The 56,069-nt window shown below is 58.1% G+C and carries 56 protein-coding genes (2 of these 56 cut by a window edge); 18 read left to right on the top strand and 38 right to left on the bottom strand.

Translation table 11 applies throughout. From position 1 onward, the window contains the following. Positions 1-2,219, bottom strand: the 5' portion of a protein-coding gene (locus tag CFBP5473_RS02265; protein ID WP_027673690.1) for a primosomal protein N'. Its footprint begins 25 nt before the window's first position; only the first 2,219 of its 2,244 coding nucleotides appear in the window; it begins with the start codon at positions 2,217-2,219; its stop codon lies off the left edge, out of view. Positions 2,220-2,302: 83 nt separating this feature from the next. Between CFBP5473_RS02265 and CFBP5473_RS02260 the strand changes: the two genes are divergently transcribed. Together CFBP5473_RS02260 and CFBP5473_RS02255 are read left to right on the top strand one after the other, a co-directional pair. Continuing rightward, entirely contained in the window at positions 2,303-3,289 is a 987-nt protein-coding gene (locus CFBP5473_RS02260; RefSeq protein ID WP_106389310.1) for a tyrosine recombinase XerC, read from the top strand. 89 nt (positions 3,290-3,378) lie between these two features. Continuing rightward, complete coding sequence (locus tag CFBP5473_RS02255) at positions 3,379-4,473, top strand: TraB/GumN family protein (RefSeq protein WP_037170651.1); 1,095 nt, start codon at positions 3,379-3,381, stop codon at positions 4,471-4,473. 21 nt (positions 4,474-4,494) lie between these two features. On the opposite strand, the gene CFBP5473_RS02250 is transcribed toward CFBP5473_RS02255, so the two are convergent. The 16 genes from CFBP5473_RS02250 to sdhC all read right to left on the bottom strand — a co-directional run bounded on the left by CFBP5473_RS02250 (position 4,495) and on the right by sdhC (position 21,633). Beyond that, positions 4,495-4,998, bottom strand: a complete 504-nt coding sequence (locus CFBP5473_RS02250; RefSeq protein WP_027673687.1) for a cytochrome b — start codon at positions 4,996-4,998, stop codon at positions 4,495-4,497. Between the two features lie 124 nt (positions 4,999-5,122). Continuing rightward, complete coding sequence (gene lpdA / locus CFBP5473_RS02245) at positions 5,123-6,529, bottom strand: dihydrolipoyl dehydrogenase (protein WP_027673686.1); 1,407 nt, start codon at positions 6,527-6,529, stop codon at positions 5,123-5,125. A 9-nt stretch (positions 6,530-6,538) separates the two neighbouring features. Next, positions 6,539-7,720, bottom strand: coding sequence for a DUF4241 domain-containing protein (locus CFBP5473_RS02240; RefSeq protein ID WP_051441136.1), 1,182 nt, complete (start codon positions 7,718-7,720; stop codon positions 6,539-6,541). After that, positions 7,717-8,130, bottom strand: coding sequence for an MAPEG family protein (locus tag CFBP5473_RS02235; protein WP_027673685.1), 414 nt, complete (start codon positions 8,128-8,130; stop codon positions 7,717-7,719). Before CFBP5473_RS02235 ends, CFBP5473_RS02240 begins: the two co-directional genes overlap by 4 nt. A 16-nt stretch (positions 8,131-8,146) precedes the next feature. Further along, a complete protein-coding gene (gene odhB / locus CFBP5473_RS02230; RefSeq protein WP_027673684.1) occupies positions 8,147-9,379 on the bottom strand; it encodes a 2-oxoglutarate dehydrogenase complex dihydrolipoyllysine-residue succinyltransferase in 1,233 nt (410 codons plus the stop codon). 55 nt (positions 9,380-9,434) lie between these two features. After that, a complete protein-coding gene (locus tag CFBP5473_RS02225; protein ID WP_027673683.1) occupies positions 9,435-12,431 on the bottom strand; it encodes a 2-oxoglutarate dehydrogenase E1 component in 2,997 nt (998 codons plus the stop codon). A 158-nt stretch (positions 12,432-12,589) separates the two neighbouring features. Continuing rightward, positions 12,590-13,492, bottom strand: coding sequence for a succinate--CoA ligase subunit alpha (gene sucD, locus CFBP5473_RS02220; RefSeq protein WP_027673682.1), 903 nt, complete (start codon positions 13,490-13,492; stop codon positions 12,590-12,592). 17 nt (positions 13,493-13,509) lie between these two features. After that, complete coding sequence (gene sucC, locus CFBP5473_RS02215; RefSeq protein ID WP_027673681.1) at positions 13,510-14,703, bottom strand: ADP-forming succinate--CoA ligase subunit beta; 1,194 nt, start codon at positions 14,701-14,703, stop codon at positions 13,510-13,512. A gap of 32 nt (positions 14,704-14,735) precedes the next feature. Continuing rightward, complete coding sequence (gene mdh / locus CFBP5473_RS02210; RefSeq protein WP_027673680.1) at positions 14,736-15,698, bottom strand: malate dehydrogenase; 963 nt, start codon at positions 15,696-15,698, stop codon at positions 14,736-14,738. 179 nt (positions 15,699-15,877) lie between these two features. Then, the gene (gene zapE / locus CFBP5473_RS02205) at positions 15,878-17,041 is read right to left on the bottom strand and encodes a cell division protein ZapE (RefSeq protein ID WP_027673679.1); all 1,164 of its coding nucleotides are present in this window, start codon (positions 17,039-17,041) and stop codon (positions 15,878-15,880) included. A gap of 48 nt (positions 17,042-17,089) precedes the next feature. Further along, positions 17,090-17,623 carry a protease inhibitor Inh/omp19 family protein gene (locus CFBP5473_RS02200; RefSeq protein ID WP_027673678.1) on the bottom strand — a complete coding sequence of 178 codons (534 nt, stop codon included), beginning with the start codon at positions 17,621-17,623 and terminating at the stop codon, positions 17,090-17,092. 207 nt (positions 17,624-17,830) lie between these two features. Further along, on the bottom strand, positions 17,831-18,610 hold the full coding sequence (locus CFBP5473_RS02195) for a succinate dehydrogenase iron-sulfur subunit (protein ID WP_027673677.1): 780 nt from the start codon (positions 18,608-18,610) through the stop codon (positions 17,831-17,833). A 2-nt stretch (positions 18,611-18,612) separates the two neighbouring features. Continuing rightward, positions 18,613-18,918 (bottom strand): virulence factor, encoded by a 306-nt coding sequence (locus tag CFBP5473_RS02190; protein WP_027673676.1) that lies wholly within the window; start codon positions 18,916-18,918, stop codon positions 18,613-18,615. Between the two features lie 81 nt (positions 18,919-18,999). Continuing rightward, a complete protein-coding gene (sdhA, locus tag CFBP5473_RS02185; protein WP_027673675.1) occupies positions 19,000-20,841 on the bottom strand; it encodes a succinate dehydrogenase flavoprotein subunit in 1,842 nt (613 codons plus the stop codon). A 6-nt stretch (positions 20,842-20,847) separates the two neighbouring features. Further along, positions 20,848-21,228: a succinate dehydrogenase, hydrophobic membrane anchor protein gene (sdhD, locus tag CFBP5473_RS02180; protein ID WP_027673674.1), complete on the bottom strand. Its 381-nt coding sequence runs from the start codon at positions 21,226-21,228 to the stop codon at positions 20,848-20,850. A gap of 12 nt (positions 21,229-21,240) precedes the next feature. Continuing rightward, positions 21,241-21,633 (bottom strand): succinate dehydrogenase, cytochrome b556 subunit, encoded by a 393-nt coding sequence (gene sdhC, locus CFBP5473_RS02175; RefSeq protein WP_027673673.1) that lies wholly within the window; start codon positions 21,631-21,633, stop codon positions 21,241-21,243. A gap of 302 nt (positions 21,634-21,935) precedes the next feature. Between sdhC and CFBP5473_RS02170 the strand changes: the two genes are divergently transcribed. Continuing rightward, positions 21,936-22,304: a hypothetical protein gene (locus CFBP5473_RS02170; protein ID WP_027673672.1), complete on the top strand. Its 369-nt coding sequence runs from the start codon at positions 21,936-21,938 to the stop codon at positions 22,302-22,304. A 12-nt stretch (positions 22,305-22,316) separates the two neighbouring features. Here the strand turns inward: CFBP5473_RS02170 and CFBP5473_RS02165 are convergent, their stop codons facing one another. From CFBP5473_RS02165 to tsaD, 5 genes are read right to left on the bottom strand one after another with little or no spacing between them, the layout of a single operon-like run. After that, positions 22,317-22,961, bottom strand: a complete 645-nt coding sequence (locus CFBP5473_RS02165; RefSeq protein ID WP_027673671.1) for a class I SAM-dependent methyltransferase — start codon at positions 22,959-22,961, stop codon at positions 22,317-22,319. 60 nt (positions 22,962-23,021) lie between these two features. Continuing rightward, positions 23,022-23,465 (bottom strand): EVE domain-containing protein, encoded by a 444-nt coding sequence (locus CFBP5473_RS02160; protein WP_027673670.1) that lies wholly within the window; start codon positions 23,463-23,465, stop codon positions 23,022-23,024. A 5-nt stretch (positions 23,466-23,470) separates the two neighbouring features. Next, positions 23,471-23,764 (bottom strand): YciI-like protein, encoded by a 294-nt coding sequence (locus CFBP5473_RS02155; protein WP_027673669.1) that lies wholly within the window; start codon positions 23,762-23,764, stop codon positions 23,471-23,473. Between the two features lie 25 nt (positions 23,765-23,789). Beyond that, a complete protein-coding gene (locus tag CFBP5473_RS02150; RefSeq protein ID WP_027673668.1) occupies positions 23,790-24,779 on the bottom strand; it encodes an NAD(P)H-dependent glycerol-3-phosphate dehydrogenase in 990 nt (329 codons plus the stop codon). Continuing rightward, positions 24,776-25,873, bottom strand: coding sequence for a tRNA (adenosine(37)-N6)-threonylcarbamoyltransferase complex transferase subunit TsaD (gene tsaD / locus CFBP5473_RS02145; RefSeq protein WP_027673667.1), 1,098 nt, complete (start codon positions 25,871-25,873; stop codon positions 24,776-24,778). Before tsaD ends, CFBP5473_RS02150 begins: the two co-directional genes overlap by 4 nt. Positions 25,874-25,945: 72 nt before the next feature. Between tsaD and hemC the strand changes: the two genes are divergently transcribed. The 6 genes from hemC to CFBP5473_RS02115 all read left to right on the top strand — a co-directional run bounded on the left by hemC (position 25,946) and on the right by CFBP5473_RS02115 (position 32,009). Next, on the top strand, positions 25,946-26,875 hold the full coding sequence (gene hemC / locus CFBP5473_RS02140; protein WP_027673666.1) for a hydroxymethylbilane synthase: 930 nt from the start codon (positions 25,946-25,948) through the stop codon (positions 26,873-26,875). A 2-nt stretch (positions 26,876-26,877) separates the two neighbouring features. Continuing rightward, complete coding sequence (locus CFBP5473_RS02135; RefSeq protein WP_027673665.1) at positions 26,878-27,603, top strand: uroporphyrinogen-III synthase; 726 nt, start codon at positions 26,878-26,880, stop codon at positions 27,601-27,603. A 133-nt stretch (positions 27,604-27,736) separates the two neighbouring features. After that, positions 27,737-29,170, top strand: coding sequence for a COG4223 family protein (locus tag CFBP5473_RS02130; RefSeq protein ID WP_027673664.1), 1,434 nt, complete (start codon positions 27,737-27,739; stop codon positions 29,168-29,170). 3 nt (positions 29,171-29,173) lie between these two features. Next, positions 29,174-30,775 (top strand): heme biosynthesis protein HemY, encoded by a 1,602-nt coding sequence (locus tag CFBP5473_RS02125; RefSeq protein ID WP_027673663.1) that lies wholly within the window; start codon positions 29,174-29,176, stop codon positions 30,773-30,775. A gap of 18 nt (positions 30,776-30,793) precedes the next feature. Beyond that, positions 30,794-31,285, top strand: coding sequence for a tellurite resistance TerB family protein (locus CFBP5473_RS02120; RefSeq protein WP_027673662.1), 492 nt, complete (start codon positions 30,794-30,796; stop codon positions 31,283-31,285). Continuing rightward, a complete protein-coding gene (locus tag CFBP5473_RS02115) occupies positions 31,275-32,009 on the top strand; it encodes a glutamine amidotransferase (protein WP_027673661.1) in 735 nt (244 codons plus the stop codon). Before CFBP5473_RS02120 ends, CFBP5473_RS02115 begins: the two co-directional genes overlap by 11 nt. 13 nt (positions 32,010-32,022) lie before the next feature. Here the strand turns inward: CFBP5473_RS02115 and CFBP5473_RS02110 are convergent, their stop codons facing one another. Both CFBP5473_RS02110 and CFBP5473_RS02105 read right to left on the bottom strand, forming a co-directional pair. Continuing rightward, positions 32,023-33,261, bottom strand: a complete 1,239-nt coding sequence (locus CFBP5473_RS02110; protein WP_027673660.1) for an MFS transporter — start codon at positions 33,259-33,261, stop codon at positions 32,023-32,025. 109 nt (positions 33,262-33,370) lie between these two features. Then, positions 33,371-33,799, bottom strand: a complete 429-nt coding sequence (locus tag CFBP5473_RS02105) for a FliM/FliN family flagellar motor switch protein (RefSeq protein ID WP_051441135.1) — start codon at positions 33,797-33,799, stop codon at positions 33,371-33,373. Between the two features lie 364 nt (positions 33,800-34,163). Between CFBP5473_RS02105 and CFBP5473_RS02100 the strand changes: the two genes are divergently transcribed. Together CFBP5473_RS02100 and CFBP5473_RS02095 are read left to right on the top strand one after the other, a co-directional pair. Beyond that, on the top strand, positions 34,164-34,454 hold the full coding sequence (locus CFBP5473_RS02100; RefSeq protein WP_027673658.1) for a YggT family protein: 291 nt from the start codon (positions 34,164-34,166) through the stop codon (positions 34,452-34,454). Next, the gene (locus tag CFBP5473_RS02095) at positions 34,451-34,771 is read left to right on the top strand and encodes a DUF167 domain-containing protein (protein ID WP_027673657.1); all 321 of its coding nucleotides are present in this window, start codon (positions 34,451-34,453) and stop codon (positions 34,769-34,771) included. The genes CFBP5473_RS02100 and CFBP5473_RS02095 overlap by 4 nt, the downstream gene beginning before the upstream one ends. 62 nt (positions 34,772-34,833) lie before the next feature. Here CFBP5473_RS02095 and ppa read toward each other — a convergent pair whose 3' ends face one another. The 4 genes from ppa to CFBP5473_RS02075 form a co-directional block, all read right to left on the bottom strand. After that, positions 34,834-35,367 (bottom strand): inorganic diphosphatase, encoded by a 534-nt coding sequence (gene ppa / locus CFBP5473_RS02090; protein ID WP_027673656.1) that lies wholly within the window; start codon positions 35,365-35,367, stop codon positions 34,834-34,836. A 149-nt stretch (positions 35,368-35,516) separates the two neighbouring features. Then, positions 35,517-36,023, bottom strand: coding sequence for a GNAT family N-acetyltransferase (locus tag CFBP5473_RS02085; protein WP_027673655.1), 507 nt, complete (start codon positions 36,021-36,023; stop codon positions 35,517-35,519). A gap of 200 nt (positions 36,024-36,223) precedes the next feature. Beyond that, positions 36,224-38,044: a translational GTPase TypA gene (typA, locus tag CFBP5473_RS02080; RefSeq protein ID WP_027673654.1), complete on the bottom strand. Its 1,821-nt coding sequence runs from the start codon at positions 38,042-38,044 to the stop codon at positions 36,224-36,226. Between the two features lie 232 nt (positions 38,045-38,276). Then, entirely contained in the window at positions 38,277-40,343 is a 2,067-nt protein-coding gene (locus CFBP5473_RS02075) for a M3 family metallopeptidase (protein WP_027673653.1), read from the bottom strand. 221 nt (positions 40,344-40,564) lie between these two features. Between CFBP5473_RS02075 and CFBP5473_RS02070 the strand changes: the two genes are divergently transcribed. Both CFBP5473_RS02070 and CFBP5473_RS02065 read left to right on the top strand, forming a co-directional pair. Beyond that, on the top strand, positions 40,565-41,032 hold the full coding sequence (locus CFBP5473_RS02070; RefSeq protein WP_027673652.1) for a MarR family winged helix-turn-helix transcriptional regulator: 468 nt from the start codon (positions 40,565-40,567) through the stop codon (positions 41,030-41,032). Positions 41,033-41,067: 35 nt separating this feature from the next. Further along, on the top strand, positions 41,068-42,246 hold the full coding sequence (locus CFBP5473_RS02065; RefSeq protein ID WP_037170660.1) for a multidrug effflux MFS transporter: 1,179 nt from the start codon (positions 41,068-41,070) through the stop codon (positions 42,244-42,246). A 45-nt stretch (positions 42,247-42,291) separates the two neighbouring features. On the opposite strand, the gene CFBP5473_RS02060 is transcribed toward CFBP5473_RS02065, so the two are convergent. Further along, positions 42,292-43,515 carry an argininosuccinate synthase gene (locus CFBP5473_RS02060; RefSeq protein WP_027673650.1) on the bottom strand — a complete coding sequence of 408 codons (1,224 nt, stop codon included), beginning with the start codon at positions 43,513-43,515 and terminating at the stop codon, positions 42,292-42,294. Positions 43,516-43,756: 241 nt separating this feature from the next. On the opposite strand from CFBP5473_RS02060, the gene CFBP5473_RS02055 reads away from it, so the two are divergent. Continuing rightward, positions 43,757-44,611 carry an SDR family NAD(P)-dependent oxidoreductase gene (locus CFBP5473_RS02055; RefSeq protein WP_027673649.1) on the top strand — a complete coding sequence of 285 codons (855 nt, stop codon included), beginning with the start codon at positions 43,757-43,759 and terminating at the stop codon, positions 44,609-44,611. A 90-nt stretch (positions 44,612-44,701) separates the two neighbouring features. Further along, positions 44,702-45,349, top strand: coding sequence for a LysE family translocator (locus CFBP5473_RS02050; protein ID WP_027673648.1), 648 nt, complete (start codon positions 44,702-44,704; stop codon positions 45,347-45,349). A 29-nt stretch (positions 45,350-45,378) separates the two neighbouring features. Here the strand turns inward: CFBP5473_RS02050 and CFBP5473_RS02045 are convergent, their stop codons facing one another. The 7 genes from CFBP5473_RS02045 to CFBP5473_RS02015 all read right to left on the bottom strand — a co-directional run bounded on the left by CFBP5473_RS02045 (position 45,379) and on the right by CFBP5473_RS02015 (position 51,244). After that, positions 45,379-46,173, bottom strand: a complete 795-nt coding sequence (locus CFBP5473_RS02045) for an ABC transporter ATP-binding protein (protein WP_027673647.1) — start codon at positions 46,171-46,173, stop codon at positions 45,379-45,381. Continuing rightward, the gene (locus tag CFBP5473_RS02040) at positions 46,170-47,051 is read right to left on the bottom strand and encodes an ABC transporter permease (RefSeq protein WP_027673646.1); all 882 of its coding nucleotides are present in this window, start codon (positions 47,049-47,051) and stop codon (positions 46,170-46,172) included. The genes CFBP5473_RS02045 and CFBP5473_RS02040 overlap by 4 nt, the downstream gene beginning before the upstream one ends. Positions 47,052-47,236: 185 nt before the next feature. Continuing rightward, positions 47,237-48,190: an ABC transporter substrate-binding protein gene (locus CFBP5473_RS02035; protein WP_027673645.1), complete on the bottom strand. Its 954-nt coding sequence runs from the start codon at positions 48,188-48,190 to the stop codon at positions 47,237-47,239. A gap of 103 nt (positions 48,191-48,293) precedes the next feature. Then, on the bottom strand, positions 48,294-49,466 hold the full coding sequence (gene rlmN, locus CFBP5473_RS02030) for a dual-specificity RNA methyltransferase RlmN (protein ID WP_106389321.1): 1,173 nt from the start codon (positions 49,464-49,466) through the stop codon (positions 48,294-48,296). Positions 49,467-49,735: 269 nt separating this feature from the next. After that, positions 49,736-50,239, bottom strand: coding sequence for an invasion associated locus B family protein (locus CFBP5473_RS02025; protein ID WP_027673643.1), 504 nt, complete (start codon positions 50,237-50,239; stop codon positions 49,736-49,738). 270 nt (positions 50,240-50,509) lie between these two features. Continuing rightward, a complete protein-coding gene (locus CFBP5473_RS02020) occupies positions 50,510-50,887 on the bottom strand; it encodes a YkvA family protein (RefSeq protein WP_027673642.1) in 378 nt (125 codons plus the stop codon). 51 nt (positions 50,888-50,938) lie between these two features. Further along, on the bottom strand, positions 50,939-51,244 hold the full coding sequence (locus CFBP5473_RS02015) for a 4a-hydroxytetrahydrobiopterin dehydratase (RefSeq protein WP_027673641.1): 306 nt from the start codon (positions 51,242-51,244) through the stop codon (positions 50,939-50,941). A gap of 28 nt (positions 51,245-51,272) precedes the next feature. On the opposite strand from CFBP5473_RS02015, the gene CFBP5473_RS02010 reads away from it, so the two are divergent. Then, the gene (locus CFBP5473_RS02010) at positions 51,273-51,752 is read left to right on the top strand and encodes a low molecular weight protein-tyrosine-phosphatase (protein ID WP_084631422.1); all 480 of its coding nucleotides are present in this window, start codon (positions 51,273-51,275) and stop codon (positions 51,750-51,752) included. Here the strand turns inward: CFBP5473_RS02010 and thpR are convergent. Together thpR and CFBP5473_RS02000 are read right to left on the bottom strand one after the other, a co-directional pair. Further along, positions 51,686-52,279, bottom strand: a complete 594-nt coding sequence (gene thpR, locus CFBP5473_RS02005) for an RNA 2',3'-cyclic phosphodiesterase (RefSeq protein ID WP_027673639.1) — start codon at positions 52,277-52,279, stop codon at positions 51,686-51,688. The two genes, CFBP5473_RS02010 and thpR, sit on opposite strands and share 67 nt — an antisense overlap. A gap of 68 nt (positions 52,280-52,347) precedes the next feature. Continuing rightward, positions 52,348-52,998 (bottom strand): arylesterase, encoded by a 651-nt coding sequence (locus CFBP5473_RS02000; protein ID WP_027673638.1) that lies wholly within the window; start codon positions 52,996-52,998, stop codon positions 52,348-52,350. Between the two features lie 84 nt (positions 52,999-53,082). Between CFBP5473_RS02000 and CFBP5473_RS01995 the strand changes: the two genes are divergently transcribed. Together CFBP5473_RS01995 and CFBP5473_RS01990 are read left to right on the top strand one after the other, a co-directional pair. After that, the gene (locus tag CFBP5473_RS01995) at positions 53,083-53,796 is read left to right on the top strand and encodes an ABC transporter ATP-binding protein (RefSeq protein WP_027673637.1); all 714 of its coding nucleotides are present in this window, start codon (positions 53,083-53,085) and stop codon (positions 53,794-53,796) included. Further along, positions 53,793-56,069, top strand: partial view of an ABC transporter permease gene (locus CFBP5473_RS01990; protein ID WP_027673636.1) — the 5' portion only. It continues 273 nt past the right edge of the window; the window shows 2,277 of its 2,550 coding nt (coding positions 1-2,277); the start codon lies at positions 53,793-53,795; the stop codon falls past the right edge of the window. The genes CFBP5473_RS01995 and CFBP5473_RS01990 overlap by 4 nt, the downstream gene beginning before the upstream one ends.

The following is a 56,069-nucleotide window of genomic DNA, read 5'->3' as shown; positions in this document are numbered from 1 at the left end:
TCCGTCTGCACATGAATGGAGCCGCGCTCCTTCGGTCCGTTGGAAATCATGGCACGCAGAAAAGACTGCATATCCGAATTTCGCTTTCCATGAACGAGAAGCCGGAAGCGATAGCGCCCCCGGATCAGCGCCAGCGGCGCTTCGGCTGGCCCCAGCAACATAATCCCCGGGGCTTGCGGCGCGGAAGCTCTCAGCGCGCGGGCATGCGTTTCCGCCTCGGCGCGGCTATCGGCGGAGACGATGATGGAAGCGAGGCGACCGAAGGGTGGCAGCAACGCCTTCTCACGTTCGATGATTTCGCGCTCATAAAATGCACCGGCATCCCCGGACACAATGGCCTGCATGACGGGGTGCTGCGGCTGATAGGTCTGGAGAAGGCCATGGCTTTTGAGGCCGGTGCGGCCTGCACGACCGGTGACCTGCGACAATAGTTGGAAGGTGCGCTCAGCCGCACGCGGATCGCCATTCGCGAGACCCAGATCCGCATCGACAATGCCGACAAGCGTCATCAATGGGAAGTTATGCCCCTTGGCGACGAGCTGCGTACCGATGACGATATCGGCCTCACCCTTGACGATGGCCTCGAGCTCCAGCCGCAACCTTTTGACGCCCATGAGATCGGAAGACAGTACAATGGTGCGCGCTTCGGGAAAATGCTTCTCAACCTCTTCGGCGATGCGCTCAACGCCGGGACCACAGGCCGCGAGGTGATCGAAAGTGCCGCATTCCGGGCAATGGTCCGGCGTCGGCTGGTTATGGCCGCATTGATGACACTGGAGTTGATTGCGGAAGCGATGCTCCACAAGCCAGCTGGAACATTGAGGGCACTGGAAGCGGTGGCCGCAGACACGGCAAAGCGTCAAAGGTGCATAGCCACGCCGGTTGAGAAACAGCAGCGCCTGCTCGCCCTTTTCTATCGTCTTTCCAATTCCGCGTAAAAGCACAGGCGACAGGAAGCCGCCACGCTCCGGCGGATGGCGGCGCATATCCACCAGATGCAGATCCGGCATTGCCGCATCGCCAAAGCGCGTATGCAGATGAATGAGATTGTAACGACCGGAATTTCCGTTGACCTGGCTTTCCACCGATGGCGTGGCAGACACGAGAACAACAGGGAAGTCCCCGATCCGCGCACGTACCACCGCCATGTCGCGCGCATTATAAAAGACACGGTCTTCCTGCTTGTAGGCGGGGTCGTGTTCTTCATCCACGATAATGAGGCCGAGATTATCGAACGGCAGGAAGAGCGCAGAACGCGCGCCTGCCACCACGCGAACCTCTCCAGTGACCGTCTGACGCCAGACCTTTTCGCGCATGCGCGGCGAAAGATCGGAATGCCATTCCGCCGGGCGGGAGCCGAAGCGATCATGAAAGCGGTCGAGAAACGCAGCAGTCAGCGCAATTTCCGGCAGCAGGATCAGCACCTGCTTGCCCTGCCGAAGAGTTTCGGCCACGGCCTCGAAATAGACTTCCGTCTTACCGGAACCCGTGACGCCATCGATCAGGGAAACCGCGAAACTGCCCTTCCGCACATCCTCCAATATCTCAGAAGCCGCCTGCTTTTGCGGTCCTTCCAGACGGGATTCTGTATAGTCCGGGTCCGGCTCGGCCACGACGGGCGGCGCTGGCAGGAAGATCGTTTCGAAAATGCCCTGCTTGGCGAGACCTTCGATAACGCTGGTCGAGACGCCTGCGGCATGCGCCAGACCGCTTTTGGTCCAGCCCTGACCTTCCGCGGCAAGCTCCATCACCCGCTCGCGTGCAGACGTCAGCCGCTCCGGTCGCGCCTCGGTCAGCCGCAGGCCTTCGATCATCGGTTCGGGATCGAAAGCGGCAGGTGCGCGAAGCGCCATCCGCGCTACCAGACCGGGCGGAGACAGTGTGTAGGCGGAAACCCAATCGATGAACCGACGCATCTCGTCCCTAAGTGGTGGGCAATCGAAGGTCTTGGTGATGGGGCGCAGTTTCTTCGGATCCACGGACGCGCCGTCGGTCTTGTCCCACACGACACCAATGACCTGCCGCGGCCCCAGAGGCACCTGAACGATGGAGCCGGGCTCCACCACCATGTCTTCTGGCACGGAATAGCTATACGGACCCGGCGCAGGCATGGGCACCAGAACGGGAACGACATCGGTCGGCTCGGCAGAGCCGGTCTTTGAGCGCTCAGTGGGCTGATCGAACAGCGCACCGAAAAGATCGGTCGAATCTTTGGCCATGGTTGCGGCGAGATTGCCCTTTTGGAAACGAAAAGCGAACTTCTATGGCAGACGACGCTGGCTGTCACCCGCATTTTAACCAAATGCTGACTGCCGCCACCTATGCTGCGCAAGACCGTAACAGGACAAACGACTTGGACGAAATCCTCACCTTTGCCGATCCCGAACTGTTGAGCGAGCGGCAGACCTGGCTTGCCGCACTGGAAGGCGAGCGCCGCCTTTCCGATAATACGGTGGAAGCCTATGAGCGTGATACGCGCCAGTTCCTTATGTTTCTGACCGGCTATAACGGCCAGCCTGCGCGCGTTCGGGACATAGAAAACCTGCGTCCCACAAACCTTCGCGCCTTTCTGGCCGCGCGCCGAAAGGAAGGCGCGGGCGCGCGTTCACTGGGCAGACATCTTGCGGGACTTCGCTCTCTTCTCCGCTTTCTTGAAAAGAAAGGCATGGTCAACGCCGCAGGCGCAACGGCCATGCGCTCCCCAAAGCAGCCGAAGTCTCTGCCCAAGCCGCTGACAGACACGCAGGCGCTGAAGATCACCACAACGGATGCCCAGCTTGCGGAGGAGCCATGGATTGCCGCGCGCAACGCCGCTGTTCTGGCACTTCTTTATGGCAGCGGGCTGCGTATTTCAGAAGCCCTTGCCCTCACACCCCAAGACCTCACGCCCGCCGCGCGCAGCCTGCGCATTACCGGCAAGGGCAACAAGATGCGCCTCGTGCCTCTGCTGCCCGTGGTTCTGGAGGCGGTCGAAGAGTATCGCAAACTGTGCCCCTACCACTTGGCTGCCGATGAGCCGATGTTTCTCGGTGCGCGCGGCGGAAAGCTGCAGCCCGCCATCATCCAGCGGGAAATGCAGAAGCTGCGCGGCGCCTTTGGCCTGCCGGAAAATGCCACCCCGCATGCGCTACGCCACTCCTTCGCCACCCATCTTCTGGCAGGCGGCGGCGATCTGCGCACCATTCAGGAACTGCTGGGCCATGCCAGCCTTTCCACCACGCAGGTCTATACCGGTGTCGATACGGCACGGCTTCTCGAGATTTACGACAATGCCCACCCGCGCGCCTGAGTGCATTAACGATCTGGAAACCATAACCATTAACCGTCCGTGCAAAAAGCCTTCCCTATAAGCGATAAGAAGGAAACCGAGGTGATTCGATGACCGTTCTTTCGCGGCCGCAGGGCCTGACATCGCTGTTGATGGGCCGTTTGGGCAACGCGCTTTTGTGGCTTCTGGCTTCCGTCCATGTCGCCGCGCTCGCCGTACTGTTCGTGACGCTTCTGTCGATGACGGACGCCAATGCCGCCGAGCAGCCGCTGACCTGCGGTGGCAGCGACATTCTGACCGACATGCAGAAGAGCGACCCCATAGCCTATGCCGACATCGTGGCAGAGGCGGCCAAGACACCCAATGGCGTTGGCACCTTCTGGAAAATAGAGAAGGACGGGAAGCAACCGTCCTGGCTGCTTGGAACGATGCACATTTCCGACCCGCGCGTTTTGAAGATGCCTGAGGGTGCGAGCCAGGCATTTAGTGAGGCCGGTACAGTCATCGTTGAATCGGACGAGATCACCAGCGAGAAGCAAGCAGCGGCGTCCATTTTCGCCAAACCGGAACTAACCATGTTTACGGACGGAAAGTCGATCACCGATCTGATTTCGAAAGACGACGCAGCAAAGCTCGAGCGCGGTTTACAGGAACGTGGCATTCCACTGAATGCCGTCCTTAAAATGAAACCCTGGATTCTCTCGAGTTTCGTCGCCCTGCCCGCTTGCGAATTCGCTCGCAAAGCAAAGGGCGCGAGTTTTCTCGATATGAAGCTCGCAAATGACGCATTGAAAAGTGGCAAGCAGCTGGTCGGTCTCGAGACGCTGGTCGAGCAGATGAATGCACTGTCTGATCTGCCCATGTCATTCCACGTGCAGTCCCTGATCGAGATGCTACAACTTGGCGACCGTATGGAAGACGTCATGGCAACGATGATCGACCTTTATCTGAAGGGCGACATCAGCACGATCTCCCCAATGATGAAGAGCCTCGACCCGGATAAGGGCGAAGCAAGCACGCAAGAATACGCCGCCTTCGAACAGCGCGTCATCACCGACCGCAACCACGTCATGGCGGATCGCGCAGCTCCGCATTTGGAGGACGGACATGTTTTCATGGCCGTTGGCGCGCTTCACCTGCCGGGTAAGGAGGGCGTTATCGAATTGCTGCGCCAGAAGGGGTTTGTCGTTACTGCCGTTCGGTGATGCGTCCGTGCGGACTCAGGCTCACAGCGCCCAAGCCATACGCCGTAAAAGGTTCGTCCGCCAATAGAGCTGATGAACCAGCACACCCAGAATGTGCAGCACGATCAGCGCCCAAAGCAGCAGCTTGAGCGGGCCGCCATGCAGTTCGCCAGCCGTTTCATTGCCGAAATAGTATTTGCCGATGCCGGTAAACGGCATGAGGATGAAGATTGCGTAGAAAGCCCAATGGGCGATCTTGGCCACGAGTTTGGCAAGGGGCGGTTCTTCCAGCGGTGCCTCTGGCACGCCCTGGACAAGGCGAAGACAGAGCCGGATGAGACAGAGCACCAGAATAGCAATTCCGACATAGGCGTGGATGTTGGCTGAGGAGGTATCCGCCGGCGTCACTGGCTGACCGTGGCGAACGAGCCGGTTCCAATGCTCCATGCCATCGGAAAAAATGAGATTGAACAGGATGAGGAGCGCCATCGTCCAATGAAGCGCCTTTTGTGGACGGCTGTAACCGGTGATCGAAGCTGAACCCATAAGACGATCCTCATATTAGAGTGGTTCAAGACTTCATAATAAAAGCCGCATCGAGAAGAACAAGATGCGGCTTTCTGGCTTACCAAAATATAATGTTCCGCTCTGCTAGAGCCGATATGTCCGATTACATGTGGATCGGCTTGAAGAAGGTTGCCAGCGCGGCTTCTTTCACGGCTTCAGACATGGTCGGATGCGCATGGCAGGTGCGGCCAAGATCTTCGGACGAACCGCTGAATTCCATCAGAACCGCGATTTCGTGGATCATTTCGCCGGCGCCGAAGCCGACGATATGGCCGCCGAGAACGCGGTCGGTTTCCTTGTCCGCGAGGATCTTCACGAAACCATCGGTAACCTGCATGGCGCGTGCGCGACCGTTTGCCGTGAAGGGGAACTTGCCGACCTTGTAGGCAACGCCTGCGGCCTTCAGTTCCTCTTCCGTCTTGCCCACGGAAGCAACTTCCGGCTGGGTATAGACCACGCCCGGAATGACGTCGTAATTCACATGGCCATGCTGACCGGCGAGGATTTCAGCCAGTGCAACGCCTTCGTCTTCTGCCTTATGCGCCAGCATCGGGCCCTTCACCACGTCGCCGATGGCATAGATGCCCGCAACATTGGTCTTAAAGTGACCGTCGATTTCAACGCGACCACGGCTGTCGAGCGCAACGCCTGCTTCAGCAAGGCCGAGACCATCCGTGTAAGGCTTGCGACCTGTCGAAATCAGAACGACATCGGCTTCCAGCGTTTCAGCCGCACCGCCCTTGACCGGCTCGAACACGACCTTTGCGCCGGTCGCACCCTTTTCAACAGCAGTCACCTTTGCACCGAGCTTGAAATCGATGCCCTGCTTGGCGAACAGGCGCTGCGCCTGCTTGGAGACTTCGCCATCCATGCCACCGAGAATGTTGTCGAGATATTCAACGACGGTAACCTTCGCGCCGAGACGCTGCCAGACGGAGCCGAGCTCGAGACCGATCACCCCACCGCCCACAACGATGAGCTTTTCCGGAATCTTGGAGAGAGCAATCGCGCCCGTGGAGGAAACGATGACCTGCTCATCGATTTCGACCTGAACGCCCGGAATGCCTGCGACATCCGAACCCGTCGCGATAACGATGTTCTTGGCTTCGATTTCCTGAACTTCGCCCTTGTCGTTTGTGACGGAAACCTTTCCTGCGGACACAACCTTGCCGGTGCCCTGGAAAGCATCGATCTTGTTCTTCTTGAAAAGGAAGGCGACGCCATCGACATTGGCCTTCACCACGCCGTCCTTATGGCCCATCATCTTTTCTAGGTTCAGCTTGGGCGCAGACACTTCGATGCCGAGGCTATCGACGCCATGCGAGACATGCGCGAAGACTTCCGAAGCATGCAGCAGAGCCTTGGAAGGAATGCAGCCGACATTCAGGCACGTGCCGCCGTAAGTGGCGCGCTTTTCGATGACCGCGACTTTAAGACCCAGCTGCGCTGCCTTGACGGCGCAAACATATCCACCGGGGCCGGTGCCGATAACGACTACATCATATGCCATAGCTAATTCCTATTCCTGAGTGCTTGATTTCAGTTGATCAGACGAGCCGGGGCGCTTCTCAAGCTCCGCGACGAGGTCCATGAGTTCTTGTGAGCGAGGGGCAGGCGTGCTCTTGCCCTCAGCCTTCGCTTTTGCCGCATAGGCATTCATACTATGTGCGAAAGCGGCGTAACTTTTGTCGAGCAGACCATCGTGCGGCCCAAGCGCATTATCCGCTCCGGCCTCGATCATCGCGCGCAGCGCCGCTGGACGATCCTGCCGGATGACTTCGAACATAAACGAGCCACCCTGGCCCAAAATATAATCCTTGGGCGCAATTCTCTTCTCGGCCACGTATTTTGCAAAGCCCTTATCGTCGCCTTCTTGAAGCGCCTTATAAGCAGCCTTGTTATCGGCCTGTTGCTGCTCTGTCATTTGAGCGAGAACGGACGCTTCTTCTTTCTCCTCATCGCTACGACCATCGCCATTCTCGATGACGAAAAAATCGATGAGAGCAAGAACGGGTTTCCCATCCTTGTTCAATCCCCAGAAGGTAGGATAAAAGCCATCTCCCCAACCGGACTGAATGATCGCCGCCGCACCCGCATCGCTTTCGAGCGGTCTATCGATGGTAGCCTCATCCGACCTCTGGCCGGTCATGCTGTGGGAAAGCTTGTCGTCGTAATAATTGCTGTATCTGCTGCCCGGCTTCGACTGCTCGGCCTCCTGAAACTTCGTCTGCGAAGCGCCGTAGTCGGCATTTGCAAACGCGGCCAGCCCGGCGTCGACACCGATGCCAAAAAACTCATCGTCCTTTAGCGTATTGACGTCCTGCCCCTCTATCGTGGCGAGTTCAAAACGTTCGATCTTTTCACTCGAAAAACGAATAACGAGAAAGGCGGGGCGTGAATATTCCGCCGTGCCGCGAATGAAAGATACGGGATAAGTGCCCGGCTCGACACGACGCGCAAACGGCTTCGTCTCCGGCTGGACGAGAGGGTCCATCGCAACGAGACGACCATCGGAAAGCAAAAGTTCACCCACCGGCACTTCAATCAGATTGCGGTCGGCGAGTGACTTTGATGCATCGGTGAAAACCACTAGGTTAGAAGATATCTCGGCAGGATCCAACGACCCTTCGGCAGCACACCCGGATGCTGTCATAAGCGCAACGCCAGCCGCCGCCAGATATGTCAGGCTCTTTCTGATCACAGAAACAACCCGATCATCATGATCAAAAGGCCAACGAGACTACCGACCCACACCATCGAGCGGATATAGGGAACGCCGGTGAGATAAAGCGGGATATAGAGAATACGGGCAATGAGCCAAACGGTGCCGCCGAAAAGGCCGACGCCAGACGTATCGCCGGTCAGGATCATGGCCAGCAGCAAGCCGATGAAGGCGGGGTAGGTTTCCTGAAAGTTGCGCGATGCGCGCGCGGCTCTTCCGGCAACAACACCCTTGGGTTCTCTTGGTTCGTCCCTCGGACCGGCGTTCCACGCCGATCCGAGTTCCTTCGTAGCGGAAACGCCCTGAAGGAGAATGTGAATGAGGAGCAGAACGACGCTCAGGCTGAGCAGCGTCAAGAGATACGTTGCATGGGCTGAGGCGGCGTTCATGATACCCTCCTAGAAATTACAGATCGAGAACCAGACGCTCCGGATCTTCCAGGCTTTCCTTGACGCGAACGAGGAAGGTGACCGCTTCCTTGCCGTCAACGATGCGGTGATCGTAGGAAAGCGCGAGATACATCATCGGACGGATGACGATCTGGCCACCGACGACGACCGGGCGCTCCTGGATCTTGTGCATGCCGAGGATACCGGACTGCGGTGCGTTGAGGATCGGCGAGGACATCAGCGAGCCGTAAACGCCACCATTGGTAATGGTGAAGGTGCCGCCCTGCATGTCGGCCATGCCGAGCGAACCGTCGCGGGCTGCCTTGGCCAGACGACCGAGTTCCTTTTCGACGCCAGCGATGGAGAGCTGGTCGGCATCACGGATGACCGGAACGACAAGACCCTTGTCCGTGCCGACAGCCATGCCGACGTGACAATAGTTCTTGTAGATGATGTCGTTGCCATCGATTTCAGCGTTGACGGCGGGCAGTTCCTTCAGGGCATGCGTAACAGCCTTGGTGAAGAAGCCCATGAAGCCGAGCTTGACGCCGTGCTTCTTTTCGAAAACGTCCTTGTAGCGGTTACGCAGGTCCATGACCGCCTTCATGTCCACTTCGTTATAAGTGGTCAGCATGGCGGCAGTGTTCTGCGCGTCCTTGAGGCGACGGGCAATCGTCTGACGCAGACGCGTCATCTTCACGCGCTCTTCGCGAACGGCATCCTGCTCGGCAGAAACCGGACGCGGTGCGGAAGCGGCAGCAGGGGCTGCGGCAGGAGCAGAAACGCCCTTGGCGACAGCCGCCAGAACATCACCCTTCAGAACCTGACCGCGCTTGCCGGAACCATCGACCTGATCGGCAGAGAGGTTGTTTTCAGACAGCAGCTTGGCAGCGGCAGGAGCTGCCGGAACGGAACCGCTTGCAGCAGGTGCAGGTGCGGCAGCAGCCGGTGCTGCGGCAGGAGCCGGTGCGGCAGGTGCTGCAGCCGGTGCAGAGGTTGCAGCGCCTGCTGCACCTTCTGCGATCTGGCCGAGCAGCGCGTCGAGACCGACCGTCTCGCCGTTCTGTGCAACGATCTCGGTCAGTACGCCGGAAGCAGGTGCCGGAACTTCGACGGTAACCTTGTCGGTTTCCAGTTCTACCAGCGGCTCGTCAGCCTTGACGGTGTCACCGACTTTCTTGAACCAGGTGCCGACAGTTGCTTCGCTGACGGACTCACCCAGTGTTGGTACGCGGATTTCAGTGGCCATTTTATCGTTCCGTTATTCAGGTGTCTTTTTTGCGAGGGTCGAAGGGGGAGAGTTTTCACTCTCCCAATGCGTCTTCGAGGAACGCAGCAAGCTGCGCCAGATGCTTGGACATCAGGCCGGTCGCCGGAGAGGCGGCAGCCGGACGGCCCGTGTAACGGACCTTCTGGTACTTGGCGTCGATATGCGCCAGAACCCATTCCAGATACGGGTCGATGAAGGACCACGCACCCATGTTCTTGGGCTCTTCCTGGCACCATACCATCTCCGCATTGCGGAAGCGGGACAGCTCGTTGATGAGCGCCTTGGCCGGGAACGGATAAAGCTGTTCGATACGCAGCAGGTAAACATCGTCAATGCCACGCTTTTCGCGCTCTTCCAGCAGGTCGTAATAGACCTTGCCGGTGCAGAGTACGACGCGACGGATCTTCGAATCCTTCTGCAGCTTGATCGGACCGTCCTTGATGACTTCCGCATCGTCCCACAACAGACGGTGGAAGGAGGACTCGCCAGCCATTTCCGTCAACGAAGATGTCGCGCGCTTGTGGCGCAGCAGGGACTTAGGCGTCATCATGATCAGCGGCTTGCGGAAGTCGCGCTTCACCTGACGGCGCAGGATGTGGAAGTAGTTGGCAGGCGTCGTGCAGTTGGCAACCTGCATGTTGTCCTCCGCACACATCTGCAGCCAGCGTTCCAGACGAGCCGAAGAGTGTTCCGGACCCTGACCTTCATAGCCGTGCGGCAGAAGGCAGACGAGGCCGGACATGCGAAGCCACTTGCGTTCACCGGACGAGATGAACTGGTCGAACACGACCTGTGCACCGTTGGCGAAGTCACCGAACTGGGCTTCCCATAGCGTCAGCGCATTCGGGCGAGCCAGCGAGTAGCCATATTCGAAACCGAGAACGGCTTCTTCGGACAGCATCGAGTTGATGACTTCGTAACGTGCCTGCGTAGGGGCAAGGTTTGCCAGCGGGATGTAACGCTCTTCGGTCTCCTGATCGTAGAGAACCGAGTGGCGCTGCGAGAAGGTGCCGCGTTCGCAATCCTGACCGGAAAGGCGGATCTTGTGACCATCCACAACGAGCGAACCGAAAGCAAGCGCTTCGGCCATCGCCCAGTCGAGACCTTCACCGGTTTCGATCATCTGCGAACGGTTTTCCATGAAACGCTGGATCGTGCGGTGCGCATTGAAGCCTTCCGGAACGGTCGACAGCTTCTTGCCGATTTCCTTCAGCTGCTTCATCGGAACGCCGGTCTTGCCACGACGCTGCTCATCGGCATTGTCGGCGGTGCGAAGACCCGACCACTGGCCGTCCAGCCAGTCGGCCTTGTTGGGCTTGTAGCTCTGGCCTGCTTCGAATTCCTGCTCCAGATTGGCGCGCCAATCGGCCTTCAGCTTTTCGAACTCGCCTTCGTTGATCAGGCCTTCGGCAATCAGACGGTCGGCATAGATACGGGCAACCGTCTTGTGAGCGCGAATAACCTTGTACATCTTCGGCTGCGTGAACGCAGGCTCATCGCCTTCGTTATGGCCGAAGCGGCGGTAGCAGAACATGTCGATGACGACAGGCTTGTGGAACTTCATGCGGTATTCGGTGGCGATCTTCGCCGCATAGACCACGGCTTCCGGATCGTCGCCATTGACGTGGAAGATCGGCGCTTCGATCATCTTGGCAACGTCGGATGGGTACGGCGAAGAACGCGAGAAGCCCGGGTTCGTCGTAAAGCCGATCTGGTTGTTGATGATGACGTGCATCGTACCGGCAACGCGGTGGCCGCGCAGGCCCGAGAGACCGAGAATTTCAGCCACGACGCCCTGACCCGCAAATGCGGCATCGCCGTGCAGCAGCAGCGGCAGAACCTTGGCGCGCTCGGAAAGCGGAATGGTATCGCCTTCCCAGATCTTCGCCAGCTGGTCCTGCTTCGCACGGGCCTTGCCCATGACGACAGGGTTGACGATTTCGAGGTGAGACGGGTTTGCCGTCAGCGACAGGTGAACCTTGTTGCCATCGAATTCGCGGTCGGAAGAAGCGCCGAGGTGGTACTTCACGTCACCGGAACCTTCGACGTCATCCGGCTTGAAGGAGCCGCCCTTGAATTCGTGGAACACGGCGCGATGCGGCTTGCCCATGACGTTCGTCAGAACATTGAGGCGACCGCGGTGAGCCATGCCGAGAACGACTTCTTCGAGACCGTCCTGACCGCCACGCTTGATGATCTGCTCCAGCGCCGGGATGAGCGATTCACCGCCATCCAGACCGAAACGCTTGGTGCCCTTGAAGCGAACGTCGAGGAACTGCTCGTAGCCTTCGGCCTCAACCAGCTTGGAAAGGATGGCCTTCTTGCCTTCGGCAGTGAAGGCAACGCCCTTATCGGGACCTTCGATGCGCTCCTGAATCCAACCCTTTTCTTCGGGGCTGGACATATGCATGAACTCGACGCCGATGGTGGAGCAGTAAGTGCGCTCCAGAATGTCGATCATCTCGCGCACGCTGGCATATTCCAGGCCGAGCACGTTATCGATGAAAATCTTGCGGTCGTAATCGCTCTCTTCGAAGCCATAGGACTTCGGAGACAATTCGTTATAATCTTCGACCGGGCTAGCAATGCCAAGCGGATCGAGCTTGGCATGCAGGTGGCCGCGCATACGGTAGGCGCGGATCATCATGATGGCGCGAACGCTGTCACGGGTCGCCTGCAACACTTCGGCTTCGCTGACGGCCTTGCCGGTCTCGGCGCCCTTGGCTTCGGCCTTGGCCTGAACCTTCTTCTCGATGGCCTTTTCGACCGTCGCCCAGTTGCCGTCCAGCGCCGAAATCAGGTCGCCATTGGCCGGGATTGGCCAGTTGGCGCGCTTCCAGGAGGCGCCCTTGGCGGCCTTCTTTACATCTTCGGGATTGTCGGACAGTGCCTTGAAAAAGCTCTGCCACTCTGGCGATACCGAGGATGGATCCTCTTCGTACCGGGCGTAGAGCTGCTCGATATAGGCTGCATTCGCGCCGTCGAGAAACGACGTGACCTGAAACTGCTCGTTGGCTTCTTGCCTTGCCATTGTTTTATCGCGGACTTGACCGTCCGCCTCCTCAATCCCGTTGATGGCCATTCACGGCCTGCCGCTTAGTCTGCGATGCCAGAGCATCGATATTCTTCATGCGGCTTCGGGCAGGCTACCGTTACCGGCCCCTGCCCGACGCCCTATTGGTTTCAGTCTCAGCCCTTGAGGACTTCGACCAGCGTCTTGCCAAGGCGTGCCGGGGAGGGCGAAACCTTGATACCCGCTGCTTCCATGGCAGCGATCTTGGACTCTGCGTCGCCCTTGCCGCCGGAAACGACAGCGCCGGCATGGCCCATGGTACGGCCCTTAGGAGCAGTACGACCGGCGATGAAGCCAGCCATTGGCTTCTTGCGGCCCTTCTTTGCTTCGTCGATCAGGAACTGGGCTGCATCTTCTTCAGCCGAACCACCGATTTCACCGATCATGATGATCGAAGTCGTGGCTTCGTCTGCGAGGAACATTTCCAAGACGTCGATGAACTCAGTACCCTTGACCGGGTCGCCGCCGATGCCGACAGCCGTCGTCTGGCCGAGACCTTCGTTGGATGTCTGGAACACGGCCTCATAGGTCAACGTGCCGGAGCGCGAAACGATACCGACAGAACCCTTGCGGAAGATGGAGCCCGGCATGATGCCGATCTTGCATTCTTCCGGTGTCAGGATGCCCGGGCAGTTCGGTCCGAGCAGACGCGAGTTGGAACGGTCGAGGCGAGCCTTGACGCGAACCATGTCAGCAACCGGAATACCTTCGGTGATGCAGGTGATGAACGGAATTTCCGCTTCGATCGCTTCGATGATCGCGTCTGCGGCACCAGCCGGTGGAACGTAGATCACGGATGCGTCCGCACCGGTCTTTTCCTTGGCTTCAGCAACGGTTGCGAAGATCGGCAGGGCTTCGCCCTTGGAACCAGTCCAGTTGGTGCCGCCCTTGGAAGGATGAATACCGCCGACCATCTGCGTGCCGTAGTAAGCAAGCGCCTGTTCGGTGTGGAAGGTACCGGTCTTGCCGGTCAGACCCTGAACGAGGATCTTCGTGTCTTTATTGACGAGAATAGACATTATTTCCGGTCCTTCAATTAGCCGTTGATCGCCGCGACGATCTTCTTGGCTGCGTCGTCCAGATCGTCAGCAGCCGTAATCGCAAGGCCAGATTCGTTCAGAAGCTTCTTGCCAAGCTCGACGTTGGTGCCTTCGAGGCGAACGACGAGTGGAACCTGCAAGCCGACTTCCTTCACTGCGGCGATAACGCCTTCAGCGATGACGTCGCACTTCATGATGCCGCCGAAGATGTTGACGAGGATGCCCTCGACCTTCGGGTCTGCGGTGATGATCTTGAAGGCCGCAGCAACCTTCTCCTTGCCAGCGCCACCGCCGACGTCGCAGAAGTTTGCAGGCTCTTTGCCGTACAGCTTGATGATGTCCATCGTTGCCATGGCAAGACCGGCGCCGTTGACCATGCAGCCGATGTTGCCATCGAGAGCAACGTAGGCGAGGTCCCACTTGGAGGCTTCGATTTCCTTGGCGTCTTCTTCGGTCTCGTCGCGCAGAGCCTTGACGTCGTCATGGCGGAACAGCGCGTTGCCGTCGAAGGACATCTTGGCATCGAGAACGCGCAGATGGCCATTTTCCATGACGATCAGCGGGTTGACTTCGAGGAGAGCCATGTCCTTCTCAACGAAGGCCTTGTAGAGCGCAGGGAAGAGCGCCTTGGCGTCTTCGGCAGCAGCACCTTCCAGAGCAAGCGCGCCGGAAATCTTGGCAACGTCGTCAGCCGTGACACCGGCTTCCGGGTTGATGGCGATAGTGTGAATCTTCTCAGGCGTGTCGTGCGCAACAGCTTCGATGTCCATGCCGCCTTCGGTGGAAACCACGAAAGCAACCTGACCGACGGAGCGATCAACCAGCAGCGAGCAGTAGAGTTCGCGAGCGATGTCTGCGCCATCTTCGATATAGAGACGGTTGACCTGCTTGCCAGCATCGCCGGTCTGCGCCGTTACCAGCGTGTTGCCGAGCATGTCCTTGGCGTGAGCCACGACTTCTTCGATGGACTTGGCAAGGCGAACGCCGCCCTTTGCGTCCGGACCGAGTTCCTTGAACTTGCCCTTGCCGCGACCACCAGCATGAATCTGGCTCTTGACGACATAGAGCGGGCCAGGAAGCTGCTTAGCAGCAGCTTCGGCTTCTTCGACCTTGAGGATAGCAACCCCTTCGGCCACCGGCGCACCAAAGCCCTTCAGAAGAGCCTTGGCCTGATATTCATGAATATTCATGGATTATTCCCTGTTTAAAGCCAGAAAGGCAATTACTTCAGCGAAGGCGCGATGTTGACGCAGGCTTCGCAAAGACCGGCAACGGCACCGACAGACTTCTGGAAGGCTGCTTCCTCGTCCTTGTTGAGTTCGATTTCGATGATGCGCTCGATGCCGCCTGCACCGATAACAGTCGGCACGCCGACATACATGTCGTTGACGCCGTACTGGCCAGACAGGTAGGCCGCAGCAGGCAGAACGCGCTTCTTGTCCTTCAGGTAGGATTCAGCCATCTCGATAGCGGAAGCAGCAGGCGCGTAGTACGCAGAACCGGTCTTCAGCAGGCCGACGATTTCCGCACCGCCATCACGGGTGCGCTGAACGATCTCTTCGAGACGCTCTGCGGAAACCCAGCCAAGCTTTACGAGGTCGGTCAGCGGAATGCCGGCAACCGTGGAGTAGCGTGTCAGCGGAACCATGGTGTCGCCGTGGCCACCGAGAACGAATGCCGTGACGTCTTCAACGGAAACGTTGAATTCTTCGGACAGGAACAGACGGAAACGGGCGCTATCCAGAACGCCAGCCATGCCGACGACCTTGTTCTTTGGCAGGCCGGAGAACTTCTGCAGAGCCCAGACCATCGCGTCCAGCGGGTTGGTGATGCAGATGACGAAAGCGTTCGGGGCATATTTCTTGATGCCAGCGCCGACCTGCTCCATGACCTTGAGGTTGATGCCGAGAAGGTCATCGCGGCTCATGCCGGGCTTGCGGGCAACACCTGCGGTGACGATGCAGACGTCCGCGCCTTCAATGGCAGCGTAGTCGGACGCACCGGTGAGCTTGGCATTGAAGCCTTCGACTGGGCCGGACTGGGCGATATCGAGGCCCTTACCCTGTGGAATGCCATCGGCAATATCGAAGAGGACGATGTCGCCCAATTCCTTCAGGCTGGCGAGATGCGCCAACGTGCCACCGATCATGCCAGAACCAATAAGTGCGATTTTTTTGCGAGCCATCGAATGCTTCCTCTAGCGCTTCAACATCAATTTCACCGCGAGCGTGCACGGCTTAAATTGTCGCACTCGGCTTAGACTTATTGGCTAAAAATGGCAACAGATTCTTTTATGACTAGTTTTTTCAATCGTTTAGATGTTAAAATTCTTACGTAAACGTAAGAGATTATGTCATCAAAACGTCAAGCAGCCTGCCGTTTGTCGTTGTGCAGGGCAAGATAATCCGCGCTGCGCATCTCGAAAAGCCGGGATGCAGTTCTATCGAACTCGAAACCTTCCGTACCTTTCCGGGTTCCCAGAAGCTCCTCCGGCATGGCGGCAGCAGACGCAAATAGCCGAACCGTGTGGTCGTAAAGCGCATCTATAAGGATGATGAAACGCTTCGTTTCGTTGCGACGGTCCGCATTCAGAAATGGGATATGGTCGACGAAGATCGTATCGAAGCGGTCGGCAATCGCCAGAAAGTCTGCAGCGCCCAGAGGCTTTTCGCAAAGGTCCCTGAACGTGAATCGCGCCACGCGTCCCGCAGCCTTGGGAACGAGGATGGACCGGCCCTTCATCTCGATTTCCGTAGGCGCCACGATCTGCCCGGCAGTCAGGTGGTGCCAAGCCATGTCCATGGCCTGATCGGCAGCACCGTCCAGCGGCGTCACATAGACCGGAAGGCTCTTCACCTTCTCCATGCGGTAATCGATGGGACTATCGAGAGAAACCACCTCGACATGCTTCTTCAGCAGATCGACAAAGGGCAGGAACAGGCCGCGATTGAGGCCGTCCTTGTAGAGATTGTCCGGCACGACGTTCGATGTTGTGACCAGCGTGCAGCCATTGGCAAAGAGTTCGGTAAACAGCCGCGCAAGGATCATCGCGTCGGCAATATCCGTTACGGTGAATTCATCGAAGCACAGCAATTCGGCCTCGGCCAGAATTTGCGCCGCGACAGGCGGGATGGGGTCTGCCTGTTTCGTTTCCCCGGCCTTGAGTTTCTGCCGATGGGCATGGACCCGATTATGAACATCGGCCATGAATTCATGAAAATGGCAGCGACGCTTCTTCTCGACCGGCGCCATGTGAAAGAACATGTCCATCAGCATGGTCTTGCCGCGGCCGACGCTGCCATGAACATAGAGGCCTTTGACGGGAGGAGCCGACGCCGCCTTGCGCGCGAACATCCAGCCCAGCGCGCTCTTCTTCTTGGCAGGTTTGCGCAGCTTCAGGTCAGCCAGAATCCTGTCCAGATGCGCCGCCACGTCCAGCTGGGCTGCGTCCGCCTTCAGCTCGCCAGATGCCGTCAATGCGTTGAGCTGTTCAACGACACTATGATTATAGGCGGGCACTGGCTGCATGGAGAAAAGCTCCGCACGCAGGCGCTAAAAGCACCCACGTCGATAATATCAACGGCTCAGGCTGAGAGGCTGACCATTATTGGTCGTACCGTCATAACGAGCATCGGAGGTCTTGTAGACACGACCGATCGTATCACCCGAGCGGTTCTTGAACTGGACCATCTTGCCGGAGACTTCCCAAGAGCCCATCGCGGTCAGGTCGCCCGTGCAACCGCGCGTGCCGCCACGCGAACCGCTACCCAGATTGGTCAGCGTCAGGAACATGTCGCAATTGGCGCCACCATTGGAAACGCGCCAGTTGCCGACCATCGATTCCTTGGTGACATCGAGAGCCGTCGTCGGTGCAGCCGACGCCACATTCATGCTGCCGGGAGCGTTGCCAGCGGGTGCCGTCGGGAACTGCGACGCACCACCGGGCGGCGGCAGGTTGCCGGACTGAACGGACGGTACAGGCTGAGCCTGCAGAGGAGGCGTATAACCCGGACCACTGTTCTGGTTGCTGCTGTAGTCATAAGAGGTACGCTGGCAACCGGCGAGGCCGATAACGACCGCAAGGCCTGTCACCACATATCTGAATTGCATCTCAAGCTCCCGATTCTCTGCGCCTTCGGAAAGACAGTGTCTACACAAAACGGCTGAATTATTACCAAAGCCTTAGCTAACGCAAGACACAGCAACGATAATTGCCATTTCACTCGAATTTTATGGAAGTTTGTGTACTGCCTTCCCTACAGACAAGCCGCGACTTGTGGCCGCGGCTTGTACAACTTCTAGACTGGCAAGCAACGATCAAACGCGCCGCTCGACCATCATCTTCTTGATTTCGGCAATTGCCTTGGCCGGGTTCAGACCCTTCGGGCAAGCCTGTGCGCAGTTCATGATCGTGTGGCAGCGATAAAGGCGGAAGGGGTCTTCTAGGTTGTCGAGACGCTCACCCGTCGCTTCATCGCGGCTATCGATCAGCCAGCGATAGGCCTGCAGCAGAACGGCTGGACCAAGGTAGCGGTCGCCATTCCACCAGTAGCTCGGACAGGATGTGGAGCAGCAGGCACACAGAATGCACTCATACAGACCATCCAGCTTGAGACGGTCTTCATGGCTCTGCTTCCATTCCTTGGCAGGCGTCGGAGATACCGTCTTCAGCCATGGCTCGATAGAACGGTGCTGGGCGTAGAAGTTCGACAGATCCGGAACCAGATCCTTCACCACAGGCATGTGCGGCAGAGGATAGACCTTCACCGTGCCGTTGATCTCTTCCATGCCCTTGGTGCAGGCCAGCGTGTTCGTGCCGTCGATATTCATCGCGCAGGAACCGCAAATGCCTTCGCGACAGGAACGGCGCAGCGTCAGCGTCGGGTCGATATTGTTCTTGATGTACAAAAGTGCATCGAGAACCATCGGGCCGCAATCATCGACATCGATGTAATAAGTATCGATACGCGGGTTCTGACCGTCGTCAGGGTTCCAGCGATACACCCGGTATTCGCGAACATTCTTCGCGCCTGCTGGCTTCGGCCAGACCTTACCTTCGGTCATCTGAGAGTTTTTGGGGAGAGCAAGTTCAACCATGATCAGTCTTCATCCTCGTCGTCGGCGATCGCCGTCATAAGATCGTTGTTTTCCTCGATACGGAGCATTCGAATGTCTTTCACAGACGGCTGAAACCAATCGTACTTGCGAGAAAGTTTCTGGATCACTGTGACGCATTTAACGGCGTCGATGATTTCGGGATCGCCGAAATAGGTGCGTCCTTGTTTCCACTCGAAACCGCGTGCGGTCAGGAAGCGCCTAATGTCGGCATATGCGTTGTTGGAATTGTTACCATGATAAAGCTGGTTCAGGGTTTCCTGATCCAGATCGAAAACGACGGCATACATTCTTCCGCTCCTCGAGCGATTATGTCCTATCATGTTCATGGCGATATCCTTTCCACCGCCAATCTAACACAGTTCCTCACATCAGTAGACACGAGCCTTGGGCTCGATCTTTTTGGGATCGATACCATCGGCAATGAGTTCGGTGTGGACCGGGCGGTAGTCGAGCTTTACGTCGCCTTCAGGGCTTACCCAGGCAAGCGTATGCTTGCGCCAGTTGACGTCGTCACGACCGGCAAATGCGCCTTCGGTGAAGTCCTCACGCGCATGGCTGCCACGGCTTTCCTTGCGGGCTTCGGCGCCGTAAACCGTGGTGATGGCGTTGGCCATCAGGTTCTCGAGCTCGAGCGTTTCGACCAGATCGGAGTTCCAGACCATGGAGCGGTCCGTAACCTTGATATCGGGCAGTTCCTTCCAGATGGCAGACAGACGCTGGCAACCGCTTTCCAGCGATTCCTGCGTGCGGAACACGGCAGCGTCTTCCTGCATGGCGCGCTGCATCTTGTCACGCAGCACCGCCGTCGGCGTGCTGCCGTTGGCAAAGCGCAGACGGTCGAAGCGTTCCATGATCTTGTCGCAGGCAACCGTGTTGAGGGCCGGAACCGGCTCATCGCGATTGATGACCTGAGCAGCGCGGATCGCAGCCGCACGACCGAAGACCACAAGGTCGATCAGCGAGTTGGAGCCGAGACGGTTTGCACCGTGCACGGAGGCGCAACCGGCTTCACCCACAGCCATCAGGCCGGGCGAGATGCGGCCCGGATTTTCGCTGTCGGCGTTCAGCACTTCACCCCAATAGTTGGTCGGAATGCCGCCCATATTGTAGTGAACCGTCGGCAGAACCGGGATCGGCTCGCGCGTCACATCGACGCCTGCGAAAATCTTGGCGCTTTCCGAAATACCTGGCAGACGCTCATGCAGAACAGCCGGATCGAGGTGATCCAAGTGAAGGAAGATGTGGTCCTTGTTCTTGCCAACGCCACGGCCTTCGCGGATTTCCATGGTCATGCAGCGGGACACGACGTCACGCGATGCCAGGTCCTTGGCCGATGGTGCGTAACGCTCCATGAAGCGCTCGCCCTCGGAATTGACGAGGTAACCGCCTTCACCGCGTGCACCCTCGGTAATCAGGCAGCCAGCGCCGTAGATACCGGTCGGGTGGAACTGAACGAATTCCATGTCCTGAAGCGGAAGCCCGGCGCGTGCGACCATGCCGCCGCCATCACCCGTGCAGGTATGCGCGGACGTGGCGGAGAAGTAGGCGCGGCCATAACCGCCGGTCGCGAGAACGACCATCTTGGCGGAGAAACGGTGAATGCTGCCGTCATCGAGGTTCCAGGCAACGACACCCGTGCAGCGACCGTCATCGGACATGATGAGATCGAGCGCGAAATATTCGATGAAGAATTCGGCATTGTTGCGCAGCGACTGGCCATAAAGCGTATGCAGAATGGCGTGGCCGGTACGGTCGGCAGCAGCGCAGGTGCGCTGTACCGGCGGGCCTTCGCCGTAATTCTGCATGTGGCCGCCGAATGGGCGCTGGTAAATCTTGCCTTCGGCATTACGCGAGAAGGGAACGCCGTAGTGCTCAAGCTCATAGACCGCCTTAGGCGCTTCCATGGCGAGATACTGCATGGCGTCCACGTCGCCCAGCCAGTCGGAGCCCTTTACGGTGTCGTAAAGGTGCCACTGCCAACAGTCGGGCGTCATGTTGACGAGCGAAGCGGCAATGCCGCCCTGCGCTGCAACGGTGTGCGAACGGGTTGGGAAAACCTTGGTGATGCAGGCGGTCTTGAAACCCTGCTCGGCCATGCCGAGGGTTGCGCGCAAGCCTGCGCCGCCAGCGCCCACGACGATCACGTCATAGGAGTGGTCGACGTAGGTATAGGCCTTACCGTTCTGAGAAGGTGAACTGATCGATGCCATGACGGTTTATCCTGCGAATGCGATTTTCAGAACGGCGAAGAGACAGAGACCGCCTACGACCACCGCGAAGAAGATATTGAGCATCAGAAGAACGAGCTTCGGAACTTCCGCATGCACGTAATCTTCGATGATGACCTGCATTCCGAGCTTCATATGGATAAGGCCCGAGATGACGACCAGTCCCATAATGACTGCGACCAGCGGGTTCGACAGGGCCGAAACGACAACTTCGTAAGGTGCGCCGCCATAGATGACCAGAAAGCCGACGAAGAAGATCAGAAGCGGAACATTGGCGACGGCTGTCAGCCGCTGGCGCCAGAAATGTTCCGTACCTTCCTTGGCGGAGCCGAGACCGCGAACCTTGCCGAGAGGTGTACGCATATCCATGATAATATCTCCTCAGCGCACGATCAGGGCGACAACCCAGATCAGCGCGGTCAGACAGATCGAAACGACGAAGGATGCCTTGGCGAGCTTTGTGGTAAAATGCTTCTCGAAGCCGTGTCCGAGATCCCACATGAAGTGACGCAGGCCGCCGAGCATGTGGTGAACCAGTGCCCAGGTGTAGCCGACGAGGATGAGCTTGCCGATGAGCGTACCCATGGCCCACTGGACCCATGCATAAGCATCGACGCCGGACGCCGTTGCGATCAGCCACCAGGCGACCAGAAGCGTGCCGAAATACAGGGCACCACCCGTGACGCGATGGATGATCGATGCCACCATGGTCGGAATCGGCTTGTAGATTTGAAGATGCGGCGACAGCGGCCGATTATTTGTCGTATTCGCCATATGAACCTCACGGCGTTTCCTGGCGCGACCTGAAGCCGGCGCCCCCAAAACAACGCACATGACGAAAGAATGTGCATTGCACCAACCGCGACCTTTAATCGCACGAGCGCATCACGACAAGCACAATCGGCAGCCGTTTTGAATTTAATCGATTGTGTTTTGAAATTTCTGCGTGATTTTTTGGATCGAAAATAAAATAGCAAGCGTTTCCAATCAAGAAAAGGATTAATTTCTTACGTAAGCGTAAGAAATTCGACGCACTGATTTTCACGCCTAGCGACAAAATCCAGAGGGAGAAACTCATGTTGAAGCGCGTTCTTTTGTCCGTAACAACCGTCTTCGCTGCGGTTTGTTCCGGCTTTATTCCGGCGAAAGCGGGTGACTATCACAGCCATTCTTATGGACAGCGTCCCCATTGGCAAGCGAAACAATCGGTCGTTGGCGGCGATGGCCTGTCCTCTTATGTGAGCCGGATTGGAACCTATGCAGGGGGAATTTCCGCGGTACGCTTCAAGCGAAACGGAATTTACTTTTCTGCCGACGGTGGTGGCGCATACCTTCCCGTGCCGGGGCGGATCGACGCAGTTGGACCTCGCATCATTCACGTGAATGAGCGCAGTGCCGACGCCAGTTGTTCTTACGAGGCAGGCGTTAGCGTGATCAGACCGTGATCTGCGTTTCGCTCACGTAAAACGCCAGACGGTCGTTTTCTTGACATCACTGTCTTCCAGCGCCCGCGTAACAGGGACTTGGTAGGTGGCACAGGCTTCAAGCTGCGCTTTAGGCAAATAGGCCCGCCCGGGGTCTCCGACCAGAACGCGGATGCCCTTGGAGGCAAGCGAAGAAAGCCAGGGAAGTAGTGCCCCGGCGAAATCCCGATCGTAAAACACGTCACCGGCCAGCAGCACATCGGCAGCAATCTCTTCGCCGATAATATTTGCAGAAGAGGCCTTGAGCTGGACGCCGTTGATCGCGGCATTCATGAGAATAGCGCTTTTCGCCCAAGGGTCGATATCCACTGCCAGAACCTCGGTAGCACCGGTCATGGAGGCTGCAATTGCGACGAGCCCTGACCCACTGGCAAAATCGACCACGCGCTTGCCCGCCACCTCGTCAGGATGATCGAGAATATAGCGCGCAAGCCCCTGCCCGCCTGCCCATGCAAAGGCCCAGAAAGGCGGCGGCAAGCCGATCTCCTCCAGTTCCTCTTCCGTCTTCAGCCACAGTTCATGTGCTTCGCTTGCCAGATGCAGCCGGATTTCCGGCACATGCGGCGGCGACATGACGCTTGTATTGGAGCGGATGAATTCTTCGGGATCGGTTTTCAAGAAGAGCCTTTCGAGTTGACGTGTAGAGGCTGTTGCAATCAAGCCCGAAAGGTAGCGATATTAGTCGGACGAGCGTGGCGGATCTTTGAGCTCTGCCATCCGGCAGACCTCGAAATATTCCTCTTCGGTCACCGGCTGCACGGAAAGGCGCATGGAGGTGACGAGCGACATTTCGGAAAGGTTCGGATTGGCCTTGACCGCTTTCAGAGATACCGGCTTCGGCACATCGCAGACGGCCTTAATATGCACGCAGTCCCAGCGCGCATCGCCCTCGGCAGATGAATCCGGTTTCGACAATTCGCAGACTTCCACGATGCCGACGACTTCGAGACCTTCGTTGGAATGATAGAAGAAACCTTTATCACCAAGCTTCATGGCGCGCATATTGTTGCGGGCCTGATAGTTGCGCACGCCGGTCCATTCCTCGCCAGCTTGGCCCTTGGCCTTCTGCTGTTCCCAGGACCATGTGTCGGGTTCGGATTTGAAAAGCCAATAATTCGCCATGCTCTTCATGCTCCCGGATTGTTGAAAACCCAATTATAAGGCTTCACATCCACGCTCTCGAACAGGCCAGCCTTGGCGTAAGGATCGGCATCCGCCAAAGCGCGCGCCGCATCGATATCAGCGGCTTCGACAATGACGAGGCTGCCATTCGGCTTGCCATCCGCATCCAGAAAAGGACCGGCGATCTTCAGCGTGCCCTCGGCATTGAGCTTATTGAGATGCTCCAGATGGGCTGGGCGCGTGTACATACGCACGTTCAAATGGCCGGGCTTATCCTTGCAGATGAAGGCAAACAGCATTTTCGTCTCCTCTTGTGTCCATCCACTATTCGGTGGTGATGGGCCGTGTCATCAATTGTTGCATGGCGGTGCGAATATCCAGACGCCCGTCGATGATGGCCGCGACAGCATCCGTAACCGGCATCTCGATGCCCCTCTCCGCCGCCAGACGGGATGCGACGGAGGCCGCATAGGCGCCTTCCACCAGCCCGCCATGAAAGGCACCGGGATTGCCCCCCTGCCCAAGCGAAATGCCGAAGCGCAGATTGCGCGACTGATGGCTCGTCGCGGTAAGGACGAGATCGCCAAGACCCGAAAGCCCGCGCACCGTATCCGCCATGCCACCCATGGCGACAACGAGCCGGGACATTTCCGCAAGCCCGCGCGAAATGAGGGCGGCCCGGGCGGAATCTCCAAGCCCCGCGCCTTCGACTATACCCGCCGCGATGGCCAGCACGTTTTTCAAGGCTCCGCCGAGTTGAACGCCGATACGGTCCGTCGAAGCATAGAGCCTGAATGTCTGGCCGGAAATCGTCTGCGCCAGCCGCTCCGCAATTCCAGAATCGCGAGCAGCAATGGCCATGGCGGTCGGAAGCCCCTTGGCGATATCCGAGGCGAAACCGGGACCGGAGAGAACGCCAACCGCATGATGCGGCAGTTCTTTTTCAAGAACATCCGTCAGCAGCTGCCCCGACGACCGGTCGATGCCCTTGGCGCAAGTGACGATTACGGCATCCTTAGCCAGATAAGGACCGTAGTGACGCGCCGCATCTGCTTGAGCCTGCGAAGGCATGGCGAAAAGGACGATGCCCGCATTTTGCAGGATCTCAGGGTCGGCGGAATATTTCAGCGTATCGGGCAGCTCGATGCCGGGAAGCGCAGCATCATGCACGCCATCCGCCTGCAAATCCGCGATCAGCGCAGGATCGCGCCCGAGCAATGTCACATCGTGGCGATTTTCCAGCGCGACGACAACCGCAATCGCCGTTCCAAACGCACCGGCACCGATGACGACAACGTTTTCGCGCGTGCTCATGCCTTCGCTCCCCGCTTGCCGAAGCCGATCAATGTCTGCGCCTGCGCATCGAGCGGCCAGCGCGAACGCGGCTGCGTATCGAGACTATCGGGCTCCATGCCCTCCGCCATGCGCTCTAGCCCCGCCCATGCAATCATCGCCGCATTGTCGGTGCAGAGCTTGAGCGGCGGGGCGATGAAGCGGAATTTGTGCTTGTCGCAAAGGTCCTGAAGCGTGCGGCGGATTTCCTGATTGGCCGCCACCCCACCGGCAACGACGAGCGCTGACCCGCCCTCCACATTCGGGAAAGTCTCGGTAAAGCGCTGAAGCCCGCGCCCGATGCGATCCCTCAGCGTGCGGGAAACCGCCTTCTGGAAGGAGGCGCAAATGTCGGAAATATCCTGTTCAGATAGCGGCGCGATGGCGGTCGCCGCTTGCCGGACGGCGGTCTTAAGACCGGAAAAGGAGAAGTCGAGCCTCGCCTCACCCACCATGGGGCGCGGCAGGGGAAAGCGATCCGGATTGCCGTTCGCAGCAGCCTTTTCCACCGCTGGGCCGCCAGGATAGGGAAGACCAAGCAGCTTTGCTGTCTTGTCGAATGCTTCGCCCAGCGCATCGTCAATCGTCGTTCCCCAGCGCTCGTACTGGCCAACGCCACGAACGAGGATCAGCTGCGTATGGCCGCCGGAGACGAGCAGCATGAGATAAGGGAAAGAAAGACCGTCCGTCAGCCGTGCCGTCAGCGCGTGGCCTTCAAGGTGGTTGATGGCATAGAGCGGCTTGTTCGCCGCCCTGGCAATCGCCTTGCCCGTCATCAGACCGACGATCAGCCCGCCGATCAGGCCGGGACCCGACGTCGCGGCAACTGCGTCGATGTCCTTCAGCGTCACGCCAGCTTCCGCCAGCGCCTCATCGATCAGCGTATCGAGCGCCTCGACATGGGCACGGGCAGCGATTTCCGGCACGACACCGCCATAGGCGCTATGCTCTTCCAGCTGCGACAAAACGACGTCGGAGACGATCTCGCCACGGCCGTCAGCACGCCTGATCACAATGGATGCAGCGGTTTCGTCACAACTGGTCTCGATGCCGAGAATACGAAGAAAGGAGGTCATCAGCGGGTTCGTTGATTGCGGTGCTTTTGAAACTTAGGTACGAACACCTCCGGTAACAACGGATAGATACGGATGCAAACAAAACCTTTCCGAATCGGCACGCGCGGCAGCCCTTTGGCGCTGGCGCAGGCATTCGAAACGCGCGACCGGCTGGTGGCAGCGCATGGCTTGCCGCCGGAGATGTTCGAAATCGTGCCGCTTTCCACCAAAGGCGACCGCATGACGGACCGCCCACTGTCCGAGATCGGCGGGAAAGGCCTGTTCACGGAAGAGCTGGAAGCCCAGCTTCTTTCAGGCGACCTCGATTTTGCCGTTCACTCTTCCAAGGATATGGCAACGAAGCTACCGGAAGGCCTGCAGCTTTCCGCTTTTCTTCCCCGCGAAGATGTGCGCGATGCCTTCATTGGCAGAGCCGCGCCGCGCCTCATTGAACTCCCGCATGGCGCAACGGTCGGCTCCGCCTCTCTGCGCCGTCAGGCCCTGATCCGCCGCCTGCGTCCAGATATCAACGTCATCATTTTCCGCGGGCTGGTCGATACGCGCCTGCGCAAGCTGGAAGAAGGCCAGGCCGATGCGACGCTGCTCGCATTCGCCGGATTGAAGCGGCTGAGCAAGGAAGATGTGCCGACCGAGCTTCTGGACCCGACCGAATTTCCGCCCGCACCGGCGCAAGGCGCAATCGGCATAGAATGTCGTATCGGAGACGAGCGCGTCCACGATCTCCTCTCCGCCATCAATGACGTGCCGACCTATGATGCCGTTTCCTGCGAACGCGCGTTTCTCGCAGCACTTGATGGTTCATGCCGCACACCGATTGCGGGATATGCGACCTGCGAAGGTGATGAGCTTTATTTTCACGGCCTTATCCTGACACCTGATGGTCAGATAGAACACGGCGTGGAGGTTTCGGGCAAACGGTCCGAGGCGGACACATTCGGACGCAAGGCTGGCGAAAAAGTCCGCGCCGCTGCGGGCCCCGGTTTCTTTGAAAGCTGGACCTGACCATGCGCGTCGTCGTCACCCGCCCTGAACGTTCGGGGAAAAAGACGGCGGCGCATTTGCGCCAGCGCGGATATGATCCGGTTATGCTGCCGCTCACCTACCCCGTCTATCATCGCGAAGCTGTAAGGGACGCATTCCAACGGCCACCGGCAGCGCTGGCTGTGACCAGTGCCGAGGCCTTGCGCGCCTTGCAGACATTCGACCTCGATCTCGCCGATCAATTTCCACGCCCATTGTTTGCCGTCGGTGCAGCAACCGCATCCGTCGCCAACGACATGGGCTTCCAAAACATCCTCACCGGCGAAGGTGACGGGCGTGCCCTTGCGAAGCTCATAGAGAAAGCGAAGCTGGAAGGACCAGTGCTTTATCTGGCGGGAAGGCCGCGCGAAGGCGGGTTCGAGGAAACCTTGGCGTCTATAGATATCGAAATGAAGATTGCCGAAATCTACGAAATGCAGGCGGTGCCATGGAAAAGGGACGCCGTTGAAGCCGTTTTGCAAGAACCAGCCGATGCGGTTTTGCTTTATTCCAGAGAGACAGCGCGAATCTTCTTCGACCTTACAAATGCGATGACTCTCGACAATTTTCTCCACCACAGCGCATTCATCTGCATGAGCGAAAAGGTTCTCTCCGCCGTGCCCGAACGGTTTCATGAGAAAGCCGTCGCCAGCTCGGTGCCGAGCGAAGCAGCAATGTTCGAACTTCTGGACCGTCTTGCGGGAACCTAATTCCGTCTCGCCTCTTTCCTTTGCCACCATCACTGACTAGGTTTAGTTCGTGGCGACACTCCATGTCTTATGCAGGGCAAGAGGTATGTTGCCACCGCGACGCGAGCAACATGTAAGGCAGAATGAGGTTGTCATGGTATCGGGAAAGCCGCCACGCCACTCCAAGTCCAAAGCCGAGCCGGTCACGATAGACCTGGACGCCAAAGACGTGACGGATGTCAGCAAGGGAGGCGAGCCGACGGCAGCCGATGCTCCCGCGAAAACCTCTCCAGTCGATGCAAAGCCGGACTTAGCTGCTGACCCGATCAAAGACACCGCGAAGAAGGACGAGACGCCGAAGCCGATCTGGGACCAGCCGGTCAAGCCACCAATCGAACCGGAACCCAATGTGAGCACGACGGAAGACGTTAAGCCCACAGCAACGGCAGCGGCATCATCCGGCCCTGAAAAGCTCTCCGCCACCGTTCCGCCAAAGCCTGCCTCCACTGAGAATACGGCTGACCCGCTAAAGAGCGCTGCACCGAAAACCGACATTCCAAAAAGCGATCCGCTCAAAACCGAACCGCCCAAGGCGCAAACTTCGGTACCTCCGTCTTCTGCGCGAAGTTCCGCAAGCGCCAGCGCAAGCAGTGCGACGTCCAATGAAAAGAAGAACGCCGGTAATTCCGGTCTGATCGCCGCTGGCACCGCTGGCGGCCTGATTGCGCTTCTTGCAGCCGGAAGCATGCAATATGCAGGATATCTGCCGCCCTTCTCATCCGGCGGCGGCTCTTCGGATGAACTGAATGCTTTGAAATCGCAGGTCGCCAATCTGCAGCAACAGGTAGCCAGCGCGCCGCAAGCAGCTGGCGATACGTCTGCGCTCGAGCAGCGCATCGCGACGCTGGAAAGCTCCACGTCCTCCAGCGGCGATCTTTCCGGAAAAGTGACGCAGCTTGAAAGCACGGTTGCCGCTCTTCAATCCGAGCGCTCCGCACAGGATGAGAAGACGGCGGAATTGACGCGCCGCCTCACCGACGCGGAGACCAAGATCAACGAGCCGCGTGATGATATAGAAGTTGCACGCGCTATCGCTTCCGCAGGGCTGAAAGCCGCCATTGATCGCGGCGGTCCGTTCCTGACCGAGCTCGATACGCTGTCACGCGTAACGCCCGATGATCCCTCCATCCAGTCCCTTCGCCCGTTTGCCAATACCGGTGTTCCCTCGCGCGCGGAACTGACCCGCAACTTCCCGGATGTGGCAAACGCCATGCTGGATTCGCTTCGGCAGTCCGACCCCAACCAGAGCATCGTGGATCGCCTTGCCGAAAGCGCCATGTCGCTGGTCAAGGTGCGCCCTGTCGGTAATGTAGAGGGCGAAGGCGCAGAAGCGAAGATTGCCCGCATGGAAGACAAGCTTCGCAATGGCGACCTCAAGGGCGCCGCTTTGGAATGGGATGGCCTGCCAGAGCCCGCAAAGACCGCCTCCGCTGACTATAAGAAGTCTCTGGACGCGCGCATACAGGTGGAGAATCTGGTCAACAGTACCTTGACCCGCGCCATCACCACCACCGGCCAGCAGGGGTAAGACATGACCAGAATTGTTAGCTTCGTCGTCATCGTCCTCCTCATCGGCTTCGGTTTTTCCTGGCTTGCAGACCGCCCCGGCGTTCTCGCCATCACCTGGCAGGGCCAGTTGATCGAAATGAGCCTCATGGTCGCCGCTTCCATGGTGGCGGCGCTCGTCGCCGTCGTCATGATCGTTTGGTGGATGTTCAACACCTTGTGGAATTCCCCGCATGCCGCCCGTCGTTATTTCCGCGCGCGCAAGCGGGATCGCGGTTATCAGGCGCTTTCGACCGGCCTTATCGCAGCAGGCGCAGGCAATGCGACGCTGGCCCGCAAGATGACGGCTCGCACGCAGGGTCTTCTCAGCGCGGATCAGGAACCGCTCATCCACCTTCTGGAGGCTCAGGCTGATCTCATCGAAGGCAAATACGATGCGGCCCGACGCAAGTTCGAAGCGATGGCCAACGATCCCGAAACGCGGGAACTTGGTCTACGCGGTCTTTACATCGAAGCACGCCGACAGGGTGCGGATGAAGCGGCCCTGCAATATGCCGAGGACGCGGCCAAGAACGCGCCTTACCTGCCGTGGGCTGCGCAGGCGACGCTTGAAAGCAAATGCCGCAATGGCGAGTGGGATGACGCGATCCGTCTTCTCGATCAGCAGAAAGCAGCCCACGTTATCGAGCGCGGAGAAGCCGAGCGTCTGAAAGCCGTTCTGCTGACGGCAAAGGCAGAAGAGAAGCTGGAGAGCGATCCCAAAGGCGCACGCGATGACGCCCTACAAGCGCTCAAGCTCTCCAAGGCTCTGGTTCCGGCAGCCCTTATCGCCGCAAAATCCTATCTGCGTGAAGATAATCTGCGCAAGGCAGCTTCGGTGCTCGAACCCGTCTGGAAGGCTGGCCCGCACCCGCAGATCGCTCAAGCCTATGTTCGCGCCCGTAGCGGCGATACGGCTATCGACCGGCTAAAGCGCGCCGAGCGGCTTGAGAGCCTCAAGCCGAATAACATCGAGTCTCTCTTCGCCGTCGCACAGGCAGCGCTTGCCGCGCAGGATTTCGCCAAGGCACGCGCCAAGGCGCAGGCCGCCGCCCGCATCGATCCGCGCGAAAGCGTTTTCCTGCTGCTTGCTGATATAGAAGAGGCGGAGAGCGGCGATCAGGGCCGCGTGCGCCACTGGATGTCGCAAGCCCTTCGCGCCCCGCGCGATCCGGCTTGGGTGGCGGACGGCGTGGTGTCGGAAAAATGGCTTCCGGTCTCACCCGTCTCGGGTCGTCTGGACGCGTTTGAATGGAAAGTGCCATTCGGCCAGCTTGAAGGGCCGGTGGAAGACGTCAGCGTCGACAACGCACTCGCATCATTGCCAGAGGTCGCCAAGCCGGAAATCCGTGAAAAGATCATCGAAATTCCTGTCCCGGTAAAAGCTCAGACGCCACCGCCAGCAACTTCTGCCGTAGAAAAAGAAACGCCAGTGAAGGCAGAACCGGCAAAGGCGCCGGAGCCTGCCAAAGCCGAGCCGAAAAAATCGGAAGAAGCCGTTCCATTTTTCGGCGGCCTGCCAGACGATCCCGGCGTGAAGAAACCCGCAGGCGAACCGGACGAGAAGACCCGCCTCAAACTGTTCTAACAACTTTCAAGGAGAGCCATGCTCGAACGTATCCAGTCATTCTTCCAGAACCTCGCGCATGGAAGCTCGTCCAAGGAATTTCAGCCGGACGATCTGCGCGTTGCCATTGCAGCCCTCTGTTTTCAGGTGATGGAAGCTGACGGAACCGTTTCTAAGGTCGAGCGGCAGCGCCTGCGTGAGCTTCTTCAGGAACATTACGGCTTAAGCTCCGGCAAGCTGGATGCGTTGATGGAGGCGGGCCTAGAGGCGGGCAAGGAGGCGGTGGACTACTACCGTTTCACCACCGATATTCGCCGCCATCTGGATGAAGATCAGCGTATCGAACTCATCGGCATTCTCTGGGATATCGTCTATGCGGATGGCGAACGCAACGAGATGGAAGACCATGTGATCTGGCGCGTTGCCGATCTGCTTGGCGTCTCCGTGCGGGACCGTGTCCTGCAACGGCAACAGGCGGAAGGTCACAAGACCATCGCCGGTGAAAGCGAAAACGAGAAAGATGTTGTTTGATCCGTCCCGTCAAAGGGGCACGCAGAAAAGCATATTGATCGTCCTCCATCAGGAACGCTCCACGCCCGGTCGGGTCGGGCAGATGCTGGTGGAGAAGGGCTATAGTCTCGATATCCGGCGACCAGCGCTCGGAGACGAGCTTCCCGACACGCTGGCATCGCATGATGGCGCCGTCATTTTCGGCGGCCCTATGAGTGCTAACGATCCCGATGCTTTTATCAAGCGGGAGATAGACTGGCTGAAAGTTCCGCTGAAGGAGGACAAGCCGTTTCTCGGCATCTGCCTCGGCGCGCAGATGCTATCGAAACAGCTGGGCGGCAAGGTGCATGCGCACAAGGAAGGCAAGGTCGAAATCGGCTGGTACCCGCTTCAGACGACCGAGAAAGGCCGCCTTCTGATGAAGCACTGGCCGCATATGGTCTATCATTTCCACAAGGAGGGTTTCGATCTTCCAAGGGGCGCACATCTGCTGGCCTCGGGAGAGACCTATCCAAACCAGGCGTTCCGCTATGGCGACAATGCCTGGGGTCTGCAATTTCATGCGGAACTGACAAGAGCCATGATGCAGAGCTGGATCGTGCGCGGGGCCGAGCGCTTCGGCATGCCCAACGCGCAGGTGGGAAGCCAGCATCTGGAAGGCCGCATGATGTTCGATGCGGCGCTGAGAAACTGGCTGTCGCATTTTCTCGATCTGGTCTTCGAACCACAACATCAGGCTCGATAGTCGAGATAACAGATCAGATGTGATCCGGTGCTTCGAGATTGTCGATTTTACGCAACTTCGGGAAGCGTGTCGCCCAGATGGCTGCTACCATCAATGTTCCTATGCCGCCGATGACCACCGAATGCACCGCACCGAAAACAGAAGCCATGCTGCCTGCGCGGAATTCGCCCAATTCGTTGGAGGCGCCGACAAAGACCATGTTGACCGCATTGACCCGCCCGCGAACCTCGTCCGGCGTCCAGAGCGCAATCAGCGTCTCGCGAACATAAACCGAAACCATATCCGCAGCTCCCATCACCACAAGTGCTGCGATTGAAATCCACGGCGTGGCGGAAAGCCCGAAGACGACGGTCGCTGCACCGAACAGGGCGACCCCCGAAAACATCATGATGCCCGCATGGTGGCGGATGGGGTTGAAGGCAAGAAAGATGGCAACGGCTATCGCACCGATGCCAGGTGCCGCGCGAAGCAGGCCGAGCCCCCAGGGTCCAAGCGTCAGCACCTCCTTGGCGAAGATCGGCATCAGCGCAACCGCGCCGCCGAGAAGAACAGCGAAGAGATCGAGCGAGATCGCACCCAGCACCACTTTTTCATGAGAAATGAAGCGGAAACCGGCAAGCATGCTTTCCAGCGTCACGGCCCGCGGCGGCGTGCGCTGCTCCGGCTTCTTGATCATGAAAGCGAGAATGGCCGACAGCGCAAAGAGGGAAAGCGCCACCGAGTAGGAGATGATCGGACTTGCACCATAGAGCAGACCACCGGCAACAGGTCCGAGAATGGAGGCGAGTTGCCAGGAGGAAGAGTTCCAGGCGATGGCATTGGGGAGATCGCTTTCCGGCACAAGGTTCGGCGCAAGCGACTGCACCGCTGGCCCCATGAAAGCGCGCTCTATGCCGAACACGATAAGAATGAGAAAGACGAGCGACGGCGTGAACGCATGCGCCAATGTCAGCCCCAGCAACGCCCCCGCACAGGCACAGGCGACAAGCAGGCAAAGCGCCATGATCATGCGGCGATTATGCCGGTCCGCAACCGTTCCGGTAACGAGAATGAGGAGCAGCGACGGGAGAAACTGGAACAGGCCGATCAGCCCGAGATAGAAAGCGTTTCCCGTCACCTCATACATCTGCCAGCCGACCGAGACGCTGACGATCTGTACCGCGAAAGCCGAGAAGAAGCGCGCGGAGAAAAATCGCCGGTAAGCGGGATGGCTAAACGCGCCGAAGCGGTTCTCCGCTGAGATGAGGGACATGGAGCTGGTCTTTCGGATAGAGGCAGGCCGCTATCCCATAGACCCGTTGACGCCTTACTGCCAGCCTTCTTCGGCAATATTCCTATCTACTCATACACCTGATGCACTCTCAGGCGCGGATCACCTCGATGAGCTTCACACCGATGATATTGTCATGGTGATCCGAAACGATCTCTCCCCTGCCGATGGTCTGACCATTCACACGAACCTCGACCGGATCGCCAAACCGCTTGTTGAGCAGAATGACCTGATCCGGCGTGAGCGACATGAGGGCGGACACCGGCACCTGCGCCTGCCCGATGACGACTTCCATCGTCAGCGGAATTTCATCGAAACTTTTGCCACTGTCACGCTGCACGCCGATCAATGCCCGGCTTGTCGAGCGGTGAGGCTCGCTCCAATCGGCCAGATGCTCATGCACGGCTCGCGATTTGGACGTCAATGCATCCTTCGCCACGGAGACGCTGTAAGGCTGGCTGAAAGCAGCACCGAAAGCGGGCCACGCTGGCACATGGGCATCGTCTTTGGAATCCATCATGGAAACACCTCAGCAAATCGAATCGTCCGGTTTCTCCGGCTTGGACTGCATTTTAAACCCGTCACCGGGCGGAGTGGTTAGAATTTGATTAAACACTGCGGCGGTGGTTAAGGTCTCCTTAACTTCCACAGGAGCCCCGACTCGAAACACCTGTTCCACCCACCGGTTGTTCGAGAATGAAACGACATAGGTAATCTGTCTCATTGAGACACGGACCGCCCCTTGAAGGCAAGCGGATGAGAGCGAAGCGGGTGAGGTGAAAAAGCGTCCGTGAGATGTAATAGTGAGAGCCACAAGAAGGCCGGTACTTGCCGGTTAGTGTGGTAATGTCTAAATGTCATCCCACAACGATATGGAGACATTGATGCTTGCCCTGTTTCAGACCATCGATTTGGCCTTGAATCTTTATACCTGGGTGCTGATTGCCAGCGCTATCTTCTCCTGGCTTTACGCGTTCAATGTCATCAACTCGTCCAACCAGTTCGTGAACGCGATTGGCAGTTTCCTGTATAATGTCACGGAACCGGCTCTTCGCCCGATCCGCCGCATTTTGCCAAACCTCGGCGGCATCGACATTTCGCCCATCATCCTGCTGCTGATCATCTTCTTCATCCGCTCGCTGATGTGGAACACCATCTATCCGATGGTCGCTTGAGCCAAGGCGAAGCCTGGCAACAATTCGGCGACCATCTTCGCCTCAGCGTTCGTCTGACACCGTCCGGCGGACGCGATTCTATCGATGGGCTGGAACAGGATGCCGATGGCCAGACCTTTGTGAAAGCAAGGGTGACGGCAGTGCCCGAAAACGGCAAGGCCAATAAGGCACTCGTCGCCCTGCTCTCCAAGTCGCTGAAGCGACCGAAATCCTCAATAACCTTCATTTCCGGCGAGACATCGCGCAAAAAAATCCTCCGGCTCGATGGCGAACCGGAGGACTTGATAATCAGTCTGCAAAAGCTGCTTAGTCTTTGAACTGCGCATCGTGCTTTACAAAAATCGATTCCGATTTTTGCGCCGATGCGCCAGCTAAGAAATCAGCCCTGCGCCTTGTAACGCTCGATGGCTTCGACGATCAGCTTCTTGGCAACGTCGACATCCTGCCAGCCGCCCATCTTCACCCACTTGCCGGGCTCCAGATCCTTGTAGTGCTCGAAGAAGTGCTCGATCTGCTTGAGCGTGATTTCCGGCAGGTCGGTGTAGTTTACGACCTTGTCGTAACGGCGCGTCAGCTTGGGAACCGGAACCGCGAGGATCTTCTCGTCCTTGCCGCCATCGTCTTCCATGATCATCACGCCGATTGGGCGAACATTGATGACGCAGCCTGGCACCAGAGGGCGCGTGTTGCAGATCAGAACGTCGATTGGATCGCCATCGTCCGACAGGGTGTGCGGCACGAAGCCGTAGTTACCCGGATAGGTCATTGGGGTGTAGAGGAAGCGGTCTACGACCAGAGCGCCTGCATCCTTGTCCATCTCGTACTTGATCGGATGACCGCCGACCGGCACTTCAACGATCACATTGACGTCATCGGGCGGGTTCTTGCCGACGGAGATTGCATCAATACGCATACTCTTTCCTCATTCCGTGAGTTGAAATCGGTTCTCGATACTGGGAAAGCAGCTATATTGCAACACGACTTGAGGCGCATATTGGCGTAAATGCTGTCAAGGGCGCCGGACGCCCTAACTCTTTGAATATCCGAATTGTGTTTTGCCGCTCAACGCCAGGCAAAACCGATCTTGCGCAACTGCGTGTCTGCAAAATCTTCCATGCCTTCGGCGATATCCTTGCCGCCATGCGAGCGGAAGAAACGATTGGCAACATCGCTATCTTCAAGGCACCACGCGACGACGCCGTTGCAGCCGAGCGACTTCAAAAGACGGCGCGCCTCCTTGAAGAGAACCGAGCCAAGGCCGATGCCCTGATATTCCGGGCGCAGATAAAGTTCGTAGACTTCACCATCATAGGGCAGCCCGCGCGCACGGTTCAGGCCAAGCGTCGTATAACCGGCAACCACGCTTGCAACCTCCACCACCAGCATGGTGGCGGAACCTCTCGCGGCACGTCTCCACCAGTCCTCACCGCGGCGATCCAGCATCTGCCAGAGCGGCTTGTGCGGGATAAGGCCCGCATAGGCCTGCTCCCAGGAAAGCCTGTGCACCTGCGCAATGGCAGCGGCATCATTCGCCTCGGCGCGGCGAATATCGATGAATAACGTTTTCATAACGCGATTCTGGCCCCGGCGCGGAAAACTTACCAGCCGTAAAGGTTAACGGCAGGAAGCTTACCCACAGCCTATTCATGTGGACGACGGGGACAAGATTAACGCAATTTTTACCATCGGCACAAGCGACAGCGATTCGCACCCACAATAAAAAACCCGGCACGGAGGCCGGGTTTTCAAACTTGGTTAACTGGGCGGGGTCAGACGGCCAGCTTTGCCTTTTCGAAGCGCTTGCGGTCGTTCGCATCGAGGAACATCTTGCGAAGACGGATCGACTTCGGCGTGACTTCCATCAGCTCATCGTCCTGGATCCAGGAAAGAGCGCGGTCAAGCGTCATGCGGATCGGCGGCGTCAGCTTGACGGCTTCGTCCTTACCGGCAGCGCGGATGTTGGTGAGCTGCTTGCCCTTCAACACGTTCACTTCCAGATCGTTGTCGCGCGAGTGAATGCCGATGATCATACCGGCATAAACCTTTTCGCCCGGCTCGATGATCATCGGGCCGCGATCTTCGAGGTTGAACATGGCGTAAGCAACCGCTTCGCCCATGCCGTTGGACAGGAGAACACCGTTGACGCGACCGCCGATGGCGCCCTTGTAAGGCTGGTAGTCGTGGAACAGGCGGTTCATGATCGCCGTGCCGCGCGTGTCGGTCAGAAGTTCGGACTGGTAACCGATCAGACCACGGGTCGGAGCGAGGAACTTCAGGCGAACGCGATTGCCACCGGAAGGACGAAGCTCGGTCATTTCAGCCTTGCGCTCGGACATCTTCTGAACGACGACACCGGAATGCTCTTCATCGACGTCGATGACAACTTCTTCGATCGGCTCCATCGTCTGGCCGCTTTCGTCCTTGTGCATGACGACGCGCGGACGCGAAACGGCAAGCTCGAAGCCTTCACGACGCATGGTTTCGATCAGAACGGCCAGCTGCAATTCGCCGCGACCGGAAACGAAGAACGAATCCTTGCCTTCGGCTTCTTCGATCTTCAGCGCAACGTTGCCTTCGGCTTCCTTGAACAGGCGGTCACGAATGACGCGCGATGTAACCTTGTCGCCTTCGGTGCCAGCCAGCGGGCTGTCATTGACGATGAAGGACATGGTGACGGTCGGCGGATCGATAGGCTGTGCCTTCATCGGCTCGTTGACCGAAGGATCGCAGAACGTGTCGGCAACCGTGCCCTTGGAGAGACCGGCAATGGCCACGATGTCGCCCGCATGGGCTTCTTCGATTGCTGTACGCTCGATACCGCGGAAAGCGAGGATCTTGGAAATACGACCGGTTTCGATGGTCTTGCCGTCCTGACCGAGAACCTTGACGGCCTGGTTCGGCTTGATGGAGCCGGAAGCGATACGACCAGTGATGATACGACCGAGGAAGTTGTTGGCTTCCAGAATGGTACCGATAAGACGGAACGGGCCTTCTTCGACAGTTGGCTCAGGAACGTGCTTGAGAACCAGATCGAGCAGCGGCGCCAGACCTTCGTCCTTCGGGCCTTCCGGGTTGACGTTCATCCAGCCATCGCGACCGGAACCGTAAAGGATCGGGAAGTCGAGCTGCTCGTCGGTTGCATCGAGGTTCGCGAAGAGGTCGAACACTTCGTTGATGACTTCCTCATGGCGGCCATCGGGACGGTCGATCTTGTTGATCGCAACGATTGGCTTGAGGCCGACCTTGAGCGCCTTGGAAACCACGAACTTGGTCTGCGGCATCGGGCCTTCGGACGAGTCGACCAGAACGATCGCGCCATCCACCATCGACAGGATACGTTCGACTTCACCACCGAAGTCGGCGTGGCCGGGGGTGTCGACGATGTTGATGCGAACACCCTTCCACTCGACCGAGGTCGCTTTGGCGAGAATGGTGATGCCGCGTTCTTTTTCGAGGTCGTTCGAATCCATGACGCGCTCTGCAACGCGCTGGTTTTCGCGGAACGAACCGGACTGCTTCAGAAGCTCGTCAACGAGCGTCGTTTTGCCATGGTCAACGTGCGCGATAATCGCGATGTTGCGAAGTGCCATATGATAAATCTCTGAGGTTGGGGCGCTGATCGTATGGGATGCGCCAATTTAGTTTGGCGGGCTCATAACCTTTTTTTTGCAAATGCGAAAGGGGGGCTTATGACATAAGCCCCTTGCGAAATCGCCGTATCAGAGTTGTGTGACAGGTTTTTACGGCATCGGACCGAAAAGTGTGAAGCGGTTTTCGGATAATCCGATGCCTTGAAACGAGAGTCCTTATTCTGAATCCGTTTTAAGCGGCAACCAGCCCGCGTTTCTTCAACATGGCATCCGGGCTCGGCATCTTGCCCCGGAACGCCTTGTATGTCTCTTCCGGATCGACCGAGCCGCCAACGGAATAGACATTATCGAGAAGCTTGCGTGCCGTTGCAGGATCGAAGGGATTGCCGGTTTCCTCGAACGCTTCGAACGCATCCGCATCCAGCACTTCCGACCACATATAGGAATAGTAGCCCGCCGAATATCCGTCGCCCGAGAAGACGTGCTGGAAGTGCGGCGTTGCATGGCGCATGACGATGGATTTCGGCATGTTCAACGACGCCAGAACCTCGCTTTGAACGGCCATCGGATCATCTACCGTTCCGCGCGTGTGGAACGCCATATCGACCAAAGCCGAGGAGGTGAATTCCACCGTATTGAAACCGGCATTGAAAGTCTGAGCAGCCAGCACCTTGTCCAGCAGCGCCTTCGGCATCGGCTCACCGGTTTCGTAGTGAAGCGCGTATTTCTCCAGGATTTCCGGCACTGTCAGCCAATGTTCGTAAAGCTGCGATGGGAGCTCCACGAAATCGCGCGAAACGCCCGTGCCCGAGACGGACGGATAGGTGACATTGGACAGCATGCCATGAAGCGCATGGCCGAATTCGTGGAACAACGTGCACGCATCGTCCAGCGACAGCAGCGCAGGTTTTCCTGCGGCTGGTTTTGCGAAATTGCAGACATTGTAGATGATCGGCAACTCGCCGACCGCGCCATTCTTCAGCGGCAGCTTGTGCTGCGACTGGAACGAACTCATCCACGCGCCGGAGCGCTTGGAAGGCCTGGCGAAATAATCGCCCAGGAACATGGCTTTCAGATCACCATTGTCGTCCCGAATTTCGAATGTGCGAACGTCCGGGTGGTAAGCAGCAGCCCCCTTCAATTCGACGGCGTGGATGCCGAAGAGGCGCGTCGCCACGTCGAAGCAGGCTTCGATGATCTTTTCCAGCTGAAGATAGGGCTTCAGTTCGGCTTCGGAAAAATTGAACTTCTTTGCACGCAGCTTTTCGGCATAGTGCCGCCAGTCCCACGGCATGACATCATGGTTCTTGCCTTCATCGGCAATGACGGCAGCAAGCTCGGCCTCTTCCTCGCCCGCACGGGCGACGGCCTTTTCCCAAACCTGACCCAGAAGCCCGTTCACCGCATCCGGCATCTTCGCCATCGTGTCATCCAGCTTGTAGGCGGCGAAGCTTTGGTAGCCGAGAAGCTTGGCCTTCTCTTCGCGTAGCGCCAGCGTCTTCTTTACGATCTCGCGGTTATCGGTCTCGCCACCATTTTCGCCACGGGCCACCCAGGCCTTGAAAGCCTGCTCACGCAGGTCACGATGCTCGGAGAATGTCAGGAAAGGTTCGATGATCGAACGCGACAGCGTCACCGCGAATTTGCCATCCTCGCCATGCTCTTTCGCCGCACCTGCCATGGCATCGCGCAGAAAACCGGGAATTCCGGCAAGCTCATCCTCGGGAGACAAAAGCAGCTTCCAGTTCTTTTCATCGGCAAGCACGTTCTGTCCGAATTTCGCGCCGAAGCCTGCCAGTTCCTCGTTGATCGACGCCAAGCGTTCCTGGCTCTCCTTCGGCAGCTTGGCGCCCGCACGGACGAAGCCCTTCCAGTGACGCTCCAAAACGCGCAGTTCTTCATGGGAAAGACCAAGCGTCTGTCGCGCCTCCCAAAGCGTGTCGATGCGCTTGAACAGCGCTTCGTTCATGCCGATACGGGAATAATGCCGCGACATTTTCGGGGCTATTTCACGCTCCAGCGCCTGAATTTGCGGGTTTGTATGGGCACCGGCCTTATTCCAGAACAGCGCCGAAACGCGCGACAATTCATCGCCCGCGATTTCCAGCGCCACGACCGTATTGGCAAAGCTCGGCGCCTCGCTGTTGCCAGCAATAGCATCGATCTCTGCATCGTGAGCAGCAAGAGCAGCATCGAAAGCACCGGAAAAATCCTCATCCCTGACCGCTTCGAAACGCGGCAGGCCGTTTTTCCCGTTCCAGTCTGTCAGAGCGGAATAGTGCGCGATTGTCGATGTCATGGCTGTCCTCATGCAGATGTGATTCAAGAGCCATATGGGCATGCCCGCCGCGACGTTTCAATATGCGAAAGCCAAGAAGCCGACTTACGGTTCATCCATGCGACATGCCGCAAAACTATTTCTCTTCCAGACGATTGCGCGAAAGCCAGAAACTTGCCACGAATTGCAAAGGATTTTAGTAAGAAGCACTTAGAACAGGCGACCCGAAGAGCATCTCCCTGATGAGCAATCACCCCGAAAGAGAGCCGCTGGCATTTCTGCTGAACAGCAGCGCCCGTTTTCTCAACAGCGTCTTCGAGCGTCGTATTGCCAATGCGGGTCTGGGATTGACCCCCGGTGAAGCCCGCGCCCTGTTGACAGTCGCATCCATCGATGGCCGCAAGCAGGCGGATATCGCCGCCCGCATAGGGCTGGAGCCGATGACCGTCTGCACCTATCTCGACAAGCTGGAATCCCTTGATCTGGTGGAGCGCCGCCCCAACCCTGACGACCGTCGCTCGAAATGCATCTATCTCACGCAAAGCTCGTCCGATTTGCTTGCGGCAGTGCGCAGGGAGGTCGATGGCCTGATCGAGCAGGCAACGAGCGGCTTTACTGAAGACGATCTCGAGCGCTTCCATGATCTTCTGACGGTCGTGCAAAAAAACCTGCAAGCCGCAGTGCTCGACAAGACCAAGCCAGAGGCGTGATGTCGGACAAGGCCGTGGAGATGCGCAAGCCTGCCATGTCCGTCAGGCGAACGGCGATGCTGGGCGCAATGCTGACCGCACTCGGTCCGATCTCCATGGCGATCTACACGCCCGCTATGCCGGAACTCGTCCGCGCCTTCGCGACCACCGAAAGCGCCATCAAGATGAGCCTCACGCTGTACTTTGGCGGCTTTGCCATGGCGCAATTGCTGGCGGGCGCGGTTTCCGATGGCTTTGGCCGCCGCAAGGCGACCATCTTTTTCCTGCTGATCTATCTCATCGGCGGCGCGCTGGCCGCTTTTGCACCGAATGTCGAAATCCTGCTGGCAGCACGGCTCGTGCAGGGCATCGGGGCATCCGTTGGTGTGACGGTCGCGCGTGCTGTGGTTCGCGATCAGTTTACCGGCGCACAGGCATCCGGAATTCTCAACCTCATCGGCATCATGCTGGCCGTAGGCCCAGCCGCAGGGCCGACGATTGGCGGCCTGTCGCTTCTCGCATTCGGCTGGCAATCGGTGTTCGTGCTGATGCTGGGCTTCGGGCTTGCAAGCCTGACGACCATCTTCCTGCTGCTTCGCGAAACCACGACTGCCGATCCGACGCGTCTTTTGCCAGCGCGCTTGCTCAGCGCCTATTGCGAGCTTCTGTCGTCGCTGCGATTTCTTCTCTCAGCCTTCGTGCTTGCCGGAACTGTAGGTGCGCTCTTTGCGCAATCCACCATGCTGCCCTTCATCCTCATCAACGAAGTCGGTCTCACGCCGACGGCCTTCGGCGTGGGCATGCTAATGCAATCCGGCTTCTACTTCCTCGGTTCGATTGCCTTGCGATTGATCGTCAAACGGATCGGAGAGCGCCATGCCACACTGCTCGGTCTTTTCCTGTGTGCGACCGGGGCCGTTCTGATCTTCGTCTCCGTCCACTTTATCGCGCCGACATTCCTGTCGATCATGGGTCCGGTGGCCGTGGCAACCTTCGGGCTGGCTCTGATCACGCCTTACATCATCACCATCGGCATGGCGCCCTTCCCACATATCGCGGGCTCGGCATCTGCCATGATGGGCTTTATTCAGATGAGCGCAGGTTTTGCAGGTGGCGTCGCTGCATCCATCATCGGCTCGCCGCTGACGAGCTTCGGCATCGTCATTCCTGGGATGGAACTGGCTGCTGTGCTCAGCTACTTCATTCTCGTCGCGCTTTCCCGACGGCAGACATGAAAAAGCCCCGACAAGCGGGGCTTAAACATCTTATTCCAAAGAAAATCACTTACCGAGATTGCGCTTGGCGAGCGTGCGCAGGCGCAGCGCATTGAGCTTGATGAAGCCTGCCGCGTCCTTCTGGTCGTAAGCGCCCTGATCGTCTTCGAACGTAACGAGCTTGTCGGAATAAAGCGACTTGTCACTTTCGCGGCCAGTGACCATGACATTGCCCTTGTAGAGCTTCAGCGTCACTTCGCCTTCCACATGCTCCTGGCTCTTGTCGATCAGCGCCTGCAGCATTTCGCGCTCCGGCGAGAACCAGAAGCCGTAATAGATCAGCTCGGCGTAACGCGGCATGATCTCGTCCTTCAAGTGCGCCGCACCGCGGTCGAGCGTGATGCTCTCGATGGCGCGGTGCGCCGCAAGCAGGATAGTGCCGCCGGGGGTTTCGTAAACACCACGGCTCTTCATGCCGACGAAACGGTTTTCGACCAGATCCAGACGACCGATGCCGTTGTCACGACCGTAATCGTTCAGTGTCTTGAGAAGCGTCGCAGGCGACATTTCGACACCATTGATGGAAACGGCATCACCCTTGCGGAAACCGACCTTGATCACGGTTGCCTTGTCTGGCGCCGCTTCCGGGGAAATGGTGCGCATATGCACATATTCCGGCGCTTCCAGCGCAGGATCTTCCAGAACCTTGCCCTCGGAAGAAGAGTGCAGCAGGTTGGCATCGACGGAGAACGGCGCTTCACCCTTCTTGTCCTTGGCAACCGGAATCTGGTGCTGTTCGGCAAAGTTCAGGAGATCGGTACGGCTCTTGAAAGTCCAGTCACGCCAAGGCGCGATGATCTTGATATCCGGGTTCAGGGCGTAAGCAGAAAGCTCGAAGCGAACCTGATCGTTGCCCTTGCCGGTCGCGCCGTGAGCGATGGCATCCGCTCCGGTCTTCTTTGCGATTTCGATCAGGTGCTTGGAAATCAGCGGGCGGGCAATGGACGTGCCGAGCAGGTAGACGCCTTCATAGACCGCATTGGCGCGGAACATCGGGAAGACGAAATCGCGAACGAATTCTTCGCGCACGTCCTCGATGAAGATTTCCTTGATGCCGAGCATCTCCGCCTTCTTGCGCGCAGGCTCAAGCTCTTCACCCTGACCGAGATCGGCGGTGAAGGTCACGACTTCCGCGTTCAGCTCGGTCTGGAGCCACTTCAGGATGATCGAGGTATCGAGACCGCCGGAATAGGCGAGAACGACTTTCTTAACGTCTTTCGGGAGTGCCATCAGAGAAATCCATGTTGCGTGCCGGCGATCAAAAACGCTCGCCTTTCCTTGAGATTTCGGCACTTTTAGCGAGTTTATCGGCTCACGCAAGAGAAATGAAAACGCGCCTGCGGAGGGAACGCTTTCGTTGTCATGTGACTTGGAAGCTGAAAAACGCTAAAGTTTCGAGCGCGTATGAAAGCGCATGGTTCCATGGGACGTCGCTGCCGTTTTGAGAAACGGTCGCGGAAAGGAGAAACCAATGACGACTATTCACCCCGCATTGAGCCCCGATAATGTCGCCGTCATAACCGGTGCCGCCTCCGGCATCGGTCTGGCCGCCGCCCGGAAATTCGCAAAGCTCGGCATGAGCGTCGCGCTGGTCGATCTCGACGGCGAGAAGCTGAGAGCCGCCCAGACCGAAATCGCCGCAGAAGCCAAGGATGGCGAAGCCCAGATCGTTTCAATCCCCACTGACGTTTCCAAGCTCGACGAGCTTGAAGCGCTCGAAAGAACAGTCATCCAGCGTTTCGGTCGCGTGCATGTTCTCATGAACAATGCAGGCGTCCAGCCCGGCAGCGCGATCTTCGGCCCGCAGCCCAACTGGGAAAAGGTTCTCGGCGTCAATCTCATGGGCGTGGTCAATGGCAGCCGCGTCTTCGGCATGGGCATGATCGCGCATGGCGAACCGGGCCTCATCATCAACACCGGCTCGAAACAGGGCATCACCACGCCACCCGGTGACCCTGCCTACAACGTCTCTAAGGCAGGCGTGAAAGCATTCACCGAGGCACTCCAGCATGAGCTTCGCAACATCCAGAACGGCAATATCTCCGCACACCTACTGATTCCGGGCTTCGTCTTCACCGGCCTCACCGCCAATGGCCGCACCGAAAAACCATCTGGCGCATGGACGCCGGAACAGACCGTGGATTTCATGGTCGAAAGCATCGGCAAAGGCGATTTCTATATTCTCTGCCCTGACGGCGAAGTGGACCGCCAGCTGGACGAGAAGCGCATCCTCTGGGCCGCAAACGACATCGTCCAGAACCGCCCGCCGCTCTCACGCTGGCATGACGATTATGCCGATGATTTCCGCTCGTTTCTGAAGGTCTGACCTGCGGGATAATCTTGAGTGAAGAGGAATTGGCAGGCTCTCGAAACGGCGTTATGAGTAGGCACTTGAACCCTTGATAATGGTGCCGCCGTGGATTTCATACCGAGCCTGCCAACTCTCATTGCCTTCACCGTCGCCATCTTGTTGCTGGCCGTCACGCCCGGCCCGGATATGACGCTATGGATCAGTCGTTCTCTTCGGGAAGGCAGGAAATCAGGCTTCGTTACCCTTGTGGGCAGCAACCTCGGTATCACCGTTCACACGCTGCTTGTTGCTTTTGGTGTGGCAGCGCTCATCGTTGCCTCTCCCACCGCCTTTCTCGTGTTGAAAACCGGTGGCGCGGCCTATCTCGTATGGCTCGCGATACAGGCCATACGCCATGGCTCCAACTTCGTCATGGAGCGTCCGAAGGAGTTGAAGACCGAAGTTTCGCTCACCTCAGCATTGCTCAACGGGCTGTGGGTCAACCTGCTGAACCCCAAGATCATCATCTTCTTCATGACCTTCCTGCCGCAATTCGTCAGCGCGACCGACCCACACGTTACCGGCAAGCTGATTTTCCTTGGCCTCTGGTCCATCGTCGTCGCCCTGCCCATCGGCATCGGCATCGTGGTTGCCGCCGACTCGCTGTCCGGCTGGCTGCAACGCAATCGCAAAGTCCTGCGCGGACTGGATTACACGATTGCCGGCGTCTTCTCGCTCTTTGCAGTGAAAATCTTCCTGACGCAGGCGAAGTAATAAAAAAGGCGCCTCCCCAGCGCCTTTTTCTATCCAATCAGCAACTCGTCATCATCGAGCTTCTGTCCGCGTATCTTGCGAAACATCTCGATCAGATCTTCCACCTGAAGACCCTTGCGGCTCTCACCTGACACATCGAGCACGATTTCACCGGCATGAAGCATGATTGTACGGTCGCCGTAATCCAGCGCCTGACGCATGGAGTGGGTAACCATCAGCGTCGTCAGCTTGCGCTCCTCGACCACCTTGCGGGTCAATTCCATCACGAATTCGGCCATGCCCGGATCGAGCGCTGCCGTGTGTTCATCCAGCAGCAGGACATCCGATCCCGCAAGTGTCGCCATGACGAGGGAAACAGCCTGTCGCTGACCGCCGGAGAGAAGGTCCATGCGGTCCTTCAGGCGGTTTTCGAGGCCAAGGCCAAGCGATGCGATACGTTCCTTGAAGAACTCACGACGACCGCCACCGAGCGCGGGCATCAGCCCACGGATTTTTCCGCGCGCGGCAGCCAGCGCGAGATTTTCTTCGATGGTCAACGCGCCGCAGCTTCCAGCAAGCGGGTCCTGAAACACGCGCGCCACCTGACCAGCACGGCTGGCCGTCGGCTTGCGGGTGACGTCCACGCCGCTAATCGTCACCTTGCCAGCAGATGGCAGCACGTCACCTGCCAGCACACCGAGCAGGGTCGATTTACCGGCGCCGTTGGAGCCGATGACGGTGACGAAGGAACCGTTCTCGATGGTGAGATTGATTTTGGACAGCGCCTGCTTTTGCAGGGGTGTCCCCTTGCCGAAGACGACCTGAATATCGGAAAGCGAAATCATGATGCGGCTCCTCCACGGCGCAGGCGCGGCAGAATGAGCGCAACGGCCACCAGCACGGCGGTAACGAAATTAAGGTCGGAAGCCTTCAGGCCCAGAGAATCGCTGGAAAGCGCGAGCTGGATCGCTAGACGATAGGCAATTGAGCCGAAGACGCAGCCGATCAGCGCAATCAGGATGCCACGCGAACCGAACAGCGTTTCACCGATGATAACGGCAGCGAGGCCGACGACGATGGTGCCGACACCCGAGGTCACATCGGCAAAGCCGTTCGTCTGGGCAAACAGCGCGCCACCGAGCGCCACCAGCGCATTGGAAATTGCCATGCCGAGATAGATCTGATTACCCGTCTTGATTCCTTGCGCGCGCGACATGCGGGCGTTTGCACCGGTTGCGCGCATTGCAAGGCCCGCGTCGCTTTCCAGAAAGCGCCAGACAAGGATGACGGCGGCCAGCAACAGAATGCCGACGAACAGCGGGCGCACCAGATAGTCCGAGAGACCAAGCCCGTAAAATGGCTCAATGACCGTTTCCTGATTGAGCAGCGCGACATTCGGCTTGCCCATGACGCGCAGGTTCACCGAAAACAGCGCAATCATGGTGAGGATCGAGGCCAGAAGATTGAGTATCTTGAAGCGGACATTCAGCATGGCCGTAACAATACCGGCACCGGCACCGGCAATCATCGCCACGCCCGTCGCGAGCCACGGGTTAAGCCCCGCAATGATCAGCACCGCAGCCACGGCAGCGCCGAGCGGAAAGGAACCGTCCACGGTCAGATCGGGAAAATCGAGCACGCGGAAAGCGAGATAAACGCCGATAGCGACAAAGGCAAACACCAGCCCCAGTTCGACGGCACCCCAGAAGGCGATTTGGCTCACAACAGAAAGTCCTTGGTTTTTCGCCCGCCATTTGCGGGCGATTATTTTACGGTCGCTAGACCGTCATTCGAAGCACCACTTCTTGCCGTCATGCTCGGGCTTGTCCCGAGCATCTGCAACCTGTCAAAATTCTCAACGTGATTGGATCCTCGGGTCAAGCCTGAGGATGACGGCGAAGTTGGCGCTTAATCGATCACCTTCGTCGCACGCTTCGTCACGGCCTCAGGGAAAGTCACGCCAACCTTTTCGGCAGCCTTCTTGTTGAGAACGAGATCGGTGCCGACGGCAACGGTGGCAGGAATATCGCCGGGCTTTTCACCCTTGAGAATGCGAACGACGACTGCACCCGTCTGCTTGCCAACGTCGAAGTAGTTGAAGCCAAGAGCGGCGATGGCGCCACGAGCGACGGAATCCGTGTCCGCTGCAAAGAGCGGAATTTTCGCCTCAGTGGCAACACCGGCAGCGGCTTCGAAAGCGGAGACGATGGTGTTATCGGTCGGTACGTAGATCACATCGGCCTTACCGACCAGTGCGCGCGTTGCGCCCTGCACTTCGGCAGACTTGGTAGCAACGGATTCCACGACCTTAAGACCGGCCTTCTCCGCTTCCGCCTTCAGAAGCTCAAGCGTGGAGACGGAGTTGGCTTCAGCAGAATTGTAGATATAGCCAACGGTCTTCGCGTTCGGCGCGATTTCCTTGATCAGCGCCAGATGCTCGTTCACCGGCAGCGCATCGGAAAGACCGGTGACGTTGCGGCCGGGCTTTTCCATGGACTTGATCAGCTGCGCGCCGACAGGATCGGAAACGGCGGTGAAGACGACCGGAATGTCGCGCGTGGCCGCGACGACGGCCTGCGCGGATGGAGTGGAGATGGGCACGATGACGTTCGGCGCATCGCCGACGAACTGGCGCGCAATCTGCGCTGCCGTGCCGGGGTTACCCTGTGCGGACTGGTAGACGAACTTCAGGTTTTCGCCTTCCTTGTAGCCAGCTTCTGCAAGTGCAGCCTTCACGCCATCGCGTGCGGCATCGAGTGCCGGATGCTCAACGATTGCGGTGACGGCAACAGTCACGTTTTCCGCCTTTGCGGGAAGGGCAAGAGCCGTGGCGGCGGCAAGCGCCAAAACGAGTGCGCGCATAGGGTATTCCTCCGATTGAGTTCACTTTCCGGTTCTCTTTAAGAAACGGTTAAAGCGAAATCAATCGCGCAAGACTGATCGGAATGATCAATTCTTCTACTATTTAGTCGTCGGCACCGTGATTGGCGATCATCATGGCTTCGAAAGCCAGACGTTCGGTCTTGCGCATACGCTCGGATTCTGACTTCAACTGACCACAGGCCGCCAGAATATCGCGCCCACGCGGCGTTCTGATCGGGGAGGCATAGCCCGCCTGGTTGATGAAATCGGCGAACTTCTCGATCTGCGCCCAGTCGGAACACTGATAATTCGTGCCCGGCCACGGGTTGAACGGAATGAGATTGATCTTGGCAGGCACGCCCTTCAGAAGCTGCGTTAGCATCTTGGCATCTTCCAGACTGTCATTCACGTCCTTCAGCATCACATATTCGAATGTAATGCGGCGCGCATTCGACAGGCCGGGATAGTTGCGGCAGGCGTCGATCAGCTCGTTCAGCGGATATTTTTTATTAATCGGCACCAGCATGTCACGCAGCTCATCGCGAACCGCATGCAGCGAAATCGCCAGCATCACGCCAATCTCATCACCCGTGCGGAAAATTTCCGGCACGACACCGGAGGTGGAGAGCGTCACGCGGCGCTTGGAAAGCGACAGGCCATCGCCATCGGTCGCAATCAAAAGCGCCGTCTTCACATGTTCGAAATTATAAAGCGGCTCGCCCATGCCCATCATCACGATGTTGGAGACCTTGCGGCCTTCGGCAGGCATGATCGTACCCTGCGGGGCTTCACGATCCGGGAAATCACCCAGACGGTCACGCGCCACGAGAAGCTGCGCCAGAATTTCCTCAGCCGTCAGGTTGCGCACCAGACGTTGCGTGCCGGTATGACAGAACGAGCAGGTGAGCGAGCAGCCGACCTGGCTCGAAATACACAGCGTGCCGCGACCCTCTTCGGGAATGTAGACGGTTTCGATCTCGACGGGGCGACCAGCACCGCGTGGTGGAAAACGCATCAGCCACTTGCGGGTGCCATCGTTGGAAACCTGTTCCTCAACGATTTCAGGACGCGCGATGGTGAATTTTGCTTTCAGCTTCTCGCGCAGTTCCTTGGCCACATTGGTCATGTGGTCGAAATCGGAGACGCCGCGCACATAGAGCCAGTTCCACAACTGGCTGACGCGCATCTTGACCTGCTTCTGCGTCACGCCGATCTCCATCAGCGCATCCGCCATCTCTTCGCGGGTTATACCGATCAGCGATGGCTTGCCCGACATCAGGTCGTCATTGGCAACCAGTGGAGCTTTAATGCTAAGGCCTGCTGTCGTTTCCAGTGCGGACATCGTCCTATCCCATCATCCAATGCAACGAAGAACCGGCCTGTCGAAACGGCGGAAGGTCGTCTGCATGTCGAGAAAATCAAAGGCGAAACGCTTTTCCGCGTGTTCACCTGTCTTTGTTGGGCGCGCATCTACCATTAATGCCGCCAAAACGCAAATGGCCGGTCGTGAAGACCGGCCATTCCAATAACGCATATCGCGATATGTTACTTGCAGCTTTCGATCTGCTTCAGCGCAGCCGAGATGCCGGAAAGCGAATAGGAATAGGACGTTGCCGTACCGCGGCTGGACGTCGCCTTCACGGTCATCGACTTGCCCGTCTTCATCGCAGCCACAAGCGCAGGCTCTTCAGCAGCGTTTTCGACCCAGGCAGCCTTGTCCTTGGTGAACATGACGAAGTTCTTCGTATCGATCGTCACGTTGACCTTGGAGCCTTCCTTGAGCGCGTAGCCGACCATGGCCTGAGGCTCATAGGAAATGTTCTGGCCAGGGCGCTGGGAAACGATGAAGAAGATATCGCCGTGATCGACGCTCGCTGGCTCCTTCGCGGTTGGAATGGAAAGAACATAGCAAACGGTGCTTTTACCCGACTTGTACGAATAGGCACCCCAAGCATTGAACTGCTGGATGCGCGTGGGCGACTGTGCAGAGGCGATGCTGACGCTGGTCAGCAGAATGGCGGCTGCGGTTGCTACACTTCTTACAAACATTGAATTTCCTGCCGGGTTATTGTCTTGCAGTTGGCCGAACGGCTTTGGCCGGGCCGGTGCTAGGTGAAGTCCGTCATCTTTGATATTGGCCAAAGACGGTTACCAAACCGTCAACGCCGACATTAAAAGTCGATAAATGGATCGGTGTAGTTTCCCAGCACCTTCATGAAAGCAGCGCTTCGAAGCGCGTGCATCGAAGGTATGACACAAGAATTCAGGCAAGAATTTGTCAGTATTTGGAACGCTCCGAAACGACCCATCACAGGGCCGTTACTCGGTCTTCAGTCTTTCCAGCGCCGCGTCCGCAGCATCGTAATGTTCCATTTTGATATGGGCGCGGATCATCGCAAGTGCCGCCGTCAACACGGCAATGTCATCGGTAAAGCCGATCACTGCAAAGACGTCAGGCACGACATCCATCGGCATGATGAAATAACCGAGTGCGGCAAACAGAATACCCTTGGCACGAAACGGCGTGCCGGGGTCGATAGCACAGTAATAGGCCGCCGCCGCATCGCGTGCGAAAGGCACTTTGCTGACGACACGCTTGAGCTTGGGCCAGAACTTGGCTCGAACGGTCTTTTCGCGCTCTTCCTGCTTGTCCGGTTCGCCGGGCAGCAGGATTTCACCGATCTTCACGTCATCCATGGTCGTTGGTCCTTTGGTCATAGCCATAATATAGGCTCACCCAAACGCCGTTCAATCGCTTCGCCCCGCAGCCGCCTTCTCCATCGCCGTCGCAAGAAGAATATCACGCTCCGTCACGCCTTGAGAATCATGCGTGGTAAGGCAGACTTTCACCCGCGAATAGACATTCGACCATTCTGGATGATGGTTGAGCTTCTCTGCCGCCAGCGCCGATTCGGTCATAAAGCCGAAGGCCTCGGCAAAATTTGCGAACTTGAATGCCTTCACGATGGCAACGCCGTCCTCGCGCAAAGACCAGCCATCCAACTTCTCAAGTTCGTTGCGGATGGCATCCGCTTCCAGTTTCGCATATGTCATGGTCCAGCCTCCTTTACGAATTCAGATTATGAAACGCACATCGGTCCTTTTTGTTTGCATGGGAAATATCTGCCGCTCGCCTTTGGCAGAGGGAATATTGTCGCACCTTGCCAAAACCAATGGCGTGGAAAACGAACTGACAATCGATTCCGCCGGAACCGGAGGATGGCACGCAGGCAATCCGCCCGATGAGCGCTCGACTGCGATTGCGCATCAGCACGACATCGACATTTCCCAGCAATCGGCCCGGCAGATCAGCGCCGATGATTTCGAAAACTTCGACCTCATCCTCGCCATGGACGAGGACAATCTGGCGCGATTGAAAGCTGCCTGCCCCGCAGAGTTTCGAAACAGGCTGCATCTCTTCGGCAGCTATACGCTCGGCCAGCGCGTTAGCGTGCCCGATCCCTATTATGGCGGTGAGGACGGTTTCGTCACCGTCTACAACATGCTTTTTGCCGGGTGTAGTTCCTTGCTGGAGAAGATGCTGGCAGAGCGCGCCTCGTGAAGCGGGAAGGCTTCCTCAACGATGTAAGGCCCGCCGCCCACCGATTCCTTGGAGGACATCAGCACGAAGCGCCCGACATTGAAGGGCGACGTACGGAAGTCTCCTCGACCGGAAAGATAGTGTACCACATCATCCAGCCGTGCATTTCTCAGCCGCGCGAGCGTTACATGCGGCGTGAATTTGCGGGGATCCGGCGGAAGCCCAAGTCGCTGGCAGATACGCTCGATTTCGCCTTGAAGGGCCGTCATTTCCGGTGATGGAGAGACACCGGCCCAGATGGAGTGGGGTTTCTTCGAACCGAACGATCCCACACCCGTCAGATTGATCTGGAATTCCTCGCGATCGATCTGATCGAGACGATAGACCACTTCATCGGCGGTACGCCCGTCGATGTCTCCGATAAATCTGAGGGTGATGTGATAATTCTCCACGTCAATCCACCGGGCTCCCGGCAGACCACCGCGCAACAATGAAAGGCTCATCGCCGCATTGCGCGGAATTTCGAGGGCGGTAAACAGTCTCGGCATGGCGAGCTCCCCGAATCTCTTGGCAGAACAAGGATAGCGAATCACGCAACGCTCTCAGGCGCAAGCGCTTATTTTTTTTGCTCACTGATAGTCTTAACGAAGGCCTCCACGGTTGGTAACGACTTCTCCACCATCAGGGCGACGCCCTGGGTATTGGGGTGCATCCTGTCCTCAAGCTGCAGCTTTTGATCCAGCACGACGCCATCCAGAAAGAAGGGATAGAGCGGCAAGCCGTGCTTTTGGGCGAGATTTTCATAGATCGGGTCGAAGCGCTTGGCGTAATCATCGCCCATATTCGGCGGAGCCATGATGCCGACGAGAAGAACCGGAATGTTGCGCTTCTTGAAACCATCGATAATGGCTTCAAGATTCTTTTCAGTGTCGGCAGGGGAAATACCGCGCAGTGCATCATTTGCACCCAACTCTAGAATGACACCGTCGGTTCCATCCGGGACCGACCACTCCGCACGCGCCAGCCCGCCGGAGCTCGTATCGCCGGAAACACCCGCATTGGTTATGGTGACGTTTACGCCCCTGGCCTTGAGAACCGTTTCCAGCTGGGCGGTGTAACTATCGCTCGGCGGCAGCTGGTATCCCGCCATCAGACTGTCGCCCAGTCCGACAAGCTGTAACGGTTTATCCTGAGCCTGCGCAAAGGATGCGGAAAGAAGCACCGAACAAATGACGATGAAGTGAGCGGCAACGGCTTTAAAACTCATACCAGCCTTCCTAATTTGTGAGCCAATCTTGAAGGTTTCGCCAGAAATCCCGATTGCTCTTTTCTCTATATAGGAACGCCGAACGTGACGAAAAGCATCATCAAGCTGAATAAGGCCGATCTGACCCTGGGCAATGCAGCAGCTTCCGTTCATGTTCTAAAGACCATCGACCTTACCATTTCGGAGGGCGAAGCAGTCGGTATCGTTGGGCCTTCAGGCTCCGGCAAGTCCACCCTGCTGATGGTTCTGGCTGGCCTGGAAAGGCTCGATAGCGGTGAGATCACGATTGCGGGAACGGAACTTCACAAGCTTGGCGAGGACGCTCTGGCCGATTTTCGCGGCAAGAATATCGGCATAGTCTTCCAGTCGTTTCACCTGATCGCCAATATGACCGCTCTGGAGAACGTGGCCGTTCCTCTGGAACTCGCCAATGTGCCCAATGCCTTCGAAATTGCCGAGCGGGAACTGACTGCTGTCGGCCTCGGTCAACGTCTCAACCACTATCCGGGGCAGCTATCCGGCGGTGAGCAGCAGCGCGTGGCGATTGCCCGGGCGCTCGCGCCCTCGCCTGCCGTGCTGATTGCCGACGAGCCGACGGGCAACCTCGACACAGATACCGGCAAGCAGATTGCCGACCTCCTGTTTTCCAAGCAGGCAGAGCGCGGCATGACGATGATCCTCGTCACGCACGACACGTCGCTTGCTGCCCGATGCTCTCGCCAGATCAAGGTTCGCTCCGGGGAAATAGAGGGAGATAGCGGACTGACCGCCGCCGCCAAGCAGGCGGTGGTGGCATGATCCCTTCACCCCTGCACATTAAAAATGCGCTGCGGCTGGCGCGTCGTGAAATTCGTGGAGGCCTCAGCGGCTTTTACATCTTCCTTGCCTGTATCGCGCTTGGCACGGGCGCCATTGCGGCGGTCAATTCGGTTTCCAAAGCCGTTACCAGCGCCATCGCTAGCGAAGGCCAGTCGATCCTTGCGGGCGATGTCCGCTTCGAATTGCGCAACCGCGAGGCACCCGCCGAGGAGCGCGCCTATATCGACGGGCTGGGTCAAGTCGCGCTGTCGGACGGCCTCCGCTCCATGGCACGACTTGAGGATGGCTCGCAGCAAACGCTGGCAGAGGTCAAGGCAGTCGATAACGCCTATCCGCTCTATGGCAATTTCGTATCCGATCCCGCCCTGCCCCTGCCGCAACTCCTGGCGAAACAGGGCGAAAGCTTCGGCGCCGTCGCCGCACCCATGCTGCTTGAGCGCCTTGGCATCAAGATCGGCGATGAACTGCTTCTGGGCAATGCGCGCCTCAAACTCATGGGGACGATTGTCACCGAACCGGATGCGCTGTCGGATGGCTTCGGTTTTGCCCCGCGCCTTCTTCTCAGCCGCGGTGCGCTGGCCGCGTCTGGCCTCATCCAGACGGGCAGTCTGGTGGAACATGCCTATAAGGTGCGCCTGAACGATCCCGCCAAGCGCGCGACGATCATTGCCGATACGAACCGCGAATTTCCCAATGCAGGCTGGTCGATCAGAACAAGCGACCGGGCAGCACCCTCGCTGACCGAAAACGTCAATCGCTTCTCCCAGTTTCTGACCCTCGTCGGCCTTACGGCCCTTATCGTCGGCGGTGTCGGTGTTGCCAATGCCGTGCGGGCCTTTCTGGATTCCAAGCGCACCACGATTGCCTCGTTGAAGTGCCTCGGCGCGCCGGCCAGCGTCGTAACGATGACCTATCTGTTCCAGATCGCCTTCATTGCCTGCGTCGGCATTGCCATCGGCCTGACGCTCGGTGCCATTGCCCCGCTTATCGCCATGCAGTTTCTCGAAGGCGTTCTTCCGGTTCCGAAGGAGCTGGCCTTCTATCCTTCCGCGCTTTCACTGGCGGCGATCTTCGGTCTCCTCACCACGCTTGCTTTCGCAATTCTGCCACTCGGGCAGGCGCGTGAAGTTCCGGCGACCGCTCTCTTTCGCGAGCAGGGCTTTGAGGAAAACAAGCTGCCATCCTGGCCTTATCTTGCCGCAACCGCGGCCCTGCTTGCCGCTCTCGCAGGATTGGCAATTTTCTCCGCGGAAGATCGCTTCATCGCCTCGGTTTTCCTTGCGGCAATCGCTTTTGCATTCGTCGTTCTGCGCCTTGTTGCATGGGGCATCAAGGCGATTGCCAAACGCAGTCCCCGCGTTCATTCCGCAGCCGTGCGCCTTGCCATCGGCAATATCCATCGGCCCGGCGCGCTAACGCCCTCCGTCGTTCTTTCGCTGGGCCTTGGCCTTACCCTGCTTGTCACACTGACGCTCATCGATGGCAATCTTCGCCGGGAGTTGACGGCCACCCTGCCGGAGCGGGCGCCCAACTTCTTCTTTGTCGATATTCAGGGTAACGAGCGCGATGGCTTTCGAGACCTCGTCAAACGCGAGGCACCGGAAGGCACGTTGACGGAAGTGCCCATGCTGCGCGGAAGAATTCTGGCGTTGAACGGTCAGGATGTCAGCAAGATGGACGTTCCCTCGTCAGGTCGGTGGGTCTTGCGCGGAGATCGCGGCATCACCTATGCGCAGGACCTGCCAGACAATGCCAAGCTGACCCAAGGAAGCTGGTGGGACAAGGATTACACCGGTGAACCGCTCGTTTCTTTCGCTGCCGAGGAGGCGGGCGAGCTTGGGCTCAAGATCGGCGACACCGTTACCGTCAACGTTCTTGGCCGCAGCATAACGGCCAAAATTGCCAATCTGCGCGACGTTCAGTGGCAATCGCTTTCCATAAACTTCGTCATGGTCTTCTCCCCCAACACCTTCCGCGGCGCACCGCATGCCTGGCTCGCGACCCTTGCAGACCCCTCCGCCACGCCCGCACAGGAAGGCGAAATCCTTAGAAGCGTTACCAACGCCTATCCGACGATTACCAGCGTTCGCGTAAAAGACGCGCTCGATGTCGTGGACCGGCTTGTCGGTCAGCTTGCAACGGCCATCCGAGCCGCAGCGGCAGTCGCGCTTGTCGCCTCCGTTCTCGTGCTGGCGGGAGCGCTCGCCGCCGGAAACCGCGCGCGCACCCACGACGCCGTCATTCTCAAGACG

It is taken from the genome of Agrobacterium larrymoorei (assembly GCF_005145045.1).
In the GTDB taxonomy this organism is placed as follows: Bacteria; Pseudomonadota; Alphaproteobacteria; order Rhizobiales; family Rhizobiaceae; genus Agrobacterium; species Agrobacterium larrymoorei.
The sequence above is the reverse complement of the archived record's forward strand: the minus strand, read 5'-3'. Positions and strand labels throughout refer to the sequence as shown.

What these genes read in the sequence shown, in the direction of transcription:
- CFBP5473_RS02055 (WP_027673649.1), top strand. Translation starts at nt 43,757, where the DNA reads ATGACGACTATTCACCCCGCATTGAGCCCCGATAATGTCGCCGTCATA.
- CFBP5473_RS02110 (WP_027673660.1), bottom strand. Translation starts at nt 33,261, where the DNA reads ATGTCCCTCATCTCAGCGGAGAACCGCTTCGGCGCGTTTAGCCATCCC.
- CFBP5473_RS02250 (WP_027673687.1), bottom strand. Translation starts at nt 4,998, where the DNA reads ATGGGTTCAGCTTCGATCACCGGTTACAGCCGTCCACAAAAGGCGCTT.
- CFBP5473_RS02200 (WP_027673678.1), bottom strand. Translation starts at nt 17,623, where the DNA reads ATGCAATTCAGATATGTGGTGACAGGCCTTGCGGTCGTTATCGGCCTC.
- CFBP5473_RS02125 (WP_027673663.1), top strand. Translation starts at nt 29,174, where the DNA reads ATGACCAGAATTGTTAGCTTCGTCGTCATCGTCCTCCTCATCGGCTTC.
- CFBP5473_RS02255 (WP_037170651.1), top strand. Translation starts at nt 3,379, where the DNA reads ATGACCGTTCTTTCGCGGCCGCAGGGCCTGACATCGCTGTTGATGGGC.
- sucC (WP_027673681.1), bottom strand. Translation starts at nt 14,703, where the DNA reads ATGAATATTCATGAATATCAGGCCAAGGCTCTTCTGAAGGGCTTTGGT.
- CFBP5473_RS02105 (WP_051441135.1), bottom strand. Translation starts at nt 33,799, where the DNA reads ATGATGGATTCCAAAGACGATGCCCATGTGCCAGCGTGGCCCGCTTTC.
- CFBP5473_RS02260 (WP_106389310.1), top strand. Translation starts at nt 2,303, where the DNA reads ATGCTGACTGCCGCCACCTATGCTGCGCAAGACCGTAACAGGACAAAC.
- tsaD (WP_027673667.1), bottom strand. Translation starts at nt 25,873, where the DNA reads ATGACCTCCTTTCTTCGTATTCTCGGCATCGAGACCAGTTGTGACGAA.
- CFBP5473_RS02170 (WP_027673672.1), top strand. Translation starts at nt 21,936, where the DNA reads ATGTTGAAGCGCGTTCTTTTGTCCGTAACAACCGTCTTCGCTGCGGTT.
- CFBP5473_RS02225 (WP_027673683.1), bottom strand. Translation starts at nt 12,431, where the DNA reads ATGGCAAGGCAAGAAGCCAACGAGCAGTTTCAGGTCACGTCGTTTCTC.
- ppa (WP_027673656.1), bottom strand. Translation starts at nt 35,367, where the DNA reads ATGCGTATTGATGCAATCTCCGTCGGCAAGAACCCGCCCGATGACGTC.
- sucD (WP_027673682.1), bottom strand. Translation starts at nt 13,492, where the DNA reads ATGTCTATTCTCGTCAATAAAGACACGAAGATCCTCGTTCAGGGTCTG.
- hemC (WP_027673666.1), top strand. Translation starts at nt 25,946, where the DNA reads ATGCAAACAAAACCTTTCCGAATCGGCACGCGCGGCAGCCCTTTGGCG.
- lpdA (WP_027673686.1), bottom strand. Translation starts at nt 6,529, where the DNA reads ATGGCATATGATGTAGTCGTTATCGGCACCGGCCCCGGTGGATATGTT.
- zapE (WP_027673679.1), bottom strand. Translation starts at nt 17,041, where the DNA reads ATGCAGCCAGTGCCCGCCTATAATCATAGTGTCGTTGAACAGCTCAAC.
- CFBP5473_RS02120 (WP_027673662.1), top strand. Translation starts at nt 30,794, where the DNA reads ATGCTCGAACGTATCCAGTCATTCTTCCAGAACCTCGCGCATGGAAGC.
- CFBP5473_RS02065 (WP_037170660.1), top strand. Translation starts at nt 41,068, where the DNA reads ATGTCCGTCAGGCGAACGGCGATGCTGGGCGCAATGCTGACCGCACTC.
- CFBP5473_RS02045 (WP_027673647.1), bottom strand. Translation starts at nt 46,173, where the DNA reads ATGATTTCGCTTTCCGATATTCAGGTCGTCTTCGGCAAGGGGACACCC.
- CFBP5473_RS02195 (WP_027673677.1), bottom strand. Translation starts at nt 18,610, where the DNA reads ATGGTTGAACTTGCTCTCCCCAAAAACTCTCAGATGACCGAAGGTAAG.
- CFBP5473_RS02035 (WP_027673645.1), bottom strand. Translation starts at nt 48,190, where the DNA reads ATGCGCGCACTCGTTTTGGCGCTTGCCGCCGCCACGGCTCTTGCCCTT.
- CFBP5473_RS02235 (WP_027673685.1), bottom strand. Translation starts at nt 8,130, where the DNA reads ATGAACGCCGCCTCAGCCCATGCAACGTATCTCTTGACGCTGCTCAGC.
- CFBP5473_RS02155 (WP_027673669.1), bottom strand. Translation starts at nt 23,764, where the DNA reads ATGCTGTTTGCCTTCATCTGCAAGGATAAGCCCGGCCATTTGAACGTG.
- CFBP5473_RS02135 (WP_027673665.1), top strand. Translation starts at nt 26,878, where the DNA reads ATGCGCGTCGTCGTCACCCGCCCTGAACGTTCGGGGAAAAAGACGGCG.
- CFBP5473_RS02000 (WP_027673638.1), bottom strand. Translation starts at nt 52,998, where the DNA reads ATGAGTTTTAAAGCCGTTGCCGCTCACTTCATCGTCATTTGTTCGGTG.
- CFBP5473_RS02020 (WP_027673642.1), bottom strand. Translation starts at nt 50,887, where the DNA reads ATGGATGACGTGAAGATCGGTGAAATCCTGCTGCCCGGCGAACCGGAC.
- rlmN (WP_106389321.1), bottom strand. Translation starts at nt 49,466, where the DNA reads ATGTCGGGCAAGCCATCGCTGATCGGTATAACCCGCGAAGAGATGGCG.
- CFBP5473_RS02160 (WP_027673670.1), bottom strand. Translation starts at nt 23,465, where the DNA reads ATGGCGAATTATTGGCTTTTCAAATCCGAACCCGACACATGGTCCTGG.
- thpR (WP_027673639.1), bottom strand. Translation starts at nt 52,279, where the DNA reads ATGCCGAGACTGTTTACCGCCCTCGAAATTCCGCGCAATGCGGCGATG.
- CFBP5473_RS02085 (WP_027673655.1), bottom strand. Translation starts at nt 36,023, where the DNA reads ATGAAAACGTTATTCATCGATATTCGCCGCGCCGAGGCGAATGATGCC.
- CFBP5473_RS02115 (WP_027673661.1), top strand. Translation starts at nt 31,275, where the DNA reads ATGTTGTTTGATCCGTCCCGTCAAAGGGGCACGCAGAAAAGCATATTG.
- typA (WP_027673654.1), bottom strand. Translation starts at nt 38,044, where the DNA reads ATGGCACTTCGCAACATCGCGATTATCGCGCACGTTGACCATGGCAAA.
- CFBP5473_RS02010 (WP_084631422.1), top strand. Translation starts at nt 51,273, where the DNA reads ATGAAACGCACATCGGTCCTTTTTGTTTGCATGGGAAATATCTGCCGC.
- odhB (WP_027673684.1), bottom strand. Translation starts at nt 9,379, where the DNA reads ATGGCCACTGAAATCCGCGTACCAACACTGGGTGAGTCCGTCAGCGAA.
- CFBP5473_RS02190 (WP_027673676.1), bottom strand. Translation starts at nt 18,918, where the DNA reads ATGTATGCCGTCGTTTTCGATCTGGATCAGGAAACCCTGAACCAGCTT.
- CFBP5473_RS02025 (WP_027673643.1), bottom strand. Translation starts at nt 50,239, where the DNA reads ATGTTTGTAAGAAGTGTAGCAACCGCAGCCGCCATTCTGCTGACCAGC.
- mdh (WP_027673680.1), bottom strand. Translation starts at nt 15,698, where the DNA reads ATGGCTCGCAAAAAAATCGCACTTATTGGTTCTGGCATGATCGGTGGC.
- CFBP5473_RS02075 (WP_027673653.1), bottom strand. Translation starts at nt 40,343, where the DNA reads ATGACATCGACAATCGCGCACTATTCCGCTCTGACAGACTGGAACGGG.
- sdhC (WP_027673673.1), bottom strand. Translation starts at nt 21,633, where the DNA reads ATGGCGAATACGACAAATAATCGGCCGCTGTCGCCGCATCTTCAAATC.
- CFBP5473_RS02130 (WP_027673664.1), top strand. Translation starts at nt 27,737, where the DNA reads ATGGTATCGGGAAAGCCGCCACGCCACTCCAAGTCCAAAGCCGAGCCG.
- CFBP5473_RS02015 (WP_027673641.1), bottom strand. Translation starts at nt 51,244, where the DNA reads ATGACATATGCGAAACTGGAAGCGGATGCCATCCGCAACGAACTTGAG.
- CFBP5473_RS02060 (WP_027673650.1), bottom strand. Translation starts at nt 43,515, where the DNA reads ATGGCACTCCCGAAAGACGTTAAGAAAGTCGTTCTCGCCTATTCCGGC.
- sdhD (WP_027673674.1), bottom strand. Translation starts at nt 21,228, where the DNA reads ATGGATATGCGTACACCTCTCGGCAAGGTTCGCGGTCTCGGCTCCGCC.
- CFBP5473_RS02150 (WP_027673668.1), bottom strand. Translation starts at nt 24,779, where the DNA reads ATGAGCACGCGCGAAAACGTTGTCGTCATCGGTGCCGGTGCGTTTGGA.
- sdhA (WP_027673675.1), bottom strand. Translation starts at nt 20,841, where the DNA reads ATGGCATCGATCAGTTCACCTTCTCAGAACGGTAAGGCCTATACCTAC.
- CFBP5473_RS02100 (WP_027673658.1), top strand. Translation starts at nt 34,164, where the DNA reads ATGCTTGCCCTGTTTCAGACCATCGATTTGGCCTTGAATCTTTATACC.
- CFBP5473_RS02070 (WP_027673652.1), top strand. Translation starts at nt 40,565, where the DNA reads ATGAGCAATCACCCCGAAAGAGAGCCGCTGGCATTTCTGCTGAACAGC.